This is a genomic window from Turicibacter sp. T129 (genome assembly GCF_025594975.1).
Taxonomy (GTDB): Bacteria; Bacillota_I; Bacilli_A; order MOL361; family Turicibacteraceae; genus Turicibacter; species Turicibacter bilis.
The window spans coordinates 115,344-169,851 of the sequence record NZ_JAMQUU010000018.1; the positions used below are offsets into that span (position 1 = coordinate 115,344).

Here is a 54,508-nt window from a genome sequence, read left to right on the forward strand (position 1 = left end):
GGGATCAATGGAGAAGTGAATCAGATTTGGAAAAGCGTTCAATCACGTTTAGCAGATGAAGGGATTGATTTACAATTTGTAACATTTAGTGATTATAATTTACCGAATCAAGCATTAGCTGATGGCGAAATTGATGCAAACTCTTTCCAAACTATTGCGTTTTTCGAACAATTTATTAACGATCATAATTTAGATTTAACATCAATTGGCTATACGGTTTTAGCTCCAATGGGAATCTATTCATCAAAAATTTCTGACTTAAATGAGTTACCAGATGATTCAACTGTTTTAATTCCAAATGATGCATCAAATGGAGGACGCGCCTTATTATTATTACAAGATGCGGGTTTAATTAAATTAGCGGATGAAGTTGGAATTACACCAACTGTAAAGGATATTGTTGAAAATCCTAAGAATCTTGAAGTTGTTGAATTAGTCGCACAACAATTACCACTTTCATTAGCTGATGCAGAAATTGCAGTTATTAATAATGGAGTTGCCGTACAAGCTAACTTATCACCTTTAAATGATTCTATCTATATTGAAAATACAGAAAGTGAGTCTGTTGTAAATTATTATAATATTATTGCGGCTCGTACGGAGGATAAAGATAATCCAACATTAAAAAGATTAGTGGAAGTTTATCAAACAGAGGAAACGAAAAAAGCAATTGAAGAGGAATATAAAGGGGCAAGTATTCCAGTTTTTGAATAAGAGTATAGGGGGAGATTATCATGGAACAAAAAATTATTAAAGTACAAGATTATTTAAATAAACGTCGAGAAGATTTTATTCAGATTAGTCATCAAATTCATGAACGTCCTGAGAGTTCAAACGAAGAATATTTTGCCTGTGAGTTATTAAGTGAGACATTACGCCAAGCCGGATTCGATGTTACTGTGAATGTGGCAGGTCATGAAACAGGATTTGTGGCTCGTAAAGCATCCTCTAAACTAGGTCCGATTATTGGGATTTTAGCTGAATATGATGCTTTAGCTGGACTTGGTCATGGATGCGGACATAATATTATCGGGGCTAGTAGTGTAGCAGCCGGTTGTGCATTAGCTCAAGTGATTGAAGAAACGGGTGGGGAAGTCGTTGTATTTGGAACGCCTGCTGAAGAAGGGGGAGATAACGGAAGTGCAAAAGGATCATTTGTTCGCGAAGGATTATTTAAGGACGTTGATGTTTGTATGATGATTCATCCAGGTAGCAAGACGACTATTACTGGACCTTCTCTTGCTAATCATCCAATTGAGTTTGAATTCTTTGGACGACCAGCTCATGCAGCGGGATGTCCAGAGAAAGGAATTAATGCCTTAGATGCGATGATTGTGTTCTACAATGCAGTAAATGCACTTCGTCAACAATTGACACCAGATGTTCGTATTCATGGAATTATTACACATGGTGGGGATGCACCAAATATTATTCCTGAATATACAAAAGCAAGATTCTATATTCGTGCTAATACGATTCAAGTTTGCGAAGAAGTGACTGAACGTGTGATTAAAGCAGCAGAAGGAGCAGCTTTATCGACGGGATGTGAATTAAAATATACGACTTATCAAAATATTGTGGAAGATTTAATTGTTTATCCAAAGTTTAATGAATTATTTACAAAAGTGGCGACTGACCTTGGACTAGAAGTAGAGGAACTTGATCCGAATGCTTCACGTGGTTCAACAGATGCAGGAAATGTGAGTCAAGTGGTTCCAACGATTCATCCATCACTTAAAATTTGTGAACCTCATGTTGCTGGTCATACTAAAGAGTTCAAAGAGGCGGCGGCTTCTAAAAGAGGTGATCAAGCGGTTTTAGATAGTGCTGAAATTTTAGCACGTATTAGTTTAGAGTTACTGTTAGATTCTCAAAAATTAAAAGAAATTAAAGATGAGTTTGCATTGTTAAAAGCTGAATAGTCAAAGACAAACGCATAGAGCAATCTATGTGTTTTCTTGTTTTTATCATTGTTATTTTGCGGAATAAAACATAAAGTGATGATTAGTGAATATAATGAAGTAATTTAATCAAAGCTGTTGGGATAGGAGGAGAAGAAATGAATTCATTTTTTGAAGGACTTGGAAAGAAAGTTTCTCAAACAGGACAAGATGCGATGAAAAAAACGAAAGAACTAGCTGAGATGACAAAAATTAATTCGCAAATCGCTGAGGAAGAGAAGAAACTGAATAAATTATATATGAAGTTGGGACAACTTTATTATCAGATGCATAAGAATAATCCGGAGTTAGTATATACGGATATTTGCCAAGGAATAGGTGGATGTTTACAGACTATTGATCGATATGAAGTGATGTTAAACGAGTTAAAAGGGATTAAGCGATGTGAGAAGTGTAAAACGGAAATGCCGATTTCATCAACGTTTTGTCAAACGTGTGGAAGTAAATTAAATGATGAACGAGAAACCATTGTTTCGACCATTTGCCCGGAATGCGGAATGGAAAATGGAGGGCATGCAACGACATGTATTAAATGTGGAAAGTTACTATAAGAAAAAGCTGTTGATGTTTAAATCAACAGCTTTTTTATAATTATCTATCTAGAGGGAGATAAGTTTTTACATAATGAAAACCTTTGGTTTATAAAAGCAACTTTAGAAATCAGTTCTGTATAGTGATTACCATTTAAATGCGTTCCAATCTTCTGCGTATTTAGCGAATAATTCATTAATAGCTTTACCGATTTCAGCATATTCTTCATCTTTTAAGTTAGCTAATGAAACACGAATTGACCAAGATGGTCCTTCAAATCCACTACCATTTAATAAGACAATACTGTAACGATCAGCTAATTCAAATAAGAACTCTAATGAATTTCGTTCCTCTTTAAGGTATTCAACGAATTCCTCACCATATTTAAGTTTTGCCCAAACCAGTAAATCAATTTCGTCATAGTATGACGTACTATAAGGATTTTCTTCTAAGGTCAGTTCATCAAGGTAAGTATGTAATAACTGTTTACGACGACGACAAATTTCTTTTGTTTGATTTTTATACGTATCATTTTTATCTAGTAAAGCAAAGATTGAGAAAAATGCCATCTGTACTTGTTGTGGGGTCGATAATCCGGCCGTATGGTTAAGTGCGACTTGACGGCTATCTGCTACAATACGGTCGATAAATGGAATATGATCTGGATCAGTTGTTAAAGCACCATAACGTTCTCTTAAAATATCTTTTGCGTCCTCGGGTAATTGCTCGATTAAATGATTGTAGACATTATCTTTTGCTAAGGCAATGACGCCAAGACGCCAACCTGTTACACCAAAGTATTTTGAGTAAGAATAAACGCCTAGTGTATTGTAAGGCATTGAACACATTAAAGATTGAAACTTATCTGCGAATGTCCCATAAACATCGTCGGTAACAATCATTAAATCTGGATTTTTAGATTCAACAATATGTTTCAAGTAGAACATAGACTCTTCATTGATTGCCACTGAGGGTGGATTACTTGGATTAACGACGCAGGCTAATTTAATTTTAGTATCTGCTAATTTATCTAGCTGTTCTTTAGGATATTGCCACGTATGGCGTCCACTTTCATTAACCTCAGAAGCATAGATTTTAACAATGTCGAAATGATAGCGAGGTAAGTTTGCAATTTCGACATAAGGTGTAAAGATTGGAACAAACAGAGCAATTTTATCACCTGGTGATAAAATACGGTTGGCGATTAATGAATCAAAGATATAGCACATAGCAGCAGTTCCACCTTCAACTGCATATAAATCATGAGTTGCTGTTTTAGGGTCACCTCCCATCTCTTTAATGACATAGTCCTTAACTACTTTTTCAGTATGAATTAGCATACGATCAGGAACTGGATAATTGTCACCAATAATAGCATCTGTTAATTCGAATACCCAACTATCAGGGTCAAAATCATGCTCCTTAATTCCATAGTCAATAATATCTTTTAATAACTCAATACCAGGAGCATTGGAATTATGCTTTGTATATACTAAGAAACGTTCATAAATTCCTGCTTTCTCTGGCATTCCCGCTAAATCTTTATCAGACCATGTTCGTTGGGTTTCTTCCACGGCGAATTGTCCAAAGGTAAAGAATGCCTGACGAGGAGTAGCAGCTGTCCAGTTTGGATTACCACGTCCAGCATTTAACATCATGCGGACACCCTTTTGTTCTGATTTTTTAGCCATTTTAATCAGTTCATCTTTTAATTCGAATGGACTTAAGCTTTCAACTTTCTTAATCATATCTTGAATTTTTCTACGTCTATTTTCTTCGTGTGTTGTCATATAAAACTTCCTTTCAAATGTTCAAGCTATTTTCAAATTAGGAGAAGAAGATAATGACGATGGAACCCCAAACGGTTAATAAAATGTTACCAACCGCGTATGGGACAGTGTATCCAAGTACAGGGGCATTACTTTTCGCCTTTTCACAGATAGCTCCAATAGCAGCAGTTGTTGTTAACGCTCCTGCAGTAGCACCAAGTGTAATGGGTGCCTTGAACTTAAAGACGTATTTCCCTAATAAAATTCCTGCCAATGTTGGAATGATAGTTACAATGACACCAGCTAAAAAGAAACTAATTCCAGATGTTTTTAATCCAGAAACAAAACCAGGTCCAGCATTAATTCCAACGACAGCAACGAATGCTGCTAGCCCTACATTACTTAAGAACCAGGCAGTACTTGAGGGAATACGACCAATGGTTGGACGACGTGAGTGAAGTAGTCCAAAGATTAATCCCATAATCAGTGCCCCACCACTTGTTGATAAACTGATTCCTACTTTTCCAATCATTAAAGCTGGAATCCCGATTAATCCACCAAGTAGAATCCCAAGGCCTACAAAAATCATATCTGTCTCATCAGAATTACGCGCTGGACGACCTAATTGATAAGCCAGTACTTCAACTTCATCTACCGGTCCAGTTAAGGTAAGAACATCATGATTTTGGACGATTGTATCATTTTGGTAAGGTACTTCTTCACCAGTACTTTGAAGTTTAGAAATAAATACTCCTCGAGTAAGTGTATGATGACGAATTTCTTTAATTGATTTACCAATAACCTTATCACTTTTAACGTAAACAGCTAGTGATTCTGTTGGGAAGTTAATTAAGTGATAATCTGAGATTTCTTGTCCAATATCTAATAAGTTAATTTTTTCAACATCTCGTTCTTTAAAGGCGAAAGCGACATGATCATTTTTTTGAATGACCTCATCACCGGCTGGCTTGAACACTTTATTTTCGCGTTTAATTCGAACAAGGAATAAACGAATACTATCTCGTGCCAGTTTTTTTTCAATCGTTGAAACTGATTGTCCAACATATTTGTCACTAATAATATATGCACGATAGTCTAAGTCACCCGCCCGTGAATTTTCTAAGCTATTTTCAAGTTTATCTTTTGAGATATTGTCAAGCTTTTTACTTTCTTCTTCAAGATCAACACCAAGTATTTTTGGTCCAACAGTGGCTAAAATAAAAGCACAACCAATCGTTCCAAAGATATATGTTACGGCATAACCTACAGGCACAAAATCCATCATTGATTTTTTATCACTAGCAGCTATACTTAAGTTTGATATAGCATCTTGTGCAACACCAATAACTGCGGATTGAGTTAAAGCGCCTGCAGCTAAACCAGAGGCCTGACCAGCGTTGTATCCGAGAATTTTTCCGACTATAATCGTAGAAATTAAACCAATGACACAGACGATAACAGAAAAAATTACTTGAGGAATTCCTTCTTTTTTTAATCCTTTAAAAAATTGAGGTCCGGCATTATACCCTAATGCAAATAAGAAAAGAAGGAAAAACACAGACTTAACAGTGTCGTCAATCGTAATATTTAATTGTCCAATAATAACACCTGTAATAAGTACACCAGTGACGGATCCGACTTTAAATGATCCGATTTGAATTTTTCCAACTGCATATCCAATGGCCAATGTTAAAAATAAGGCAAGCTCTGGATGTGATTGGAGAGCATGTACGAACCATGTCATAATAATTACCTCATTTTTTTAAATTTTTTAGCATCACTTTCTTATTTTAAACATTTGTTTTTATCCTATACTTTTTAAAAGTGCACTTTATCTTGCTTAGATAAGAATATGAATAGTAAAAGGATATAAACTACTAAAGATAAAAAAAGAAATGAGGTGGAGATTTGGAAGGTTACTATTTAATGCCGCATCCTCCAATAATTGTTCCCAATATAGGTAAAGGAGAAGAATTAAAGTTATATCAAACAAGTTTAGCTTGTTATGATATTGCACAAGAAATTGCAACTAAAGAACCTGAGACAATTATCATTGTAACTCCGCATGGACCGATGTTTTCAGATGCTATTTCCATTTCCGATGGAGAGGATATTAGTGGTGATTTTAGACGATTTCAATGTTTTGATATAAAGGTGGATGTAAAGCTTGATATGGAATTTAATGAGGTTTTACTTAAACTATCCCAAGATGAACAAGTTCCTGTTGTCTCTGTTGATCGAGAATTATTACGAGCCTATGGACGTCCCTTTGAACTGGATCATGGAACATTGGTTCCTTTATATTTTGTGAATAAATATTATCAAAATTATAAATTAGTTCATATTACTTATGCTCCTTTAAGTGATCGAATGCTTTATAAATTTGGGATGCTTCTTCAACAAGTAGCTCAAAACCTTAATCGTAAATCGATACTGATTGCAAGTGGAGATTTATCTCATAAGTTAAGTACAAGTGGACCTTATGCTTATTCTCCGTACGGAGAACAATTTGATCGTCAGTTTTTAGCCAAGCTTTCATCCTCTCAACCATTAGATATTTTTGAGTTAGATTGTGAAATGATTGAAGAGGCTGCAGAGTGCGGTTTAAGATCGACGAAAATATTAATGGGAGCACTAGATGGAAAAGAGATAAAAGGAGAAGTGCTCGCTTATCAAAGTCCATTTGGTGTCGGCTATGGAGTGGTTAAATTTAACGAAGTCGGTGTTGGAACCAAAGCACTAAAATATATTGGACGGAGGGAGCAAGGTATGACAGAAGTGTTACCGAAAGGAAGTAATCCGTATGTCCGATTAGCTAGAAAATGTTTAGAGGATTATTTCACACAAACTAAGACAATGATTGCGAAGGAAGAATTACCAGAAATTATGGTGGCTCATCGTCACGGCGTCTTTGTCTCCTTAAAGAAAGACGGACAATTACGTGGATGCATTGGAACCATCTTTCCAACAACGGATTGTGTTGCATCAGAAATTATTAGAAATGCGATTGCAGCAGCTACGGAAGATCCGCGATTTATTCCTGTTCGATTTGAAGAATTAAAACAGATTCAAATCTCCGTAGATGTCCTTATGACACCAACATCAGCAAGTATTGAGGAACTCGACCCAAAACGTTATGGTGTGATTGTAAGTAAAGGCATGCGTAAAGGGGTACTTTTACCTAATTTAGAAGGAGTCGAATCGGTAGATGATCAATTAGCGATTGCTTGTCAAAAAGCTGGCATTAATCCCGATGGAGATTTTGATATTGAAAAATTTGAAGTGATTCGTTATAAAGAAGGTGAGCGATAGTGGATTATCCCGTTCCGTTTTTTGAACGAAAACAAGATCGTATTCAATGTTTAATATGTCCACATAAATGTCTGATTTCAGAAGGAAAAACAGGAATATGCCGAGTTCGAACTGTACAAAATAATCAGCTAATGGTTATCAACTATGGCGAAGTTACCTCAGCAGCAGTTGATCCCATTGAGAAAAAGCCACTGTATCACTTTAAACCAGGAAAAAATATTTTATCACTTGGGAGTTTTGGTTGTAATATGACTTGTAGTTTTTGTCAGAACTATGAGATTTCTCAACATCGTCCTAAAACAGACACACTATCGATTGATGAATTAAGCGAGGCCTTAGCTTCGGTTGAGAATAATGCAGGAATAGCTTACACGTATAATGAGCCGCTAATGTGGTATGAATACGTTTATGATACGGCAAAAGAGTTAAAGCGTCGTAATCCTGACACGAGTGTTGTTATTGTCACAAATGGTTACGTTAATGAAGAACCTTTAATGAAATTATTATCCTATGTTGATGCAATGAATATTGATTTAAAGGGGTACTCAAATCGTTACTATCAAAAGATTTGCGGCGCTCAACTAGATCCAGTTCTAGAGACGATTAGACGTGCTAATGACTATATTCATATTGAAATTACCACGTTATTAGTCACAGATGAATTTGATGCTTTAGAAGAAGTAGAACAAATTGCCCAGTTTTTAGCGTCCATTAATCCAGATATCCCGCTACATTTAAGTCGTTATTTCCCCCGTTATAAAATGAAAAATGAAGCTACAAATGTTGATATCATGGCTCAAGCTGTGGCGGTTGCTAAGAAATATCTAAATTATGTCTATATCGGCAACGTTGCGGGTGCTGATACGAACACTTATTGTCCGAATTGTCATGAACGTTTAATTGAACGACATCAATATGAGACACGTTGTTTAATTCATGAGTCAAAATGCCCAACTTGTCACATACCAATTCCCATTAAGCTATGATGTTAAAAGCAATGCATGAAATTTGACTTTAATTAAGAGTCCATGTACAATATCTCCTGTTGAAAAAGAGGAGATGAATGAGAATGAAAAAAATATCAAATACGGCATTTGTTTATACAATTGTTGCATTAGTAGCGGGTGTGGTGTATCGAGAGTATACGAAAGTTGTTGGTTTCTCAGGTAAAACGAATTTATCGTTATTACACACTCATTTATTTACTTTAGGTATGTTATTTTTTTTAGTTGTGTTAGCATTAGAAACAACATTAAAGTTAAGTGAACAAAAAATCTTTAATGGATTTTTTATGACTTATAATGCGGGTTTAATTTTAACATCACTAATGATGGCAGTTCGTGGATTTTTACAAATTCAAGATGCTGAACTTTCTAAAGCAGTTAATGCCTCAGTTTCAGGAATATCTGGTGTTGGTCATATTTTATTAGGAGTAGGACTTATCTTATTCTTTATGAATCTTAGACGTACCATTGCAACAAAATAATCAAAAGACGTATTGAGTGATGGGGCTCAATACGTCTTTTTTATATTGAAATCATAGATTTTGATGGGGGAGTTGTCGATTGCTCTTTTGTTAAAAGGAAATGAACAATCATTGAGATAATTCCACTAATAATTAAAAAGGCATAAAAACTAATTCCACGACATAACAACATCGCTGGGACGATAAGGTTACTTGCAAAGAATAGTTTAAAAGCACTCATAAATGCATTTTCTGAAGCACCAACTGCCCCAGGAAGTGGGATGGATGAAACAGCTAATGAGACTAATGACTGAAGCGAGATAATTTGTAATAAAGTAAAGTCGTTAAGGTGGAATGCTTTATAAACAAAATAGGGCACTAGATAAGTAGAAGTTAATTGAATGGTTGTTGTAAAAACGACACGTAGTAATAAAAGAGGTCGTGTTTTAAGGTAATCTGCTCCTATGGTATACTCTTTTACTAGTGATTCTAGTTTAAATCGTGTCGCGGGTACATCTTTTATGATTCGAATAGCGCCTAACCATTTAGTAACTAAGTAGATTAATTGATAGATAAATTTTTTTGAAAACATCGCTAATAAAATACCAATCGTTAATAAAAGGTTAATTGTTACACTAAACATTAAGAAGTATTGAATTCCATGAAGATTAGTCATAATAAATTCATGGTTCAGAAGGAACATAATTCCAGCGTATGCCATCATGACCATTTGATAGACAACGGTAATAATTAATAAATTTAAGGAAGAATAAGAAAGATTGATGTTAGCTTTGTTCATATAAAACATTTGAGCGGGTTGCCCACCAGAGGAAGAGGGAGTAATTGAACTAAAATAGAAACCGATAAATGCAAATCCTAGACATTTTATGTAGGAAATCTTTTGTCCGAGGGCACGCATAATTGAGAATGTATTCATGGCTTCACACCCAACGAAGATAAACATCATACAAAGGCCTAATATAATATAGAATAAATTAACATCTTTTAATGTTTGAAGTAACGTAGGTAAAGATTGATCTTTAAAAATAAAATAGCTTGTAATTATGATTAGAGAAATCATAAATAAAAGGCTTACTGATGATTTTAGCTTATTATTCATTACTGGCTCCTTTCTAGAGAAATGAATTTCAATCCTTTTATTTTTAATTGTGGGATGGCTAGTTCTAAGGCACCGATGGTATTTAAAGGGGCCCCGTAATCAGCGCCGCAATCATGACTAGAATCATGTAAACAGATTATTGAATTTGAATGACACTGTTTAATCAATCGTTCTTTTAAGAGAGATTTAGATTGATTTTTCCAGTCTTGAATCATGACATTCCAAAGACAAAGTTTTAATTGATGTTTTTTCATGAAGTGATAAGTAAATAAATTCATATGTCCCCAGGGTGGACGATAAAGGTGACACGTTACATTTAATTGATTCATAATGTCGAGGCTTTGTTGAAAGTCTTTTTTTGTATAGAAATAACTATGTAACCATGCATTTTTATGTTCGAGTGAATGAAGACCGATTTCATGTCCTTCATCTATCATACGTTTGATGAGATGAGGATATTTTTTAGCGTTCTTTGCAACAACAAAAAAGATAGCTTTTATATCGTGTTTGTTTAGGAGATCGAGAAGCTTCTCAGTATAGATTTCATCAGGTCCATCATCAAAGGTGAGAAGTATTCCTTGTTGTTGAGTATCGGTGATTGCATTTGAATTAAAGTGTTTATGGTAATAGGTTGGTAAAATTGAGTGGATGATAAACACACTTAGTGGTAATAATAAAAAAATCATTATTGTTAGGCTCCTAACTGACAGTTTTGATAAGACAGGATAATGGTATCAAGTGTCGCATGATTGAGCTGCTGCTTAAGTGACTTCATATTTTGTCGTATTTCATAGAGATTTGTTTCGTCATTTAAAATTTGAGAGAGATAGTGAATATTTATCAGTTGCTGTTTTGATATAATTCGACCGAGTCGATGGTAATTAATGAATTGAGCATTTTTCATTTCTTGTTGTAAAAAAGGTTCGATAATTAACATCGGTAGTTCGGAATGAATCGCTTCAAATATAGTGATTCCCCCTGGTTTAGAGATGATTAAATCAGCTTGTTGCATGTAGTTATAGACTTGATTAGTAAAACCAATGACATCGATGTTTTCATATTTTCCATGTAATTTCTGAAAAAGTTTTTTATTCCCTCCTGTAATCAGCGTTGTTTTTATATTTTTTAAGTTATTTAACTCTTTATAGAACTTTTTTGATTTTGGTAATAAACCTAGACCACCACCCATGATTAAAAGGTGTTTATTTTCTTGATGTAACTGAGGTAATACATGATGGGATTTAAAGGCTAATTTGACTGGAATTCCAATTACATGAAGTTTATTTCGAGGAATTCCTTTTTCGATTAATTCTGACTGAAGAGAAGGACTTCCTACTAAGTAACAGTCTGTTTGATCATTAATCCATTCTGAATGACTACTAATATCTGTAATACAAGTAATCAGTGGAATTTGACAACTAGATTTAGTTTTATAATGAGAAACTAACTGAGAACAATAAGGAATGGTTGAAATAATCACTGTTGGTTTTGTAATTAAAAGTAATTGTTGTAGTGATTTATAGAAGTAATCGCCTAATATAGGTTTTGAAGTTTCGTTGCCATTTTCTGTATAGTTATAAAATATATTATAGCATATAGATGCTCGATTGATAAGGAGACTAAAGCTTCGGTAAATGAGTTTTGAGATATGTGGCAGTGTATAGTCGAATATATCGACAATCGTAACATCTGAATTTTCAATGGTAGATTTAAGTTGTTCCTCTATTGAATAGGATGCTGAGTAATGCCCCATTCCAAATTTCCCTGTTAAAATTAGAACTTTCATATTATTTCCTCCTGTTTCCTATAGGTTTATTATAGAAATTAAATCTTTAGATTTGTTCTATAAAAATCTTAAGATTTTTTAAAGATTCTCTGAATAATACGTTAAGAAAATAATGGTATTTTAACTAACAAGGGAGTGTAAGTTTAAACAATAACTGTTTTCTTACCCTGAATAATGAATATATTTGGATTAGGAGTATAACCGTGTCGATTAGGATAAATTAACATAATGTAGTAACAGCTAGAGTTTAGGAAAAATTATGGATCAGAAAAGGGGATTTAGATGATGAATCAAGTAGAAAATTATTTTGAACGAGTGGCAAATGATATTAAAGAAAAAGCGCCATTATATTTGAAGATGAGTCATCAAATTCATGAAAAACCTGAATTAGGCAATGAGGAACAATTTGCGTGTCAATTACTGACTAATTTATTAAAAGAGGAAGGATTTGAGGTTGAGATTGATATTGCTACCCATCCAACAGGTTTTATTGCGCGTAAGAAAAGTCAGAAGGAAGGACCCTCAATTGGAATACTCGTTGAATATGATGCATTAAGAGGCTTAGGGCATGCGTGTGGTCATAATATTATTGCTATGATGAGTATAGGTGCGTCTTTAGCTATTTCTTCAGTCCTTGATGAGTTAGGTGGAAAGGTAGTTGTTTACGGAACACCTGCTGAAGAGGGAGGACCACACGGGAATGCAAAGGAGAGTTATGTACAAGAGCATCTATTTGATGAAGTTGATGTCTGTATGATGATTCATCCGTTTCATACAACAGCCCCTACTCAACCAACCCTTGCGATTGTTAAACCTGAATTTGAGTTTTTTGGTCGTCCTTCTCACGCGGGAGCAGCACCTGAAAAAGGGATTAATGCCTTAGATGCTATGCTTCTATTTTATAGTGGGATTAATGCCATGCGGCAGCAAATGCCACCAAGGGTTTTAATTCATGGAATTATTACAAATGGTGGTGAGGCGCCAAATATTATACCTGCATATACGAAAGCTAGCTTTTATATTCGAGCTCCTAAATCTGATTTATGTGATATTTATAAAGAAAAAATTTTAAAAATTGGTCAAGGTGCTGCATTAGCAACAGGATGTAGGTTTAAATATGATGATTCACTTAACCGAGTGAGGGAAATGTTCATTATCCCAAGTTTCGAAAATCTTTTTATTGAGGAAGCCAATCGATTAGGGTTAGAGGTTAAAACGAAAGATTGTAAAAGCATTGGTTCAACCGATGCAGGAAATGTGAGCCAGGTGGTTCCAACGATTCATCCAACGATTAAAATTTGTAATGATTCTATTACGATTCATACGGAGGAATTTAAACAGGCAGCTAAATCAGAAGCAGGTGATCAAGCTATTATTGATGGCGCAATCATTTTAGCGCGTATTGCAGTTCGCTTATTGACGGATGATGATTGTTTGAAAATGATTAAAGAAGAATTCCAAAAAATAAAAGAAGCTCATTTATCTGAAGTAATTGAAGAGAGGGGTTAAAGAAGCCCTCTTTTTATATGTTCTTCAACTAAGAGATACATAAAGGGGCAAAAATATACATTAATGTATAATTTTTTAATGAACGGAAGAATATTTGAAGCGTACGAATAAATATAATGATTAATATAAAAGGAGGGGAATAGATGAGTTACATTGTGGATAGTTTAGTTGAACTAATCGGGAATACACCTTTATTGCGTTTAAACAAATATAGTCAGCAAGTAGGAGCAAAGGCAGAGTTAATTGCTAAGCTAGAGTATTTTAATCCAGCGGGAAGTGTAAAAGATCGAATTGCTTGTGCCATGATTAAAGCAGCTGAAAGCCAAGGGGTTTTAACGAAAGAATCGATGATTGTTGAACCGACGAGTGGAAATACGGGGATTGGCTTAGCCTTTGTTGCGGCAGCTAAAGGTTATCAATTAACGTTAGTGATGCCAGACACGATGAGTATCGAGCGTCGAAAGTTATTAAAAGCTCTTGGTGCCAACCTTGTTTTAACAGAAGGGGCGAAAGGGATGAAAGGTGCCATTGCTAAAGCTGAGGAACTTTGTCAAGAAATTCCGGGGGCGATAATGCTTCAGCAATTTGAGAACCCGGCTAATCCAGCTATTCATCGTTTGACGACAGCTGTTGAAATTTGGAATGATACAGATGGATTAGTTGATATCTTTGTTGCTGGCGTTGGGACAGGTGGAACAATCACAGGAGTAGGAGAAGTATTAAAGGAATATAACCAAAATGTGAAAGTAGTTGCAGTTGAACCAGCAACTTCACCCGTTTTATCAAAAGGGGTAGCCGGCCCTCATAAAATTCAAGGAATTGGTGCTGGATTTGTTCCGAATGTTTTAAATTGCAATATTATTGATGAGATTATCTCTGTATCAAATGAAGATGCCTTTCAAACATCACGTCTATTAGCGGATGCAGAAGGTTTATTAGTGGGCATTTCTTCTGGAGCAGCGGTCTATGCTGCAACTGAGTTAGCTAAACGTGAAGAAAATGTAGGGAAACGAATTGTTGTGATTTGTCCAGATACAGGTGAACGCTATTTATCAACTGGATTATATAATGAAGACTAATGAAAAGGTGAGCATTTTAGCTCACCTTTAGTATTTTTATAAAATATTAATTAGTCGACGATTGATGACCATTGATTCTTTTTTTGGAAGAACAATGGTAAGTGTATCATTAGTTAAGTTGGCTGTAATTTTATCGGCATCAACGTCGTATAGACTGAAGCTTTGTGAAAAAGAACTACTTTGGTAAGCTTGTCCTGTTTCTTCATTTGCTTGAACAACTTGTTTTACTGTTAGGATTAAATTTTGATTTTCAACAGCTAACTGGATATTTTCCCGTTTTAAATTTGGAAGTGTCAACGTGAAAATATATTCTGTTCCTTGATCATTAAAGGTTGTATTATTCATTGGTGTAAAAGCAGATTGAAAAGTGTTTAACATCATCGTTTCCATATGATTAAAAATATCAAAAAAATTAACGGGTGCTAATGATTCATTTTTTCCGCCAAAGGGTGTTAAATTTGACATCCTATCTCCTCCTTATCTGAGATAAAAGTTATACAACATATCATATGCGATTGTCATATTTGAGTGTCTATTTTGGAGAGATTGCATGAATGAAATGGGTATGATAAACTGATAATGAGAGGTGTGATACAATGAATATAATTGAAATTGCGAAACTGGCAGGAGTATCAAAGTCAACCGTCTCTAGATATTTAAATGATGGATATGTCAGCGAGGAAGCTAGCGAGAAAATAAAAGAAGTAATTGAACAAACGGGGTTTGTTCCAAGACGACAAGCTCAGGCTATGCGTTCACAAAAAACAAATTTAATTGGTATTATTGTTCCAAAAATTAGTACAGAAACAGCTGCTCATGTCATTGAAGGAATTACTAATGAATTAAGTAACGCTGGGTATGAAGTACTAATCGGAAATACAAGTCAATCGATTGAAAAAGAATTCGATTACTTAAAAGTCTTTAAAAACCAAGTAGACGGAATTATTTTTATGGCTACTGAAATTACACCTAAACATTATGAGTTATTTGAGCAGTTACATATTCCGATTGTTGTTGTTGCTCAAAAAGTAAAGGATTATCCATGTATTGTTCATGATGATTATCATGCATCTAAAGATGCCATTAACTATTTAATTGATAAAGGTCATCGTTCAATAGGATTTATTGGCGTTGGTGAATATGATGTTGCGGTTGGAATTGAGCGTAAAAAAGGGTATTTAGATGCTTTAGAAGAACAGAAAATTGAAGCTCAATCAGAGTATATTCAAATTGGGGATTTTAGTCATGAAAGTGGATTTAACTTGACTAAGCATTTAATGTCGTTACCAAAACCACCAAGTGCAATTTTTGCCGTGACTGATAACTTAGCTATTGGATGTATGGAATATTTAAAAGAAAATGGATATAAGATCCCTGACGATATTGCAGTCATGGGGCTAGGTGATATAAAAATCGCTGCTTATATGACACCAGGGCTTACAACTGTTCATTATCATTTTCAGACGATGGGAGCTAAAAGTGCTAATCTTTTAATGCAGTTAATTCAATCAGGAAAAGAAAGCTCTAAAAATTATGAAAGCAATTTTATTTTTAATTATAGACTTATAGAACGTGATAGTGTATAATAATCTTCGTGATGAAGGTTATTATTTTTTTGAACCTGATGGGAACGTTCCTGCAAAAATCTCATTAAGTAACCATAAAAACCAATTATAAATACAGTCCAAAAAGAAAGCGTTAATTTATTTTTTTAGGACTTTGTGGGAACGTTCCCTCAAAGAAACTCAAAGTAGTAAACATTGAAGTGAGAAAAATGGAAAACAATAATGGCGTTTAGAAGAAATAATAAGTCGTCAGCTCAATGAAACAATGTATCATCTTCAACTATATATTAGTCATCCTAAAATGATTAGTATATTTACTTGTAGACAGGATACTTAGGAAGAGTAAAAAGTTATGACAAACCCAAATTATGCCGAAGTCGCTAAGGTTATTCTTGAAGCAATCGGTGGAAAAGATAATGTTGCTAGTGCTGCGCATTGTGCGACACGCTTACGTTTAGTTTTAAACGATGAGTCAAAAGTAAATAAAGCAGAAATTGAAAAAATGGATATTGTTAAAGGTGTATTTTCAACAGCGTGACAGTTCCAAATTATTATTGGACAAGGAACAGTTAATCGCGTGTATGCTGAATTAGCAGCACTTGCTGGAATTCAAGAGATGAGTACAGCAGATGTTAAAGATGCAGCAATGGAAAAATTAAATCCATTCCAACGCTTCTGTCGTATGCTATCAAACATCTTTGTACCAATTATTCCTGCAATCGTTGCAGCAGGTTTATTAATGGGGATTTTAGGAATCGTTGATAAAGTTGGTTTAGGACACTTAACTGATACTTGGTGGTTTATGTTATTAGATATGTTCTCATCTGCGGCATTTAATTTCTTACCAATCTTAATCGCAATTTCAGCTGCAAAGCAATTCAAATGTAATCCTTACTTAGCAGCCACAATTGGGGGAATTATGATTCACCCTGCATTACAAAATGCTTGGACATCAGGAACTGGTTATGAAACAGTTAATGTATTAGGAATCATTGATATGCCTTTACTTGGATATCAAGGAACAGTATTACCAATTTTAATCGTTATCTTTGTAATGTCATACATTGAAAAATATACACGTAAATATATGCCTAAAATGTTAGATATTTTATTAACGCCATTAATCACTGTATTAGTGACAGGATTCTTAGCGTTAGTTGTTATTGGACCAATTGCTAATACAGTAGGTTCAGCAATTTCAACATTCTTTACATATGCCTTAAATAACTTCGGTATCTTCGCGGGATTATTATTAGGTGGATCTTATTCATCAATCGTAATCACTGGTATTCATCATAGTTTCCATGCTGTTGAGTTAGAGTTAATTGGAAATACCGGATTTAACTCATTATTACCAATTTGGTCAATGGCAAATGTAGCACAAGGTGGGGCAGCATTCGCTGTTTACTTCTTAGCTAAAAATAAAAAAACAAAAGCAATTGCTTTACCATCTGCCATTAGTTGTTTATTTGGTGTAACTGAAGCAGCAATTTTTGGGGTAAACATGAAGTATGGTCGTCCATTCATCGGAGCTGCAATTGGTGGGGCTTTAGGTGGAGCTTACATTGTATTCTCTAAAGTTGTATTTACAGCTGTTGGAGTAACTGGACTTCCAGCCTTAGCAATTTCTGCACCTGGAACAACATTAAACTATTTAATTGCAATGGGAATTGCAGTTGTAGGAGCTTTCATTGCGACATGGATTCTTGGAATTAAAGAAGACTAATTAAATAAATTCATAGATAGAAAATGGATAATGGGGGACTCTCCGTTATTCATTTTTCTGTATTATAGCAAAAAGGAGAACGGTATCATGAAAAAAGTTATTTCAATTGGAGAAGCATTAATCGATTTCATTCCACAACAAAAAGGAGTAGCACTTAAAGATGTAGAAGGATTTCTACGTGTGCCAGGTGGAGCCCCATTAAACGTTGCAGCAGCTGTCGCTAAATTAGGTGGAAAAGCACAAATGTTAACAAAATTAGGGATCGATGGATTTGGAGATGCAATCTTAGAAGAAGTTAAGCCATTAGGTGTAGATGTTTCACGTGTAGGACGTACAAATCAAGCTAATACAGCCTTAGCATTCGTTTCTTTAAAAGAAGATGGAGAGCGTGATTTCTCATTCTATCGTAATCCAAGTGCTGATATGTTATTAAGTGAAGATGAAATTCATGAAGAAGATTTTGAAAATGGATCAATCTTACACTTCTGTTCTGTTAGCTTGATTGATGCACCAATTAAACAAGCTCATAAAAAAGCTATTGAGTATGCAACAAAATATAACGGAATCATCAGCTTTGATCCTAACGTTCGTTTACCATTATGGGAGTCACCAGAAGCTTGCCGTCAAGCTATTTTAGAATTTTTACCTTTATCAAATATTGTTAAAATTAGTGATGAAGAATTAGAATTCATTACTGGAATTAAAGATGAGCAAGAAGCATTAAAATCATTATTCGTTGGAAATGTAGAAGTTGTTATTTATACAAAAGGGACAAATGGATCAGACTTCATCACAAAAGAACGAAAAGTGACTGTTCCATCGTTTACAGTAAAAGCTGAAGATACAACAGGAGCAGGAGATTCATATATCGGATCGTTCTTATATCAAGTTGCTCAAACAGTTAATACGTTAGAAGAGTTAGTTCAATTAGATGAAGTAAAAGTGACTGAAATCATGACATTTAGCGCAGCAACTGCAGCATTAACTGTTTCTAAAAAAGGTGCCATTGCAGCATTACCTACAAAAGAAGCAGTGATTGAAATGATGAATCGATAATTTTTAGGAGGATGTGAGGATGATGACAAAACAACAGTTTATTAACCAAATTGCTGCAGAAAAAGCGAATCAGTTACCCATAGTTAATGGGGATGAGTGGCGTAATAAATTTCATCTCATGGCACCTATTGGTTGGATTAATGATCCAAACGGATTATGTTATTTTAAAGGATTATATCATGTGTTTTATCAATATTCACCCCTAGATGCGAAAGGTGGATTAAAGTTCTGGGGACATTATACATCACCAGATATGGTAAACTGGACAGAGCATGAAGTAGCCTTATTCCCAGACATCGCTTCAGATGTAGATGGGGTTTATTCAGGATCTGCTTTAGTTCATAATGATGAAATGTATTTATTCTATACTGGAAATGTTAAACATAAAGGTGATCATGATTACATTTTAACGGGACGAGAGCAAAATGTAATTATGGTTAAATCGACAGATGGGTTTAATTTCTCTGAAAAGCAAGTTTTATTAACGAATGAAGATTATCCTAAAAATATGGGATTACATGTTCGTGATCCAAAAGTGTGGGAAGAAGATGGAGTCTTCTATATGGTTTTAGGTGCACGTTCAATTGATGATAAAGGATATGTCTTACTGTATAAATCAACAAACTTAACAGATTGGGAATTATTAAGTGTTCCAGCTGGTGGATTAGATGATATGGGATACATGTGGGAGTGTCCAGATACATTCAAATTAGAAGGAAAGGACATCTTCATGTTCTCTCCACAAGGAATGGATGCTAAAGGATTAAAGTATCATAATGTTTATCAAAGTGGATATGCTGTTGGATCATTTGATGAAAATAAACAAATATTATCATTAGGTGCTTTTGATGAATTAGATCGTGGCTTCGACTTTTATGCACCGCAAACTTTTAAAAACCATGATGGACGTATTATTATGTATGGATGGGCTGGTGTACCAGATGCCGTTGAACACAGTAATCCAACTATTGAAAAAGGATGGCAACATTGTTTAACATTACCACGTGAATTAGTTTTAAAAGGTGAAAAATTATATCAAGTGCCAGTAGAAGAGCTAAAAGCACTGCGTAAAGATGAAACAATTATTAAAGAGATTAATTTAGGTCAATCACAAGTATTCAAATTATTTGAAAATAATACATACGAATTAAACCTAGACTTCAAAAATACAACTTCATTTGAATTAGATTTTCGTGAAGATTGTCAATTAACATTTAAAGATGGAATTTTTACATTATCATTAGGTCGAAGTGGATACGGACGTGATTACCGTCGTGTTGAGATTAAAGCTATCTCAAATGTACGTATCTACTCTGATAACTCAATTTTAGAGATTTATTTAAATGAGGGGGCTGAAGTTTTTACTTCACGTATTTATAATAAAAAATTAGATGAAACATTAACTTTATCAGGAACAGGTGACGTTACGTTAACTAAATGGTCATTGTAGTGTTAATGAAGGGGTAATCATTTTAGGTTATCCCTTTTTTGATGAAAGATATGGCGTTATAATTGTTGAAAAGATATAGGATTGAGAAGAAAAGCGATAAATAAAAACACAGCATGGCTGTGTTTTTGTTATTTTGTTTTGCGTAATTCTTCCTTTAATTGACGCTTTGGTAAGTTGCGACGTAGTTTACGTTCAATCATATTAAATTCGAGATTATCTTTTGGTGCGACAAACATACATGTGTATCCATCTTCACCTGCACGACCTGTACGCCCAATACGATGAATATAAATCTCAGGTGTTTCTGGAACATCATAGTTATAAATATGAGTCACACCACTAATATCAAGTCCACGTGAAGCAACATCTGTTGCAATTAAGTATTGTAAATCTGCATCACGGAAGGATTTCAAGATACGTTCACGCTTATTTTGTGCAATATCACTATGAATGACTTGAACGTTAAATCCACGTTTTTTCATTTTAGCAAATAATTCATCGGCGCGACGCTTAGTACGAGCAAAGATAATGGCTAAGAATGGATTATCTTCTTCAAGAACTTGGCAAAGTGTATCTGCCTTCCAACGATCCGTTGTTTCAATTACTTCTTGACGAATCGTATCAATCGTCACCTTCTTAGGTTCAATCGTTACCATTGTTGGTGAGTAAGTATAGTGGTAAGCAAGTTTTTTAACATTTGGTGCCATTGTTGCAGAAAAGCATAGTGTTTGACGATTACGAGGAGTTGCTCTTAAAATTTGATCAACTTCATTTCTAAATCCCATTAATAACATTTGATCTGCTTCATCAATGACGACTGTTTTAACTTTATTTAAATCTATTGTTCCACGTTCAATATGGTCAATTAATCGTCCAGGAGTTGCAATGATTAAATGAATAGTACCTTTTAATTTATTTAGCTGAGAACCGATATTGCGTCCTCCGTAAGCTGCTAACACATTAATAGCTTTTCCTTTAGCTAATTGATTAGCTTCTTCTGTAATTTGTAAAGCTAACTCTCGAGTAGGCGTGATAATTAATGCTTGAGTTGCACAGACATCAGGTGAAATATTTTCAAATAATGGTAATAAGAAAGCTAATGTTTTTCCGGTTCCTGTTTGAGCCTGAGCAATTACATCTTTATAGTCTTTAATTAATGGAATACACTCTTCTTGAATTGAAGTAGGAGTTGTAATTCCTGATTTTTTTAAAACTTGAACCAATGGTTCACTAATCCCTAAATCTTTAAAATTCATAATGACATACCTTTCGTTCTTGTATTCAATTAATCATACCATAGTCTATGCAAAAATACATGAGTAATTAATTTATAGTGATTTATAATTGATATACTGTGTTTACAATTAAGATTGAAGTGACGTAATCCGTTGATTATAGTAATAAAATACTTGGTGATAAAAAGTAAAGGGGGAATTCTTTAGCAAAAGGAAACTAACAAAATATTATTGTTAATAATGCTTTGCAGAAAAAAAGAACATATAGTGTATTTTTGTATTAAAAACTATATGAAAAGTCGATACATTTAATCTGTTATATGTTAGAATTTAACTGACATAGGTAAAAACTGGGAAGGTGATGGAGGCTGAAACTGAATAACGTAAGTCCAAAAGTTAAATGTTTATACGATAAATTTTTTGAAACTGAATCAGATATAGAGAAGGTATTAACATTTGTTGCTGAACAGAGAAGGTGCAATGAAGTCTCTACAAGTGAGATTAAGCAATTAATTTCAATAATGAGAAGTCAGCAATTTAATCTTATTGCGGCTAAGTTGCTTAATATGTTAGGATATTTATTGCTTAATCAAGGGGAGACACAGGCGGCTATTGATTTGTGGGATGAGGCTATATCAATTTTTGAAAAAAATGAAGATGAAGCTGGGATAGTCCAAAGTTACAGTGGTTTAATGTGTGGTTATTTTAACCTTGGCCTATATGATGAGAGTATTGATTTTGGAGTGAAGGGACTAAGACTGGCACAGGAATCAGGGGATGATCAATTATTACTATTAACGTTAGGAAATATTGCATTTAATTATTATGCATTAGAAAAATATGAGGAAGCAAAAGAAGCAGTAAAATTGATAAGATGTTTAAAAGAACCAGTCGTGGAGGGGAATAAAGTATCTTTAGATCAGTTAGAAGCTGGCATTTGTTTAGTCGATAATAATCTTGAGGAAGCTAAGTATTTGATTGATCGTGCTTATGAACGAGTACTTAACCTTAATCATCCGGCATTATTGTCAGAAACTTTACGTATGAGAGGAAAAGTTTATTATCAACTTGGTGATGATAAAGTATATGAGGAAAGCTTTGAAGAATCAATTCATCTAGCACAGGAAGGAAATTTTTTAGAATACCTGGCACAAACGTATTATGAGTGGGGGAAAATCGAGTTAGCGAAGGATAATAAATTAAGAGGAGAGCTATTTCTGTTAGAAGCTGATCATTACGTTAAGCGTCTTGGAAGTCCATTACTATCTGTTAATATATGTAGGGTTTTAATTGAATTTTATAAATCATTAAATATTTTTGAACTTGCCTTGCATTATTATGAAAAATGTTCGGAAGTAGAAAGAAAGGCTCACCTAAAGCGTTCTGAGCTTTGGGAGAAGCGAATTAATCGAGAGAAATATATTAGTGAAGCAAAGATTTTTAAGTCACTCTATGATGAATTAGAAACTATTTCTCATATCGGTCGTTCGTTTACAGAAACATTAAGTTTGGAAAAATTAATCATTCATGTTCATGAACAACTTTCTAAAATGATGGATACGACTGTATTAGCTATTACAGAGGTTAACGAAGAGAAAAATTGCTTAGACTATTTAATATATTTAGAATCAGGTAATCGATTGAACTCTGGATATGTTAGCTTAGACGATGAGAATAGTTTAGGCGTTTATTGTATTAAACAAAAGGAAAATTTAATTATTAATAATTTAGATGAAGAATATGAACTATATCAGTTAAAAAAGGATGAAACGATTTTATTTCAAAAAGGTATTAAATCCATACTTTGTTGTCCTTTAATCATTCGTAATGAACTTAAAGGGTATATTACTGTTCAATCTTATGAAATTAACTCATACACTCAACGCGATTTAACTAAGTTAAGTGTTTTAGCTTCTTATATTATTATTGCTTTAGAAAATGCTAAGTTATATCGTCAAACAGCTTATTTGGCTCGCTATGATGGATTAACAAGTTTATATAATCGAGTAGAGGCACTAAAAAAAGGAGAAAAATTATATCGGCTAGCTAAACATAAAAATCCAATGAGTGTTATCATGATTGATATTGATCATTTTAAACTTATTAATGATACATATGGTCATCAAATAGGTGATCAAGTTATTCAACTATTTAGTAATTTATTGAAGACCAAGCGTAATCGTGATACGGTAATTGGGAGATATGGAGGAGAAGAGTTTATCATCTTTTTAAATCATCGGAATATTGATCAAGCTTGTGAATTTGCAGAACAATTAAGAGAAGAATTGAAGGAGCTTAGTTTTAGATTTAATCAATTAGGAATAAAAGAAGTGACAGCAAGTTTAGGCGTTCACGAGTATCGATTTAATGAAGATTTGTTAGACGATGGAATTTATGCAGCGGATCAAGCAATGTATCATTCAAAAACCAATGGACGTGATCAAGTGACAAGCTACAGGAGATTAATATTAGAAAAATTAGCTCCCTCAAAAGTAAGTGAAAATTAAAGAATTAAAAAACCTGAGATAATCGACCAAGTTGGTGTTATTTAATCAGGTTTTTCTTTTTGGGAAATGATTTTTAAGAGATTAATTTAAGGGTAGAGATTTTTTTATGACTCGTCTGTTTAAAAGGCTATTTTTTATTTGAATGAAATGATATTACGCTAAGATGAAACATACTATTTATTAGAAACCTTAAAGCTTGATGAGCAATATGGCAAAGAGTGAAAGAGGTGTCTTATGAAGAAAATACAAGGGATTGATAAAGAAATTAAAAAACTTAAGGCGCACCTTACTCAACTAAAACTAAATGTTAAGACTAGGTCGATGGGAGTATTATTAAATCAAGAAGCAACTATTCGGAAAAAAATGAAAGTTGTTCAATATTTATTGAATCAACTAGAAGAAACGAATGAGCAACAAATCTATCAAGACTATTTAAGGTTACTAAATGACGCATCAGAACAAATTTTAAATTTATATAATGAGGAGAATGAAACTGAATATCGACTGGAAGAAGTGATTGAGGGATTTGAAGAAGAATACATGCAAAATGGAGTATTATATATTTTACTTAGTCGTTATTTACCAGGATTAATGAATTCTCCTCATTTTGCTATTTTACCGTCACATCCGAAAGATGAGTACCCTATAGCACGTCAGATGAAACGTAAGTTTTATTTACATTTAGGAGAGACGAATACAGGAAAAACCTATCATGCGATGAAGAAACTTGAATTAGGAGAGGATGGAATCTATTTAGCTCCACTTCGTTTATTGGCACTTGAAAATTACGAGAAAATGAACCAAGATGGCGTTAAGTGTCATTTGTTAACAGGAGAAGAGGAGGTACTGATTGAAGGGGCTCATCATATTAGTTGTACGATCGAAAAGTTGGATTTAGAAAAAGAGTATCATGTCGCAGTCATTGATGAGGTTCAATTGATTCAAGATAGTATTAGGGGGGCATCTTGGACACGTGCTATTTTAGGGATTTTAAGTCCAGAAATTCATTTATGTGGCGCACTTAATGTGAAGTCATTATTAATCCAAATGATTACTGAATGTGGGGATGAATACGAGTGTATCGAGTATTTCCGTAATATTCCCTTACAGTTTGAGTCTACTGCTTATCAATTAAATAAACCGATTAAAGGGGATGCTCTGATTGCATTTTCTAAAAAGAAAGTTTTAGAACTATCCAGATATTATCAAGATCGAGGGTTTAAGACGAGTATTATTTATGGAGATTTACCACCAGAAGTACGTCGAATTCAATATCAATCCTTTAGTGAGGGACAAAGTGAGTTACTCATTTCAACTGATGCCATTGGGATGGGAGTTAATTTACCAATTCGAAGAATTGTATTTGTTAGTGCTAAAAAGTTTGATGGGGAAGTCGTTCGTGAATTGACGTCACAAGAGGTAAAACAAATTGCTGGACGAGCAGGACGCAAAGGGATTTATGAAATCGGCTATGTCACAGGCTTAGATGAGCATTTGGCATTTGTAAAAGAAAAGCTAGAATGTAAAGATGAAGTCATTCAGCAGGCTATTATTGGTCCACATGAATCGATGCTTGAAATTAAAGGGATTCCTTTGATTGAGAAACTAATGATTTGGGAAAATCATTATCAAGATATTCACCATTATAAAAAGATGGATATCGAGCGGTATTTGTTTGTATTGACTCAAATTAAACACTATAAGCTCTCGCAATGGGTACAATGGAAAATTATGAAACTACCTGTAAATTTCATGCAAATGGATTTATTGAATTTATTATTACTCTATATCGAGGAACACTTTATCAATGGAAATAGTGAATTAACGAAACCTCGTCTACATGCTGAAGATCTTGAAATACTTGAAATTCACTATCAAGAAGTTAATTTATATTACTCTTTTTCAAAAGTGTTCCATCTCGAATTTGATATAAATTGGGTTTATCGTGAACGCTCTAAGGTTAGTAAAAAATTGAATTATTTATTACTGCGCCTCTAAATGAAAGTTTTTAAATATAATGCAGTAAATATGTTTCTGTATATCCAAAATAAAAAAAAGCAACTTTTTAAAAGTTGCTTTTTTTTACTTATTAGGGATCTTGTGAATAAGCTGATATTAATAAATTAATAGTTAATCTTTTTTCATTAGTATCATCCAAATAATAGCTGGATTACTTATTCAACTGAATATAATTTTAATTAATTTGGAATAATTTTTTCTGCTTTTTTCTCGATAATTGGTAAGAAGTATTGGATACATGGTCCAATTAAAAGTGTTGTGATAATTGTTCCAAGTCCTAAAACTCCTCCTAAAGAGAAACCAACTACAATGAAGATAACGTCCATTGTGATACGAACCCATTTGTATTGCCAGCTTGTTTTATCAACAATAATTAATGGTAATTGGTCAGTTGGAGCAACACTTAATTCAGCTGATTTTAAAATTGAGAATCCAATTGCGATAACAACACAGCTAATAGCTACAATTAATAAACGAACAATTAATGGTAAAGCATCAATACCTACGTTATTTAATAAGTTATTAATTAAATCTAAGAATGGTCCTGCTGTAATAACAGCTAAGAATGTTCCTAAACGGATGTATTCACGAGTGAAGATTAACATACCAATAAATACAATTCCCATAACTAAAATATTAGCTTGGCCAACAGTAATGTGTAATAAATTTGCTAAACCTTGCATAAAGATTGTAAAAGAATCAACCCCAGTATTTGATTTAATAAAGAATGCTACCCCCAACTGGATAATGAAACATCCTACTAAAAAGAACATGATTCGAACGATATAGTTTTTAATATTAAATTTACTCATTATAATCCTCCTATGAGACTGTAAAATAAATAGCCCTTACATTTGAAACTGTATACATAATATAAAAAATATGATAAAAAGTCAACTACCATATGTTATTTTGTCGTATTTATTTTTTTATATTCCATTAAAAGTCAGTTAAACTACTAAATGGAAAAAGCATATAATATAATTAGAATGAAATATTAGGGATTTATTGTATGATAATGATTATTTTATCTAAGAAAAATCAATAATAGTAGGTGAAATACATAGAGAGATCACAAGAAGTTGAAGTGGGGAGGAGGTGTCTGATGTTAATAACACAAGGTAGATATTCATCTTATTTAGATGAATATAATAAAATTACAATACTTGTTCCAAAAAGTTATTATAATGGAGAAATTGCTCCATTTAAGCTTATCAATATGACGACATCAGAGGCTTATGAGTTAAAGGTAGAAGAGAAGTTTGATTTTGGTAACGAGTTAAAATATAGCTTATCTATCCAAGGATTTGTCACAGTAGGAACTGAATATCAAGTCATGGATTGTTATAAAAATACAAGCTATTTATTTTTAGGTTATATTGCGAGAACTGAAGAATTTGATAAACGGTTTTATTATAATGGTGATGATTTGGGGCCAAGTTACAGTAAGAACATGACAAGATTTAAACTATGGGCACCAACTGCTACACAAGTTCAATTAATTTTATATGAAAATGATGTAACCCATTTTAGACGTATGAAGCGACTATCTAAGGGAATATGGGAACTGACTATTTATCAAGATTTAGAAGGGTGTCGTTATCGATATGAGATTGTTAATAATTTAGTACGCCAAGAAACGATTGATCCTTATGCTATAGCTTCTACTGTAAATGCAGAATATAGTGTCGTTGTGGATCCGTTGAAATGTGTTAAAGTTAAACATGAGTTGAGACCTAAACTAAATAAGCCGACTGACGCCATTATTTACGAATTAAGTATTCGAGATTTTACGATTCATCCATCTTCACGAGTTAAAAATCGTGGGAAATTTTTAGGGATAACAGAAGAGATAATAGATGAAAAAACAGGATATCACTATGGTCTGTCTTATTTAAAGGAATTAGGTGTGACACATATTCAATTACTGCCTATTTTCGATTTTGCTGGTGTCGATGAAAACTTTCCAGAGCAATCTTATAACTGGGGATATAACCCAGTCCAGTATAATATTCCAGAAGGAAGCTATGCTTTAAATCCGAAAGATCCTTATTCACGTATTAATGAATTAAGAACGATGGTTAACATCCTACATGAGCATGGGTTTGGTGTGATTATGGATGTGGTTTATAATCATGTTTATGAACGACGGACCTTCCCGTTTGATGCAATGGTTCCAACTTATTTTTATCGTTATGATTATCAAGGAATGCCATCAGATGGAACAGGGTGTGGTAATGATTTGGCAACAGAACGACTCATGGTTCGTAAATATATTTTAGATTCAGTTAAGTTCTGGGTAGAAGAGTATGGAATCGATGGATTTCGCTTTGATTTGATGGGAATTATTGACGTTGATACGATGAATGAAATTCGTCAACTTTGTGAGGAACTTTATCCAAGTATTCTTCTTTATGGTGAGGGGTGGGATATGAATACCCCATTACCACAAGCTCAAAAGGCTGCTAAGTTTAATGCTTTTAAGCTACCACGAATTGGCCATTTTAATGATGCGTTCCGGGATAATATTAAAGGACATACCTTTAATCATCAGGATCGAGGATTAGCGCTTGGAAATTTCGGATATGCGAATGCTGGAAAACAGTTGCTAGCAGGTAGTTCAGGTTTGATCGAAGGCGAAACATATATGTTTTATGATCCTTCTCAAAGTATTAATTATGTCGAGTGTCATGATAATCATACATTATGGGATCGGATGAAATTATCGAATAGTGATGAAAATGATGAAACGCGTGAAAAACGTCAAATCTTAGCGGCAGCGATGGTGATTTTCGCTCAAGGAATTCCGTTTATTCATTGTGGACAGGAATTTTTTAGAAGTAAGAATGGAATTGAAAATAGCTATAATGTCTCAGATGAAATTAATGCTATTCATTGGGATGAAGTTTATGAACATGAAAAGGGTATTAATTTGATTAAAGGCTACATCAAAATCCGTAAAGCTCACGGTGCTTTTCGTTTTTCAAATGCAATTCTTGTAAAAAAACATCTACGCATTTTTCAACATCATCATTCTGTGATAGAATATACATTGAAAAATGTTAAAGACTATGGGTGTTGGGACGAAATCCATATTTTCTTTAATACACAAAATCGTGAAGTAAATATTCCAATCGTCACAAATGATTTTATATTGATTGCTGATGAGCATCAAAGTGGAACGGAAGGTATTAAATCGATTGAAGGTGAATTGAAAATGGCACCGCTCAGTACGATAATTCTAGTGAAATGATTTGATCTTTGAATCAGTCGTCTCTTTCATTTGGTGATGAATGAAAGCAAAAAAGATAAAAGTAGATAGTGAAAACTCCTTAGCACTGCTAAGGAGTTTTTGTTGAGAAATGGAGTGCACATCATGACAGAAGTAGTGAATATTAAAGTAGAAGGCGTTGTTGATGAATTAATTCTCAATTCAATGCAAGTTTTAAACCAAGCATTCTATCAAGCTTCTGCAATCAACCAAGCAGAGGAGTATGCATTAGTGTTTGAATTTCAAGAAGAGGTTGATGGTGACTATCTTGTGGTGACGGGAACCTTGAAAGATGATACGCAGACGATTAAGCGACAATTTGAAGTGAATGAATCAAAGACACGTAAATATGCTTATTTAGCTGTTTATTTATTGTTATTACAACGTGAAACTGGACGTGTTCAATCATGGGGATTATTAAATGGGATGCGCCCAACAAAACTGGTTCATGGAATGAAAAAGCGTGGATTTACCGACCAAGAAATTAAAGATTATATGCAGGAAGAATATTTAGTTTCAGATGAGAAAATTAATTTATTGCTAGAGGTTGCGAATCATCAATTAAAAGTGATTCCTGACCTACATACGATTCAAAATGAAGTGAGTATTTATATTGGGATTCCATTTTGTCCCACACGTTGTGCATACTGTACATTCCCAGCTTATGCTCATGGACCATTCAAAAAGTGGGTAGATCCATTTTTAGAAGCATTACTTGAAGAAATTAAAATCGTGGGTGCTTTTATTAAAGAACGTCAATTAGCTGTCACTTCAATTTATTTTGGAGGAGGAACAGCAACGACGTTAACCGCAGAGCAGTTTGAAAAGTTATTAATTACAGTTTATGAAAACATTGCAAATTCACAAGAGGTTCGTGAAATTACAGTCGAAGCGGGGCGTCCAGATACGATTACACCTGAGAAATTAGAGTTGTTAAAGCGATATAATATTCATCGTATTAGTATTAATCCGCAATCATTCCAACAAAAAACATTAGATGAAATTGGTCGTCACCATACAGTAGAAGATGTCATTGAGAAATATTACATGGCTAAAGAACATGGATTTGATAATATTAATATGGATTTAATTGTCGGACTACCAAATGAAGGAAAAGAAGATTTAGCGTATAGTTTAGAGCAGATTGAAAAGCTACAACCTGAATCATTGACTGTTCATATGTTAGCCTTTAAACGAAGCTCGAAAATTACTCAAAATCGTGGATTGTATACAACAGCCTCAAAAGAGGAATTACAAGAAATGGGGCAAATGACATATGATTTTGCTGCTGCTCATGATTATATCCCTTATTATTTATATCGACAAAAAAATATTTCAGGTAATATGGAGAATATCGGTTATTCAAAGGTGGGACAGGAAAGTATTTATAATATTTTAATCATGGAAGAAGCTCAAAATATTTTAGGACTTGGGGTCGGGGCTTCAAGTAAATATTTAATTGGAACATCGGTTCATAATCCAAAAGATTTAAAAACATATATTGATTCATATGAGACTTATGCACAAAAGAAAGTAGAAACACTCATTGAAAGTTTAGAAATAGGTGATACACATGCAAATTAAAGATTTAAAGGTTAAAGAAGTTTCAACGTTAACAGTTATGATTAAATCAGTCAATGTCGGGCGTACAACAGCTCAAAAGCCTTATTTAAAGTTTGAGTTTGTTGATCAAAGTGGTTCTATTTTCGCGAATAAATGGAGTTTAAAACCTGAAGAGTTAAATGCCTTTGAAGCAGGGCAAGTTGTAACTGTTAAAGGACTAGTACAGCTTTATAATGCTCAGAAGCAAATTAATATTGAGTCTGTCTCATTGGTTGAAGGAGAGGTTGATTATTCTCAGTATGTAGAGTCTTCAAAATTTACAGTAGAGAATTTGAAGTCAGATATTACAGGATTTTTAGATGAAATGAAACCTGGCTATTATAAAGATATTCTTAATTATTTTTTAATAAAATATGAGCAAGAGTTTTATCTTCATCCCGCTGCAAGTCGTATGCATCATGCTTTTATGTCAGGACTCGCCCAACATGTTTATGAAATGTTAAAAATGGGGTCAGCCTATTGTGATTTATATCCGTTAGTTAACCGAGACCTTTTATATGCAGGGGTTATATTACACGATCTTGGAAAATTATTTGAGATGAGCTATGAGCAATGTATTAAAACTGAGTATACACTTGAAGGATTAATGATTGGGCATATTAATATGATGGTATCGATGATTGATGAGGCGTCAAAAGAATTAGGATATGATGGAGAAGAAGTGTTATTCTTAAAACATATGGTAATTGCTCATCATGGAAAATTAGAATGGGGTTCACCAAAAGAGCCAATGATTATCGAAGCTGAACTGTTACATTATCTAGATGTTGTTTCAGCCAAAATGACAGCCATTGAGGTTGCCCTTAGACATTGTGAAGAAGGGCAAATGAGTGACCGTATTCCAATGCTTGATAATCGTCGTTTTTATCATCATAAATAAAAAGAGTTAACGGCTCAACTGAGTCGTTAACTCTTTTTATTATTTTGCAGCTTCTTCTTGAGCAGCTGATTCTTCGATGTTTGCTACGATTGTTTCATAGCGTTTTTGTAAAAATTCATCTGTAAATTTGAAATTAGCTTCTGAACGGAATTTAATTAATAGTGTTTCTAAACGTAATTGAGTATACTCTTGTTTCTTAGCAGTTTGTTCTAACTCTTCCTTCATGTCTTCAAATGATGCTTTTTCATTTTCAGCATATTTATAGATAACGTGGTAACCAAATTTTGTTTTTACAGGTTCCGTAGAGTAGTGTCCGACTTCTAAGGCGTAAGCTGCATTTTCAAACTCAGCAACCATTTCTCCTTGACCGAATGTTCCTAAATCTCCACCATTTTCTTTTGTTCCATCTGTTCCATATTCACCTGCTAATTCCTTGAATGTTGCTTCTTTATCTTCTGCAGCATCTAATTTAGCAATGATTTCTTTTGCAGTTTCTTCATCAGCAACTAAAATGTGGCGAGCGCTAATTTTAGGTAATGTTTCATCATATAATTTTTGTAACATTTCATCCGTAATAGGATATGCTTCAGCTAAAGCTGCATCTTGTAATTGTGCTAATTTGAAGTAATTATAAATTTCTTCATCTGTTTTTAATCCAGCAGATTCCATGGCTTGATAATAGTTAGTTCCGTAAGCAACTTTGAATTGATCAATTAATTCTTTAACTTCTTTTTTATCAACTGGATATTTTTTCTCTAAAATTTGCTCATCAACTAATGAAATTCCATCTGATAATCCATATGCAGGAACTAATTCATCATATAGTTGTTCAACTGTATATTCATGGTCAGTGATTTTAGCGATGATTGAAGAATTTGTTTCTTTTGATTCTTCGTATGTTGTTGAGATTTCCTTATATTGTGTTTCTAAGAAATCATTTGTTAAAACAAATCCATCAGCTTCACGTTCAGTTGCTAGTGTAGCCACAATGAATTCATCTGTTAATTTATTTTGAATTAATGTTTCTGTTAATTCATCTTTTACTTCTTCAAGTGTTGGGATTTCCTTTGTTTCCTCACTGTTAGTTGACTCTGATTCTTCAGTTGATTCTGCTTCTTCATCTTTTTTGTATTTTTCATCATAAGCTGTTTGGATTTCTTCATCAGTTACTGTAACAGCAGCGCGTGCAGCAGCTTCACGATATAAGTTTAATTCTAAATATTGACGTAATGCCTCTTCATTTTTGAATCCTTGAGCTAATAAGAAATCTTCAAATTCAGGATACATTTGTTTATACATATCGATCGCGCTATCTACTTTAGCTGTATCGATTTCATATTTTGTTGATAAGACGTCATAGTCTACTAAATCTAATAATGCAGATAACCCAGCATCGGTAACCATTTCATCAAATACTTGTTGTTTAGTTATGTTGGCCACATCAGATGTAATAAAATTGTCGTTTCCATTTGGTAATTTCATACCGATTTCATCTTTATTTGAACAGGCACCAAGTAGTAGTGTTGTAGCAAGTGCAGCTGTTACTAGGAAGTACTTTTTCATCACTTTCACATCCTCTTTTTTGTTTGATTTAACGTTTTTAATCATATCATTTTTCAAATTTTGTAACAACATATTTTTGGTAGGTTTTTGTGGAATTTAAGTAAAAACATAAACCAAATCGTGAAAAACTCATAGGATATATTAGCTCAGGAAACTGTGTGGAAAAGCTGGAAAGGAGTTGAGATTATGTTCGGAAATAATTGTGCATTTATCTTAGTCTTATTTATCTTATTAGTCATTATCGGATGCTGCTGGGGATGCGGATCTAGTGCATGGTAGGAAATGAATTGATTGGATATAGAAGAAAAATCTTATGCTCTGAAAAGAGCCTAAATAATAGTTAGTTAAGGAGCGAATTATTATGTGTGGAAATAATTGTGCATTTATCTTAGTATTATTCATTTTATTAGTAATCATCAGCTGCTGCTGTGGTGGATTTAGTTTCTAAAAATAACTTGAGTGATACGAGGAATCTTAGGTAATTGAACTCATGAGTGAATGTTTCAAAATATATTGCTCAAAATATGCTCGATTAAAAAGGACCGTTAGGTCCTTTTTTGTGATTTAAGTCTAAATTTATAAGAATAGACATATATTTAAAAGGATGTGAAGAGATTAGAGTGGCGAAAAAGATCTTTTATTGTCTTTTATGTCAATATTTAATCAGGGTTATAAATCAAATAAAAATGTCAATAAAATGAGAATAAAAGATGAAAATATACATATTATTCCAGGGTTAACTCGCATATAATCTCTTTGACTTTAATAATTAAGGGGGAGGTCACGATGGGACATTCAAGCTTAACTCCAAAGAATTTTGAGAAGTTATTGTTGTTTATTGAGAATCATTCAGATAAGACGGATGGATTAATGCCTATTTTACATGAAGCACAAGATATTTTTGGTTATATTCCATTAGAAGTTCAAAAGTTTATTTCTGATAAAACAGGAGTTTCAGTTGCACGCATTCATGGTGTCGTTACATTTTATTCTCAGTTTTCTACAGAACCAAAAGGAGAACATGTTGTTGGAGTGTGCTTAGGAACAGCGTGCTATGTTAAAGGAGCACAAGCGATTTTACAGAAACTTAAAGAAGAGTTAGGAATTGAACCCGATCAAACTACATCAGATGGAAAATACTCATTAGTTGCAACCCGTTGTATTGGGGCGTGTGGATTAGCACCAGTCATTACAATTGATGACGATGTGTATGGGAAAGTCGATCCTACACAAGTATCATCAATTTTAAATAAGTACAATTAGTATATCTATGTGTGTAAGCGTTATTCGAACGATAGTGATTATCAACTTTCCTGATTGAGATTGAGGGGGACGTTGAAGATATCAACCATTATTCATTTTTTAATCAGAATGTTTTATATTACGATCTGCTGATCAATTAGAATATGCATTGAAAGTGCGTTTGCCTGTGATTTGATGAGCGATGTGTTAGCTTACGTTAACTAAGAAGTGGTATTGCATACACGATTAGCACATGTTAAATCGTTACGAACCACAGAAATATTAGATATTAATTATTTACTTTTGTTGAGCGGGAAACCACCAAGTCCAATCATGTTAGAGTTAGCGGGAAAAATAAGACGTTGCTAGAGGGTTAATACATGATACATCAAGTATTTGAGCCATTACATGGTCTTAAATCATGCAGAAAGAGATGATGAGTGTGAAGTTTAATGAAATCTTATATGACTCACGATTTCGAGTCCTAAGTAAGGGAGTTAATTTACATTCGGTAACGGTATCGGGCTTATATGTGGGGGATTTATTGAGCTTTGTCATGGCTAAAGCGAAACCAGGCCAAATATGGTTAACGATTCAAGCCCATCCTAATGTGATTGCTGTTGCTTCTTTAATTAATTTGAGTGCTGTCATTGTCGTTGAAGGGGTAGACATTCCACAGGAAACAATCGATGTGGCAAATGAAAGAGGAGTTATTTTAATTTCATCCATTCTAGATGCGGTTGACCTCGTCAAGTTAATCGAGGTATGAGCATTTATTATACTTACATATTTACTTTATCTTATCAACTTGTGCTGATGATTTTATGGTACCTAATGATATTGTTTTAATGTGAAGTTTGAAACAGCTAGATTTAATCGCGTTGACTCATCATAATAGCACAAGGAATTGACGAGTAGTTTCAAAGGTAGATGAAGAGGTTGGGGTCCTATTTATTCCTGGGATTGAAATTGAAACGATAGAAGGTGTTGATTTATTGAGCTATTTTAAGTCATTAGAGATAGCTGATTATTTTGGAATATTGATTGAATCCCATTTAAATTTAATGAAAAGTAATGAAGAGTTATTTGGATATCAGTGGTGAATCGATCATCAGAATGAGGTAATTGAGAGTTTCCATGGTTACTCATTTAATTAATGAATTTGACTTGTGAAGATGTCATTTTCTAGGTTCACCGATTAGGTGGTATGGTTGTTGGAGCACATCTCAATAAGTTAGCTTATAATAGTTTAATTAAGTTAGGATTTATTCCAGGAGCATTAAGGATTGATGAAATTTAATTAATTTCTTAATTTATGAATAGGGAGATAGGCAACTTTCACCAGAGCTTTCGGATTATCCTTGTCTAATGAACCCCTTTATTATTTGGAAGTTTCAAAGAATAACCGATTATTTTCCAATAATTTAAAGGGGGAGACCAAATGAGGGACTTATCGTTATATATTCTGGATTTAACGATGAACTCGATACGAGCCCAGGCTACATTGGTTGAAATGAATGTGATTGAGTTTAAACAAAAAAATCTCCTGATGATAAAGGTTAAAGATAATGGTCAGGGGATGTCAGAAGAAATGATCGGTCGGGTCAGAGATCCCTTTTTTACAACGCGGGCGACTCGTAAGGTTGGGTTGGGCATTCCTCTACTTACGGCAATGGCTAGTCGATGTGAGGGGGATGTTTTCATTGATTCGAAGTTAGGTGTGGGAACAACGGTAACGTTGAAAATAAGATTAGATCATATTGATCGACCACCCTTTGGCGATATTCATAACACATTAATTTCGCTAATCTATTTAGAACCCATCATTGATTTTAATTACACTCATCGAAGTGAGGAGTGTGAATATCAATTTAAGACACAGTCTATTAAGCAAGTAATTGGAGAAGTTCCAATTAATCATTCAGCTATTATAGAGTGGATGAAAAAAGAGTTAGAAGCGGGAGATTTTTCTTTTACATCTTATTAAAAATGATTAGGAGGGGGTTTACTTTGAAGACGTTAAAAGAGTTAGAACAGATTCGTGAACAAACTTTAAAAAATTTACAGTTAAGAAATCAAGAGGATTCAAAGTTAAGAGTTGTCGTCGGGATGGGAACATGCGGAATTTCGGCTGGTGCACGATCTGTCTTAAATACATTAATTCAAGAGGTGAATAACTGTCATTTAGAAGAGGTAATGATCACTCAAACGGGCTGTGTTGGCATGTGTGCGTATGAACCAATATTTGAGGTATATGATGAATCGGAGAAAACGACCTATGTTCATATGACGCCTGAAAAAACGAGACGTGTCGTATTAGAACATTTAGTGAATGGAAATGTCGTATCTGAATTTACTATTGATGCAAGCTTAAATTAATACTTTTAAACAAAAGGAGGGGGATTCATGTCATATTATCGTTCACACGTCTTGATTTGTGGGGGAACGGGCTGTACATCTTCTAAATCAAGAGAAATTAAAAAGGAATTGGAGTTACAGTTAGAGCGACTAGGGCTTGAGCAGGAAGTTCAAGTGGTGATGACTGGATGTTTTGGCTTATGTGAAGCGGGACCGATTATGATTGTCTATCCAGAAGGAACTTTTTACTCAAAAGTTCAAGTAAGTGATGCGAAGAGAATTGCAGAGGAACATCTTTTAAAAGGACGAATCATTAAAGACTTATTATTTAAAGAAGCCATTGAAGATGGGGAGATTAAATCAGTTAATGAAGTAGAGTTTTATGCTAAACAAACGCGATTAGCTTTACGAAATTGTGGAAAAATTAATCCTGAAAACATTGATGAATATATTGCGCATGATGGATATATGGCATTAGCTAAAGTCTTAACTGAAATGAAACCTGAAGAGGTCATTTCCGAAGTGAAAAAGTCCGGACTTCGTGGTCGCGGAGGCGGAGGTTTTACAACCGGATTAAAGTGGGAATTTACGTATAAGTCAAAGAGTGATAAAAAATATGTCGCTTGTAATGCGGATGAGGGAGATCCAGGTGCGTTTATGGATCGTTCGATTCTTGAAGGAGATCCTCATGCTGTTTTAGAAGCTATGACAATTGCTGGTTATGCTATTGGGGCAGATACAGGATATATTTATGTTCGTGCAGAATACCCGATTGCTGTTAAGCGTTTGAGTATTGCCATTAAGCAAGCTCATGACTATGGATTGTTAGGAGAAAATATCTTTAATACAGGATTTAATTTTGATATTGAATTACGTTTAGGAGCAGGAGCTTTTGTCTGTGGAGAAGAAACAGCTTTAATTGAGTCGATTGAAGGGAAACGAGGGATGCCACGTCCACGTCCACCATTTCCAGCTGTTAAAGGGGTATGGGAAAAACCGACTTTATTAAATAATGTTGAAACGTATGCTAATATCCCACAAATTATCTTAAAAGGTGGAGATTGGTTTTCTAGTATTGGGACTGAGCGTTCAAAAGGAACGAAAGTATTTGCCTTAGGTGGGAAAATTAATAATACTGGATTAGTTGAGATTCCGATGGGAACGACTCTAAAAGAAGTGATTTATGGTATTGGTGGAGGAATTCCAAATGGTAAGAAATTTAAAGCTGCTCAAACTGGAGGACCTTCAGGTGGTTGTTTAACAGAAGAATATTTAGATACAGAAATTGATTTCGATAATCTAGTGGCACTTGGTTCAATGATGGGATCAGGTGGAATGATTATTATGGATGAAGATAACTGCATGGTTGATATTGCACGCTTTTATTTAGATTTTACATGTGATGAATCATGTGGGAAATGTACACCTTGTCGTGAAGGAACAAAGCGTATGATGGGAATTTTGAATAAGATTACAGAAGGAAAAGGTGAACTTTCGGACTTAGATGAATTAGAACAATTGGCAGATTACATTAAAGCTAATTCATTATGTGGTTTAGGTCAGACAGCACCCAATCCAGTTTTATCAACAATGCATCATTTTAAAGATGAATACTTGGCCCATGTTATTGATAAACGTTGTCCAGCTGGTGTTTGTTCAAAGTTATTAGAGTACTATATCACTGAAAAATGTATTGGGTGTGGAATGTGTGCTAAATCTTGTCCGGCTGCATGTATTAAGCCAATTGGAGAAGTCGTAAATGCCAAAACCGGCCGACGTCGTCATGTGATTAATAAAGTCGATTGTATTAAGTGTGGGGCATGTATGGCAACTTGTCCGACTAAAATTAGTGCGATTATTAAGCGATAGGAGGAGGAAAGATGGGAGTAGTTCATATTACTTTAAATGGGATGCCATATGTTGTTCCAGATACATATACGATTTTAGAAGCAGCACGGGAAGTGGGAATTAAAATTCCAACACTTTGCTTTTTAAAAGATTTAAATGAGACGGGAGCATGTCGTGTTTGTGTTGTGGAAGTCAAAGGTGCTCGGTCATTAGTTACAGCATGTAATATGAAAGTTAGTGAGGGAATGGAAATCTTAACTCATTCTAAGCGAATTTTAAATGCGAGAAAGACAACGGTTGAATTATTACTTGCGAACCATAATATTGAATGTACAACGTGTAATCGTAATCATAATTGTGAATTGAAACAACTTTCAAATGATTTAAACTGTAAGAGTGATCGATTTGAAGGAGAGCGTCGTGAGACAATTTATCGTGATGATTCTTACTCAATTGTACGTGATACATCAAAGTGTATTTTATGTGGACGTTGTATCGCTGCTTGTCGTGAAAAAGCAGGAGTTGAAGTGTTAGCATTTAATCAACGCGGATTTAAGACATATATTGGGCCAGCATTTGAAATGGGTATGGATCAGGCTGGATGTATCCATTGTGGACAATGTGTGAATGCTTGTCCAACAGCTGCTTTATCGGAACATTCAAATATTGAAGAAGTCATTCAAGCGATTAATGACCCAAATAAAATTGTCGTCTTTCAGGTGGCGCCTGCTGTACGTGCAGCACTTGGTGAAGAATTTGGATTACCATTTGGGACACCAGTAAATGGTAAAATCGCAGCTTCACTTCGACGTATTGGTGGGCCAACGTGTAAAGTGTTTGATACGAACTTTGGTGCAGATTTAACTATTATGGAAGAAGCTTATGAGTTGATTGAACGTATTAATAAGGATGGAGTACTTCCGATGATCACCTCTTGCTCACCAGGTTGGATTCGATTAGTGGAGCAATATCGACCAGAAATAATTCCGAATTTATCGTCATGTAAATCTCCTCAGCAAATGTTTGGTGCAATTTTAAAATCTTACTGGGCAGAGAAAAATAGTGTTAATCCAACTACTATTTACTGTGTGTCAGTTATGCCTTGTATTGCCAAAAAATCAGAGTTAAAACGAGAAGAGATGAACGTGAATGGCATTCAAGATGTAGATGCTTCAATTACAACACGTGAATTGGCAAGAATGATTCGGATGTATGGGTTAGATTTTGTTAATTTACCAGATGAAGACTTTGATCATCCATTGGGTGAATATAGTGGAGCAGGAACTATTTTTGGGGCAACAGGCGGTGTAATGGAAGCTGCCTTGAGAACTGCTGCAGATGTTTTAAGTGGCCAATCGCTGGATGCGATTGAATATGAAGCTGTTCGAGGTGTAGCTAGTTTAAAAGAAGCAACGATTCAAATAGGTGAGTTAAGTTTGAACGTTGCGGTCGTTCATGGAGGAAAACAGGCACTTGATATTGTGGATCAAATTTTAAGTGGTGAAAAAAAATATCATTTTGTCGAAGTGATGGGATGTAGTGGTGGTTGTGTTGCAGGTGGTGGACAACCTCATGTTCCCGCTTATTTATATAATTCAGGTTTAGATATTCGTGCTGAACGTGCTAAAGCTCTTTATGAAGATGATGAAGCAAGACAAATTCGTAAATCTCATGAAAATCCTGTCATTAAAGCTATGTATGAAGAGTATCTTGGTACGCCAAATAGTCATAAAGCTCATCAATTATTACATACAACCTATCATAAAAAAGACGTGTATAGCTCACAATAATACTTGAATCTTCTTCATTAAAAAATTAGGCTCATCACCAAAATAGTTTCTTGATTTTTTTAAAATATTTTCTCATTTAAAATGATGTTTAAATTATACGGGGACTAGTTAATTTTAAGAATTGAGTGAATAGTTTCAATAGAAAGAAATTGTCAAACCCCATTTCTTTTGAAGATTCAAAAATTAAGAATAAAGATAAAATGGTTATAATGTTTAAAAATAAAAGCAAATGTCTTTGAGACTTTAAAAAGATTAGGTATACTGATAAAGTAGCAATCAAAAATGACCTAATTTAATAAGTTTAAATTAAAAGATTATAAAGTTAGGCTAATTGATATTAAGATTATCTATACCTTTTAATAGAAGGGATAGGGGTAAAATTACAATTTGATTATAATGTTAAAAATTGCTAAAAATAGTTATAAAAGCATTTTACTATTATTGTTCCAATGAATGAGGTATAGTATAATGAAGATATTTCTATTTATACGATTTAATTAGGGAGGTTAATGTTATGTCTAAAGTGTTCCAGTCAATGGACGGATGTCAGGCAGCAGCGTATGTTTCTTACGCATTTACAGAAGTAGCAGGGATTTATCCAATTACGCCTTCGACTCCGATGGCAGAATATACAGACTTATGGGCTTCACAAGGTAAGAAAAATTTATTTGGAGCACCAGTAAAATTAGTTGAGATGCAATCTGAAGCAGGAGCTGCTGGGACAGTTCACGGTTCTTTACAAGCGGGTGCATTAACAACAACTTATACTGCATCACAAGGGTTATTATTAAAAGTACCTAACATGTATAAAATTGCTGGAGAATTATTACCAGGTGTTATTCACGTATCTGCACGTGCGCTTGCGGCACAATCATTATCAATCTTTGGTGATCACCAAGATATTTATGCAGCACGTCAAACTGGATTTGCTATGTTAGCAACGAGCTCAGTACAAGAAGTTATGGACTTAGGTGGGGTAGCTCACTTAGCTGCAATTAAATCAAGTGTTCCATTCTTACACTTCTTCGATGGATTCCGTACATCACATGAAATTCAAAAAGTAGAAGTAATGGATTATGAAGATTTAGGAAAATTATTAGATTACGATAAAGTACGTGAGTTCCGTGCACGTGCAATTAATCCAAATCACCCAGTAACAAAAGGGTCAGCACAAAATGATGATGTTTACTTCCAAACACGCGAAGTTCAAAATAAATACTTTGATGCAGTACCTGCAATTGTAGCAGACTACATGGAAAAAATTACTGAAATCACAGGGCGTGAATACAAACCATTCATGTACTATGGTGCAGAAGATGCAACTGAAATCATCGTTGCAATGGGATCAATCACAGAAACAATTAAAGAAACCGTTGATTATTTAATTAAAAATGAAGGACGTAAAGTAGGGGTTATCACTGTTCACTTATATCGTCCATTCAGCTCAGAATACTTCTTCAACGTATTACCATCAACAGTAGAACGTATCGCTGTATTAGACCGTACAAAAGAACCAGGAGCAACTAGTGAGCCATTATGCTTAGATATTCGCTCTATCTTCCACGGTCGTGAAAATGCACCGAAAATCATAGGTGGACGCTTCGGATTATCATCAAAAGATACAACACCATCTCATATTGTTGCTGTTTATGATAACTTAGCTGGGGAAATGAAAGATGACTTTACAGTAGGTATCGTCGATGACGTAACATTCAAATCATTACCTGTAAATAATGAGGTAATGGTTTTAGGAGATGATGTAACAGAAGCATTATTCTTCGGATTAGGATCTGATGGAACAATCGGTGCTAATAAAAACACAATCAAAATCATCGGTGAAAATACTGATTTATATGCACAAGCTTACTTTGCATACGATTCTAAAAAATCAGGTGGTTTAACACGTTCTAACTTACGTTTCGGTAAGGATGTTATCCGTGCACCATACTTAGTATCAACACCAAGCTTCGTATCATGTTCAATGGATACATATATTGGTAAATACGATATGATTAGCGGTTTACGTCAAGGAGGAACATTCTTATTAAATACTGTTCACTCAGCAGAGGAAATTGTTAACCATATGCCAAATAGCTTCAAAAAGCAATTAGCAGAGAAAAATGCTAAGTTCTATATCATTGATGCCGTAACTTTAGCTAAAGAAATTGGATTAGGACGTCGTACTAATACAATTATACAATCTGCATTCTTCAAATTAAATGAGCAAATCATGCCATATGAACGTGCTCAAGAATTAATGAAAAAATACGTGGAGAAATTATATTCACGTAAAGGAGAAGCAATTATCGCAATGAACTTTGCTGCTATTGATAAAGGAGCTGAAGGTTTAATTGAGGTAACTGTTGATCCAGCATGGGCCAACTTAACACCAGAAGAAGCACATGTTAAAGAAGGCCGCCCTCACTTTGTTGAAACAATCGCTGATGTAATCAACCATAGTAAAGGTGACACATTACCAGTATCAGCATTCGTAGACTATGCAGATGGAACAATGCCAAATGGTACGGCTGCGTATGAAAAACGTGGAATTGCTAACTTTGTACCAAAATGGATTGAAGAAAACTGTATCCAATGTAACCAATGTGCTTACGTATGTCCTCATGCAGTTATCCGTCCATTCTTAGTAACAGAAGCTGAGAAGGAGCAAGCTCCAGAAGGAACACGTACATTAAAAGCAATTGGTAAAGGATTAGATGGATTAGAATATTGTATCCAAGTATCAACATTAGACTGTACAGGATGTGAAGTATGTGCGCATATCTGTCCAGGTAAAAAAGGAAACAAAGCACTAGTTATGGTTCCAATTAGTGAAGAATTAGAAGCAGGACAAGTCGATCGTGCTGAATACTTCTTCAACAACGTCACATACAAAGATGATTTAATGCCAAAAACAACAGTTAAAGGTTCACAATTTGCTCAACCATTATTCGAATTCTCAGGAGCATGTGCTGGATGTGGGGAAACTCCATACATCACATTATTAACTCGTTTATTCGGAGATCGTATGACAATTGCCAATGCAACTGGATGTTCATCAATCTATGGGGCATCATTCCCAGCTACACCTTATACAAAAAATGCTGAAGGAAATGGACCAGCATGGGCAAACTCATTATTCGAAGATAATGCTGAGTTTGGATTCGGTATGCATATTGCAGCTGAAACATTACGTAACCGTATTGGATTATTAATGGAAGAAAATATGGATAAAGTTGAGGCTGAATTATCTGAATTATTCACTAAATGGTTACAAAACCGTCATAGTGGAGAAGTAACAAAAGCATTAGCACCTCAATTAGAAGTTGCCATTGCAAATTCTTCAAATGAAGCAGTTAAAGAAATTTTGGACTTAAAAGATTACATCGTTAAACAGTCTAACTGGATTATCGGTGGAGACGGATGGGCTTATGACATCGGATATGGTGGATTAGACCACGTTATCGCTAATAATGAAGATGTTAATATCTTAGTATTAGATACTGAGGTTTACTCAAATACAGGTGGACAATCATCTAAATCTTCACGTGCTGCATCAATCGCTAAGTTTACAGCAGCAGGTAAGAGTGGTAAGAAGAAAGACTTAGCAGCAATCGCAATGTCTTATGGACACGTCTATGTTGCTCAAGTTTCTCATGGTGCAAATCAAGCTCAAGTTATTAAAGCAATGATGGAAGCTGAAAAACACCAAGGTCCATCTATCGTTATCGCATACTCACCATGTATCGCTCACGGTATTAAAGGTGGATTAGCAAACTCAATGAGCCAAGCTAAATTAGCGACTGAATGTGGATACTGGCCAACATACCGCTTCGATCCTAAATTATTAGAAGAAGGTAAAAACCCATTACAAATGGATTCTAAAGCACCAAACTGGGATAAATACCGAGACTTCTTAATGAGTGAAGCTCGTTATGCTCAAGTTACAAAAATTAACCCAGAGCATGCTGAAGAATTATTAGAAGCAAATCGTCGTGACTCACAACGTCGTTTCCGTCAATTACAACGTATGGCTGCATTAGATTTCTCTGATGAAGTAGAAGTTGTAGAAGAAAAAGAATCAGCAGAATAATTTTTAAAAAAGCTTATCGGATAAATCCGATAAGCTTTTTTTATTGATATGTGATGTGAAATGGCTTGAAAAAACAACTAATAACAACTCGACACAACATAACAAAAAGTGTCGAATCGTTTTAGAAATAATAGAAACTGGGATTAAATAACGCTTACACTCGGGGTGTTGTGTAACGGGTTACGATAAATCATAATTTTTGTGAACTATATGACAAAAGATGATAAAAATACCAAATATCGCGTGATAGTATTAGAGTGTTCAAAAAAGTGTTGAATAAAATAAATCAATATACAGCTTAAAAGATAGAAGTGGGGGATTTTAGGATGAAAACTTTAGCTATGATTTTAGCAGGTGGACGTGGATCACGTCTAGACATTTTATCACTTGGAAGAGCCAAGCCGAGTGTGCCTTTCGCAGGGAAATTTAGAATTATCGATTTCGTATTGAGTAATTGCTCAAATTCAGGAATATACGATATTGGAATTTTAACCCAATATTTACCATTATCATTAAATGAACACATCGGATTAGGTCAAGCATGGGATTTTGATCGTAAAAATACGGGAGTAACGTTATTACAACCATGTGAAGGTCATTCATCAGATCAATGGTATACAGGAACAGCAGATGCGATTTTACAAAATATTAGTTATATTAAACGTAAGAATCCGGACAACGTTTTAATTTTATCAGGGGATCATATTTATAAAATGGATTATCGTCCATTAATCCAACAACATATTGAGAAAGGTGCAGATGTAACAGTTTGTGCTCAAGAAGTTGAGTGGAGTGAAGCGTCTCGCTTTGGAATTTTAACAGATGATGAAAATGGACGTATTGTAGAGTTCGCTGAGAAACCAGCAGAGCCTAAGAGTAATCTAGCATCGATGGGGATTTATGTGTTTAAAACGGATGTATTAATTAATACGTTACAACATCTTAAAAAGGTTGGTTTAGATTTTGGAAGTGACGTTATTCCTCATTTAATTGAGAATGGACATGTTTATTCTTACCGCTTCCGTGATTACTGGAAAGATGTTGGAACATACGAGTCGTATTTAGAGGCTAATTTAGAATTAACAACAACAGTCGATAAAATTCAATTAGATATGTATGATAAAGATTGGGTTATTCATACAAAGAGTGAAGAAAAACCAACTGCTAAATTTGGTTCAAAGGCTCAAGTTTGTCAAAGCTTGATTTCAAATGGTTCAATTATTGCCGGATCTGTGACTAAATGCGTAGTAAGTCCAGGTGTTCATATTCATCCAAATGCTATTGTTCGTAATAGTATTATTATGAATGATACCATCATTGAAGAGGGATGTGTCATTGATGGAGCTATTATTGATAAAAACTGTGTTATTGGTAAAGGAAGTATCATTGGGCGTGGATCTAATGTTTGTCCAAATCAAGAAAAACCAAAAGTATTATCAAGTGGCTTAAATGTTATTGGTAAAGGGGTACATATTCCTGAGGGAACAATTATTGAACGTAATGTTCGTATTTTTCCGCATGTTGCTGAGACAGACTTTAGTGACAAAATTATAGCTTGTGGTAGCACGGTTTATCCTGCAAAGGAGGCTTAAACCGTGAAGATTGCATTTGTTTCATCTGAAGTTTATCCATTTATTAAAACAGGAGGGCTAGCTGATGTAGCTTATGCCCTTCCAAAAGCACTAGTTAAACAAGGCCATGATGTTCGTGTTATTTTACCAGGTTATAAACAAATCCCTGAGGGAATGTTAAAAGGTGCATATTGGGTAACCAATGTTGAGGTTATGGGCAAACTATTTTGGATTAATTGTGTTGAGTTAGAGGGGGTTAAATATTACTTAATATTTGAACCACTTTTTTCAAACCGACATTCTATTTATGAGTGTGAAGATCGCGATTATCAATTTGCTATGTTCTGTGAAGTTACCCTGCGCTTATTAAAGAATATTAATTTTCAGCCAAATATTATTCATACGAATGATTGGCAGACGGGGTTAATTCCATTTTTTATGGATCAGCGTTATTATGCCGATCCGTTTTATTACAATACTAAAACAGTTTATACGATTCATAACTTACGTTTCCAAGGACAATTCACTTCACATGCCGTTCGCCATTTAGGCTATCGATTTGATGATATAAATATTAACTATATGCAGTTAGGGATTCAATATGCAAATAAGGTGACAACGGTTAGTGAGACATATGCTAAAGAAATTTTAACGGATTTCTATGGGGAAAATTTAAATCATATTTTAAGTATGCGTCAATCTGATTTGAGTGGAATTGTTAATGGAATTGATACTGATATCTTTAATCCAGCGGTTGACACAGCACTTGTTTCACCTTACACCGAAGAGACATTAGAATTGAAACTTAAAAATAAAGAAGAATTACAGAGACGTTTTAATTTAGAAATCAATGCTGATATTCCGTTGATTGGAATTGTCACACGATTAGATTCACAAAAAGGATTAGACTTAATTACTTGTGTTTTAGAAGAGTTATTAATTTACGATAATATTCAATTTTTCTTGCTCGGATCTGGAGAGGCAAAGTATGAACAGTATTTCCAATGGATTCGAGATAAGTATCCGAAACAGGTGGGGATTTATTTAGGATATAATGGAAAACTTGCAAACTTAGTTTATGGTGCAAGTGATATGTTCTTAATGCCATCATTATATGAGCCATGTGGTTTATCACAGTTAATATCACTGCGATACGGAACAGTTCCGATTGTTCGTGAAACAGGTGGATTAAATGATACGGTTCATTCCTATAATGAAGCTACTGGTGAAGGAAATGGATTTAGCTTTACCAATTATAATGCGCATGATATGTTATATACCATTCGTCGAGCATTAGATTATTATCATCATAACAAAGAAGTTTGGCATCAATTAATGGTGACAGGAATGACTGGAGATTACTCTTGGGAGCATTCGGCTCATCGTTATGTTGAACTCTACCAATCTATGTTTTAATACGACATTAAAAGCATAAAAGCAATCTATCTTGCTTTTATGCTTTTTTGTTACTTTTTTGATAACTTTAGGCATTTAGCAAAAACTAAAAAGTGGATGTGAAATATCTGTTTTTGCTTCTATATAAATAGCGAAATATATTTCATATTCTAACAATCAGGCTTAGTACGCAAGTCTTTTTGATAGAAAGGCGAACTAGGGTAGCGATGGGTCACCTAGCGATTTCTGAAGAAATCCATTCCTTTACTGCTAGGACTGGGTCATCTGCCATTTTCGCAGAAAATGTATCCTCCATTGGCAGGGCTGGGTCACCTGCCATTTTCGCAGAAAATGTATCCTCCATTGGCAGGGCTTTATTTTTTACGTTATGAAAAACTTATTGGGGTTTATATATAGTTGGTCAGAATTAATGAAACTTTAAGGGGTGAAGTCTGATACTCTAAATGTAAAATATTAATCATTTTCAATATAGATTATGGTAAAATAGCATATATACTTAAATGTCGAATGATTATGTAAAAAGGTGATAATATGTCAGTGGATAAAAATAAAATTGAAACGGCCGTAAGAATGATTTTAGAAGCCGTTGGAGAAAATCCAGATCGAGAAGGAATAGTTGATACACCAGCACGTGTAGCACGTATGTATGAGGAAGTTTTCGGTGGATTACATGAAGATCCTTCAAAACATTTACAAGTTTATTTCAGTGAAGAATATGATCAATATGTCTTAGTACAAGATATTGTCTTCCACTCAATGTGTGAACATCATTTATTACCGTTCTTTGGGAAAGTTCATGTGGCGTATTATCCTGAGAATAATGAGGTAGTGGGATTAAGTAAGATTGCTCGTGTAACAGATGTTGTTTCACGTCGACCACAACTTCAGGAGCGTATGGGAAAACAAATTGGGGATACGATTGCTAATGCGATTAAATCAAAAGGTGTGATGGTTGTTATTGAAGCCGAGCATATGTGCATGGTAATGCGTGGCATTAAAAAACCGGGAGCTATGACCAAAACAATCTATAGCACTGGAATTTTTAAAGAAGATTTAGCAATGAGACAGGAAGTATTAAATTTAATTAAAGGATAGGAGTCATCGATATGCGTTATTTAAGTAGTGGAGAATCACATGGACCACAGCTAACAGCAATTATTGAAGGAGTCCCTGCAGGACTTACTTTAACAGCAGAGATGATTAATCAAGATTTAAGGATCCGTCAACAAGGATATGGACGTGGCGACCGTATGAAAATTGAAAGTGACCAAGTGCAGATTACAAGTGGTGTCCGTCATGGGGTTACGCTTGGATCCCCAATTACACTTGTCATTAAAAATAAGGATAATAAAAATTGGGGTCATGTCATGGCGATTGAGCCGATTGATGAGCATGATTATGAAATTAAAAAAGTGCCACGACCAGGCCATGCTGATTTAGTTGGGGCAATGAAATACGGGCATCGAGATTTAAGAAATGTTTTAGAACGTTCATCTGCACGCGAAACAGCGATTCGTGTTGCAGTTGGAGCCGTTGCTAAACAGATTTTAAAAGCGTTAGATATTGAGGTTATTTCTCATGTTTTACAAATTGGGAAAGTATCAGTAACGAATTATCCAACAACAATTTCAACTATTCAAGCTGCGATTGCTAATTCGCCTGTTCGTTGTGTTGATTCAGACCTTTCGATTCAAATGTGTCAACATATTGATGAAGCGAAACAGCAAGGTGATTCAGTCGGAGGGATTGTTCAAGTATTAGCTGAAAATGTACCGGCAGGTCTTGGTAGTTATGTTCAATTTGATCGAAAATTAGACGCTAAAATTGCCGCAGCCTTTATGGGGGTACAATCAGTTAAGGGGGTTTATTTTGGTGATGCGATGATGGCGAGTTCTCATTTTGGAAGTGAAGTCCATGATCAAATCTCATATGATCAAGGATTTACGCGAATGAGTAATCATTATGGTGGATTTGAAGGGGGTATGACGAATGGAATGCCAGTTGTGGTGCAGGCGATGATCAAACCAATTCCAACGTTATATCAGCCATTAAACTCGATTCATATTGATACGAAAGAAGTGGAGGAAAGTATGATTGAGCGCTCAGATAGTTGCGTGGTTCCCGCTGCGGGTGTCGTTTTAGAATCAGTTTTAGCCTTTGAACTAGCAAAGGAGATATTAGAAGAATTCCAATCTAACCAAATGTCACCTTTAATTAAAGCTGTAAAATGTCACCGTGAAGCAATGAGGGATTTTTAATGAAACAATTACAAGTTAAAACGCATCAAGGGGAGTATCCTATTTATATTGGTGATGGTTGTTTAAATGAGTTAACGCCATTCATCCAAAAAGCGACACAAGTAGTTGTCATTACAGATGAAACTGTCTATGAGTTACATTATCAAACGTTAGCGCATGTTTTATCAAAAGAGGCCTTAGTATATGTCATCAAACCAGGAGAAGCATCAAAAAGTTTCGAGGTGTATCATGCGATTCAAACGTTTCTGATTCAAAATCAAGTTGATCGTAAGGCGTTAATATTAGCCTTTGGTGGTGGAGTCGTCGGTGATCTAGCTGGATTTGTTGCCGCAACGTATATGCGTGGAATTGATTTTATTCAAGTTCCGACCACCTTACTGGCGCATGATAGTGCGGTCGGTGGAAAGGTCGCGATTAATCATGAGCTTGGAAAGAATTTAATTGGTGCCTTTTATCCACCGAAAGCTGTCATCTACGAATTGCCATTGTTAGCAACGTTATCGGATAAAGAGTGGAGAAGTGGGTTAGCAGAGATGGTGAAGCATGGTTTCATTTCAGATGAGGTACTATTGAAGACGTTAATGTCGTTTCATACATTAGACCCACTGCAGGAAGAAATCTTTGCTGCTTTACTAATGCAAAGTCTGATGGTTAAAAAGAATGTGGTTGAAATGGATGAGTTTGAAAAAGGAAGTCGTGCTTTTTTAAACTTTGGCCATACGTTTGGCCATGCGATTGAACTCGATGAGAAAAGCTTATCACACGGTGAAGCTGTCGCTATTGGGATTATATTTGCGCTATATTTAAGTAAGAAAACATTTAAGATTGATTTAGCGATAGATGATTACATATCTTATTTAAAACAGCTTAACTTTCCCCTATTCTTAAAAGCAGATCGTGCAACACAATATATGAACTACATGTTACATGATAAAAAGAATGAACAACATCAGATCCGTTTTGTTTTATTAAAAGAGGTAGGCAATCCTGTTTTAGTAACATTTAGCGAAGAAGAATTAAAGCCAATGTTACAACAATTTTTAAATGAAATGACAAAAGAGGTGAGAGTATGTCATTAAAGGGAAGCATTAAAGTAGCAGGAGATAAATCAATTACTCATCGTGCCATTATTTTTAGTAGTTTATCCAAAGGGACGACAAGAATTCACGAGCCATTACTAGGAGCAGACTGTATTAGTACGCTAGAAATTTTTAAACAATTTGGTGTGAAGTCTGAATTAAGCAAGGATTGTTTAATAATCACGAGCCCGGGGTTAGAGAGTTTTTGTTATGATCAGTCAATTTTAGATGCCGGAAATTCTGGAACAACCGCACGCTTATTGATGGGCGTACTATCCAACTTACCTGCTACATTAACGTTAATTGGTGATGAATCATTATCGAAGCGCCCAATGAAACGAGTGACTCTCCCTCTTTCACAAATGGGGGCTAATATTACGCTAGAAAATGATGCTACATTACCTGCTACAATTACTGGTCATCAGTTGACGGGAATTTCTTATGAGCTTCCCGTTGCAAGTGCCCAAGTGAAGTCTGCCATTATGTTAGCTGGGATGTTAGCTCAAGGTGTGACGACGATTCATGAACCAATTCCGACGCGTGATCATACGGAAAAAATGTTTGAGGATTTCCAAATTGCCTATAATAAAGTGAATCGAATGATTACGGTTCAAGGACCACAGATGCCGATCACACCAGGGGAAGTCTTTGTACCGGGTGATATTTCCTCTGCAGCGTTCTTTATCGTAGCGGCATTAATGGTTCCAGGTAGTGATGTAATGATTGAAAATGTCGGAATTAATGAGACACGTTCAGGAATTATTGATGTGATTCGAGCGATGAATGGAAAGATTACATTAGTCAATGAACGTTATTTTGGTGGTGAACCAGTCGCTGATCTTCATATTCAATACACGAAAGACTTAGTTGCCACGACGATTGAAGGCGATATGATTCCACGCTTAATTGATGAAATCCCTATTTTAGCGTTACTTGCCACACGTGCAAAAGGGATAACAGTCATTAAAGATGCTGAGGAGTTGAAGGTTAAAGAAACGAACCGTATTGATGTGACCGTCAACCAGCTAAAAGCAATTGGCGCCGAAATAAAAAGTACTGATGATGGAATGATAATCACAGGACAGCCGGAAGGTTCGTTTAATCAGGCGTCAGTCTCAAGTCATAAAGATCATCGAATTGCGATGATGCTCTGTGTGGCTTCGTTATTAATCGATGAACCACTCATTATTGAAGATGTTGAGTCAATGGAGATTTCATATCCAGACTTCTTAAAACATCTAAATGTGTTATTAGGAAATTAGAGGTGTTATAAATGTCAATTGAATATTTTATTGAGTTATATGAGAAAGGGCAACTGACAGAAGAGGCGATTGAGCAGATGCAACATTTTGCGTTTGATGCTAATGATGATGAAATCTTCATTATTGCTCAAATTTTCGCGGCGATTGCTCATGTCTCAAAAGCGATTGAGTTAGTTGAACCATTGTTAGTAAAATATCCAAATGAAGTCAACTTAAAAACATTCTTAGCGGATTTATATTTAGATTTAGCTGAGGATGAAAAAGCACTTGACTTATTAGCGGGTAGCGATGAAGAAACGAATGCGAGTGTTCTTTTACTCGAAGCAGATATGTACATCGCTCAAGGATTATTTGAAGTCGCTGAAGATAAGTTAAAGAAAGCTATATCACTCGAACCTCATAACGATTTAATTAAACTAGCTTATGCTGAGTTTTATCATCACATTGGAGAATTTGAAAAAGCATTAGATTTATACTTAGATTTAATTGAATGTGGATTAAACGCTGACATTAATGTGTATGACCGTTTAGCAACGTGCTACAGCCATATTGGAGAATTTGAGAAAGCATTAGAACAATTCGATTTATCAGAAAAATATTTTGGTAAGTTGAATACGGATCAACTTTTTAATAAAGGATTCCTTGCTTATCAAGTCGACGATTACTCATTAGCTAAGCGCGTGTTTCATGATTTAAAAGAATTAGATTCAAGCTATGATACAATTTATCCATTGTTAGCAAAAATCTATCTAAAAGAAGAAGATTATGAAAAAGCACTTGAAATGATTCAAGAAGGGATAACACATAATGAATTCAATGCCGAGTTACACTACTTAAAAGGATTGGCTTTAGAGAAATTAAAAGATTTAGAAGGGGCGCGCGATGCTTATTATGAGGCCTTAAACTTAGATCCAGAAGATTTAGAAGCAGCACTTCGTAGTAACCGTATTTGCTTAGTGTTAGAAGACTTTGAAGAAGTCGTTCAAAATATTCAACATTATGAAGAAAACGGATTATTTGATGACCGATTTGATTGGGATTTAGCGATTGCTTTCTTAGAATTAGAGGAGTATGATGAAGCGGCTTCATACTTTGAGAAAGCATTCGTCAACTATGGAGAAAATGTTGATTTCTTATTTGATTATGCGCAATTCTTAATGGAAGAAGGACGTCGTGAAGAGGCAGCGAAACAACTTGAGAAAATTTTAAATATTGATCCAAGTTTAACACCGGCTCGAGAGTTACTAGAGAATTTAATGTAAGAATTGTATAAAACTCAAAAAATGGTTTTTACAATCTGATGACAAAACCTTAAATGGTGTATAATACATCTTAAAGAAATTCTAGTAGAGGTGATTGAACAATGTTCTTATATTATGGTGGATATTACGGTGGATATGGGATGCGTTTCGATTCATCGTATTTAATTTATTTATTGATAGCATTAATCGTCCCGATGTTAGCCCAAGGTTATTTATCATCGACGTTTAACCAATACTTACGTGTTCGCGCTTCATCAGGTTTAACTGGAGCGGACGTGGCACGTCGTATCCTAGATCGAAATGGATTACAACATGTTCATTTGACAGAGGTTGGTGGTCGTTTGAGTGACCATTATGATCCAAGTCGTAAAACAGTTCGTTTATCACGTGATATTTATCATGGAACATCGATTGCTGCTTTAGCAGTTGCTGCTCATGAATGTGGACATGCGATTCAACATGCGAATGCCTATGCACCACTTCAATTCCGTTCAGCAATGTTTCCAGTCGTAAATTTTGCCAATAAGTTTGGTTACTTAGCCATTCTTTTAGGATTTATTTTTGGTGGTTCATCATTTTTATTACTTGGGATTATTTTAGTTGGCGTAACCGTGTTATTCCAAATTGTGACTTTACCTGTTGAGTTTAATGCATCAACTCGTGCAGTTGCTCAGTTATCAGAAATGAATATTTTATATGGTAACGAAGAAAAAGCAGGGGCACGTAAAGTGTTAACGGCGGCAGCATTAACGTATGTAGCGGGAGCTGTGGTGGCCATTGCCGAATTATTACGTTTAATCATGATTTTTAATTCACGCAATAACGATTAATTAAAAAGTCATCAAACTTAACGTTTGATGACTTTTTTTATGTTGTAGTAAAATAAAAGTAACTATTCAGCCACC

General features: G+C 34.6%; 44 protein-coding genes (1 of these 44 running past the window's edge). 35 read left to right on the top strand and 9 right to left on the bottom strand.

What is annotated here, in order from left to right:
* From NEH75_RS03865 to NEH75_RS03875, 3 genes are all read left to right on the top strand, one after another.
* A protein-coding gene (locus NEH75_RS03865; RefSeq protein ID WP_055306034.1) for a MetQ/NlpA family ABC transporter substrate-binding protein crosses the window boundary here: on the top strand, positions 1-714 show its 3' portion. Its footprint begins 102 nt before the window's first position; only the last 714 of its 816 coding nucleotides appear in the window; its start codon lies beyond the left edge, outside the window; the stop codon is at positions 712-714.
* A 20-nt stretch (positions 715-734) separates the two neighbouring features.
* Positions 735-1,922, top strand: a complete 1,188-nt coding sequence (locus NEH75_RS03870) for a M20 family metallopeptidase (RefSeq protein WP_055306030.1) — start codon at positions 735-737, stop codon at positions 1,920-1,922.
* Positions 1,923-2,059: 137 nt separating this feature from the next.
* Positions 2,060-2,512 carry a zinc ribbon domain-containing protein gene (locus tag NEH75_RS03875; RefSeq protein ID WP_055243423.1) on the top strand — a complete coding sequence of 151 codons (453 nt, stop codon included), beginning with the start codon at positions 2,060-2,062 and terminating at the stop codon, positions 2,510-2,512.
* A 126-nt stretch (positions 2,513-2,638) separates the two neighbouring features.
* Here NEH75_RS03875 and aspD read toward each other — a convergent pair whose 3' ends face one another.
* Positions 2,639-4,282, bottom strand: coding sequence for an aspartate 4-decarboxylase (gene aspD / locus NEH75_RS03880; RefSeq protein ID WP_055305510.1), 1,644 nt, complete (start codon positions 4,280-4,282; stop codon positions 2,639-2,641).
* Between the two features lie 37 nt (positions 4,283-4,319).
* Positions 4,320-6,005 (bottom strand): aspartate-alanine antiporter, encoded by a 1,686-nt coding sequence (aspT, locus tag NEH75_RS03885; protein ID WP_055305509.1) that lies wholly within the window; start codon positions 6,003-6,005, stop codon positions 4,320-4,322.
* A 164-nt stretch (positions 6,006-6,169) separates the two neighbouring features.
* Between aspT and amrA the strand changes: the two genes are divergently transcribed.
* From amrA to NEH75_RS03900, 3 genes are all read left to right on the top strand, one after another.
* Positions 6,170-7,573: an AmmeMemoRadiSam system protein A gene (gene amrA, locus NEH75_RS03890; RefSeq protein WP_237257923.1), complete on the top strand. Its 1,404-nt coding sequence runs from the start codon at positions 6,170-6,172 to the stop codon at positions 7,571-7,573.
* The gene (gene amrS, locus NEH75_RS03895) at positions 7,573-8,559 is read left to right on the top strand and encodes an AmmeMemoRadiSam system radical SAM enzyme (RefSeq protein WP_055305508.1); all 987 of its coding nucleotides are present in this window, start codon (positions 7,573-7,575) and stop codon (positions 8,557-8,559) included. The genes amrA and amrS overlap by 1 nt, the downstream gene beginning before the upstream one ends.
* An 83-nt stretch (positions 8,560-8,642) precedes the next feature.
* Positions 8,643-9,059 carry a DUF2871 domain-containing protein gene (locus tag NEH75_RS03900; protein ID WP_055275667.1) on the top strand — a complete coding sequence of 139 codons (417 nt, stop codon included), beginning with the start codon at positions 8,643-8,645 and terminating at the stop codon, positions 9,057-9,059.
* Positions 9,060-9,099: 40 nt separating this feature from the next.
* On the opposite strand, the gene NEH75_RS03905 is transcribed toward NEH75_RS03900, so the two are convergent.
* The 3 genes from NEH75_RS03905 to NEH75_RS03915 are packed head-to-tail and all read right to left on the bottom strand — an operon-like array spanning position 9,100 to position 11,944.
* Positions 9,100-10,158 (bottom strand): YbhN family protein, encoded by a 1,059-nt coding sequence (locus NEH75_RS03905; RefSeq protein WP_055305507.1) that lies wholly within the window; start codon positions 10,156-10,158, stop codon positions 9,100-9,102.
* A complete protein-coding gene (locus tag NEH75_RS03910; protein WP_055275671.1) occupies positions 10,158-10,844 on the bottom strand; it encodes a polysaccharide deacetylase family protein in 687 nt (228 codons plus the stop codon). The genes NEH75_RS03905 and NEH75_RS03910 overlap by 1 nt, the downstream gene beginning before the upstream one ends.
* A 5-nt stretch (positions 10,845-10,849) precedes the next feature.
* Positions 10,850-11,944, bottom strand: coding sequence for an MGDG synthase family glycosyltransferase (locus NEH75_RS03915; protein WP_055305505.1), 1,095 nt, complete (start codon positions 11,942-11,944; stop codon positions 10,850-10,852).
* A gap of 285 nt (positions 11,945-12,229) precedes the next feature.
* Here NEH75_RS03915 and NEH75_RS03920 point away from each other — a divergent pair, with 285 nt between their 5' ends.
* Complete coding sequence (locus tag NEH75_RS03920) at positions 12,230-13,453, top strand: M20 family metallopeptidase (RefSeq protein WP_237252344.1); 1,224 nt, start codon at positions 12,230-12,232, stop codon at positions 13,451-13,453.
* Between the two features lie 143 nt (positions 13,454-13,596).
* A complete protein-coding gene (gene cysK / locus NEH75_RS03925) occupies positions 13,597-14,532 on the top strand; it encodes a cysteine synthase A (RefSeq protein WP_055243430.1) in 936 nt (311 codons plus the stop codon).
* A gap of 36 nt (positions 14,533-14,568) precedes the next feature.
* Here the strand turns inward: cysK and NEH75_RS03930 are convergent, their stop codons facing one another.
* Entirely contained in the window at positions 14,569-14,997 is a 429-nt protein-coding gene (locus NEH75_RS03930; RefSeq protein WP_055243431.1) for an Hsp20/alpha crystallin family protein, read from the bottom strand.
* Positions 14,998-15,128: 131 nt separating this feature from the next.
* Here NEH75_RS03930 and NEH75_RS03935 point away from each other — a divergent pair, with 131 nt between their 5' ends.
* The 5 genes from NEH75_RS03935 (at position 15,129) to NEH75_RS03955 (ending at position 20,329) form a co-directional block, all read left to right on the top strand.
* Positions 15,129-16,118 (top strand): LacI family DNA-binding transcriptional regulator, encoded by a 990-nt coding sequence (locus tag NEH75_RS03935; RefSeq protein WP_055305504.1) that lies wholly within the window; start codon positions 15,129-15,131, stop codon positions 16,116-16,118.
* 331 nt (positions 16,119-16,449) lie between these two features.
* The gene (locus tag NEH75_RS03940) at positions 16,450-16,635 is read left to right on the top strand and encodes a PTS transporter subunit EIIB (RefSeq protein WP_237297073.1); all 186 of its coding nucleotides are present in this window, start codon (positions 16,450-16,452) and stop codon (positions 16,633-16,635) included.
* Positions 16,636-16,674: 39 nt separating this feature from the next.
* Positions 16,675-17,823 (top strand): PTS transporter subunit EIIC, encoded by a 1,149-nt coding sequence (locus NEH75_RS03945; protein ID WP_238580562.1) that lies wholly within the window; start codon positions 16,675-16,677, stop codon positions 17,821-17,823.
* An 87-nt stretch (positions 17,824-17,910) separates the two neighbouring features.
* Positions 17,911-18,879 (top strand): carbohydrate kinase family protein, encoded by a 969-nt coding sequence (locus tag NEH75_RS03950; protein ID WP_055243434.1) that lies wholly within the window; start codon positions 17,911-17,913, stop codon positions 18,877-18,879.
* 19 nt (positions 18,880-18,898) lie between these two features.
* Positions 18,899-20,329 (top strand): glycoside hydrolase family 32 protein, encoded by a 1,431-nt coding sequence (locus NEH75_RS03955; RefSeq protein WP_055305503.1) that lies wholly within the window; start codon positions 18,899-18,901, stop codon positions 20,327-20,329.
* Positions 20,330-20,457: 128 nt separating this feature from the next.
* Here NEH75_RS03955 and NEH75_RS03960 read toward each other — a convergent pair whose 3' ends face one another.
* Positions 20,458-21,585, bottom strand: coding sequence for a DEAD/DEAH box helicase (locus NEH75_RS03960; protein WP_055275677.1), 1,128 nt, complete (start codon positions 21,583-21,585; stop codon positions 20,458-20,460).
* Between the two features lie 500 nt (positions 21,586-22,085).
* Here NEH75_RS03960 and NEH75_RS03965 point away from each other — a divergent pair, with 500 nt between their 5' ends.
* Both NEH75_RS03965 and NEH75_RS03970 read left to right on the top strand, forming a co-directional pair.
* Positions 22,086-24,071 carry a diguanylate cyclase gene (locus NEH75_RS03965; protein WP_082427823.1) on the top strand — a complete coding sequence of 662 codons (1,986 nt, stop codon included), beginning with the start codon at positions 22,086-22,088 and terminating at the stop codon, positions 24,069-24,071.
* A 234-nt stretch (positions 24,072-24,305) separates the two neighbouring features.
* Positions 24,306-26,069 (top strand): helicase-related protein, encoded by a 1,764-nt coding sequence (locus NEH75_RS03970; RefSeq protein ID WP_055275681.1) that lies wholly within the window; start codon positions 24,306-24,308, stop codon positions 26,067-26,069.
* A gap of 200 nt (positions 26,070-26,269) precedes the next feature.
* Here the strand turns inward: NEH75_RS03970 and NEH75_RS03975 are convergent, their stop codons facing one another.
* Positions 26,270-26,902 carry a YczE/YyaS/YitT family protein gene (locus NEH75_RS03975; protein WP_055275683.1) on the bottom strand — a complete coding sequence of 211 codons (633 nt, stop codon included), beginning with the start codon at positions 26,900-26,902 and terminating at the stop codon, positions 26,270-26,272.
* 293 nt (positions 26,903-27,195) lie between these two features.
* On the opposite strand from NEH75_RS03975, the gene pulA reads away from it, so the two are divergent.
* The 3 genes from pulA to NEH75_RS03990 all read left to right on the top strand — a co-directional run bounded on the left by pulA (position 27,196) and on the right by NEH75_RS03990 (position 31,864).
* On the top strand, positions 27,196-29,343 hold the full coding sequence (gene pulA / locus NEH75_RS03980; protein ID WP_262941079.1) for a type I pullulanase: 2,148 nt from the start codon (positions 27,196-27,198) through the stop codon (positions 29,341-29,343).
* A gap of 123 nt (positions 29,344-29,466) precedes the next feature.
* Positions 29,467-30,945: a coproporphyrinogen dehydrogenase HemZ gene (hemZ, locus tag NEH75_RS03985; protein ID WP_055275687.1), complete on the top strand. Its 1,479-nt coding sequence runs from the start codon at positions 29,467-29,469 to the stop codon at positions 30,943-30,945.
* A complete protein-coding gene (locus tag NEH75_RS03990) occupies positions 30,935-31,864 on the top strand; it encodes a 3'-5' exoribonuclease YhaM family protein (protein WP_262941078.1) in 930 nt (309 codons plus the stop codon). The genes hemZ and NEH75_RS03990 overlap by 11 nt, the downstream gene beginning before the upstream one ends.
* Positions 31,865-31,903: 39 nt before the next feature.
* Here NEH75_RS03990 and NEH75_RS03995 read toward each other — a convergent pair whose 3' ends face one another.
* Complete coding sequence (locus NEH75_RS03995) at positions 31,904-33,427, bottom strand: peptidylprolyl isomerase (protein ID WP_262941077.1); 1,524 nt, start codon at positions 33,425-33,427, stop codon at positions 31,904-31,906.
* Positions 33,428-33,613: 186 nt separating this feature from the next.
* On the opposite strand from NEH75_RS03995, the gene NEH75_RS04000 reads away from it, so the two are divergent.
* The 17 genes from NEH75_RS04000 to NEH75_RS04075 all read left to right on the top strand — a co-directional run bounded on the left by NEH75_RS04000 (position 33,614) and on the right by NEH75_RS04075 (position 54,433).
* Entirely contained in the window at positions 33,614-33,706 is a 93-nt protein-coding gene (locus NEH75_RS04000; RefSeq protein ID WP_082411206.1) for a YjcZ family sporulation protein, read from the top strand.
* Between the two features lie 82 nt (positions 33,707-33,788).
* Complete coding sequence (locus tag NEH75_RS13590) at positions 33,789-33,875, top strand: YjcZ family sporulation protein (RefSeq protein ID WP_082427822.1); 87 nt, start codon at positions 33,789-33,791, stop codon at positions 33,873-33,875.
* A gap of 338 nt (positions 33,876-34,213) precedes the next feature.
* A complete protein-coding gene (locus NEH75_RS04005) occupies positions 34,214-34,690 on the top strand; it encodes a complex I 24 kDa subunit family protein (RefSeq protein WP_055243151.1) in 477 nt (158 codons plus the stop codon).
* 421 nt (positions 34,691-35,111) lie between these two features.
* On the top strand, positions 35,112-35,438 hold the full coding sequence (locus NEH75_RS04010; protein WP_156343909.1) for a hypothetical protein: 327 nt from the start codon (positions 35,112-35,114) through the stop codon (positions 35,436-35,438).
* A 672-nt stretch (positions 35,439-36,110) separates the two neighbouring features.
* Positions 36,111-36,656, top strand: a complete 546-nt coding sequence (locus tag NEH75_RS04015; protein ID WP_262941076.1) for an ATP-binding protein — start codon at positions 36,111-36,113, stop codon at positions 36,654-36,656.
* A gap of 23 nt (positions 36,657-36,679) precedes the next feature.
* On the top strand, positions 36,680-37,048 hold the full coding sequence (locus NEH75_RS04020; RefSeq protein WP_262941074.1) for a (2Fe-2S) ferredoxin domain-containing protein: 369 nt from the start codon (positions 36,680-36,682) through the stop codon (positions 37,046-37,048).
* Positions 37,049-37,075: 27 nt separating this feature from the next.
* Positions 37,076-38,896 (top strand): NADH-quinone oxidoreductase subunit NuoF, encoded by a 1,821-nt coding sequence (nuoF, locus tag NEH75_RS04025; RefSeq protein WP_262941073.1) that lies wholly within the window; start codon positions 37,076-37,078, stop codon positions 38,894-38,896.
* Positions 38,897-38,907: 11 nt separating this feature from the next.
* Positions 38,908-40,665 (top strand): NADH-dependent [FeFe] hydrogenase, group A6, encoded by a 1,758-nt coding sequence (locus NEH75_RS04030; protein WP_262948553.1) that lies wholly within the window; start codon positions 38,908-38,910, stop codon positions 40,663-40,665.
* A 514-nt stretch (positions 40,666-41,179) separates the two neighbouring features.
* Entirely contained in the window at positions 41,180-44,755 is a 3,576-nt protein-coding gene (gene nifJ / locus NEH75_RS04035) for a pyruvate:ferredoxin (flavodoxin) oxidoreductase (protein WP_262948554.1), read from the top strand.
* A gap of 326 nt (positions 44,756-45,081) precedes the next feature.
* A complete protein-coding gene (locus NEH75_RS04040) occupies positions 45,082-46,347 on the top strand; it encodes a glucose-1-phosphate adenylyltransferase (protein ID WP_055305497.1) in 1,266 nt (421 codons plus the stop codon).
* Between the two features lie 3 nt (positions 46,348-46,350).
* Positions 46,351-47,742, top strand: coding sequence for a glycogen synthase (locus tag NEH75_RS04045; RefSeq protein ID WP_055277641.1), 1,392 nt, complete (start codon positions 46,351-46,353; stop codon positions 47,740-47,742).
* A gap of 531 nt (positions 47,743-48,273) precedes the next feature.
* Positions 48,274-48,837: a GTP cyclohydrolase I FolE gene (gene folE, locus NEH75_RS04050; RefSeq protein ID WP_055243131.1), complete on the top strand. Its 564-nt coding sequence runs from the start codon at positions 48,274-48,276 to the stop codon at positions 48,835-48,837.
* 11 nt (positions 48,838-48,848) lie between these two features.
* Entirely contained in the window at positions 48,849-50,000 is a 1,152-nt protein-coding gene (gene aroC / locus NEH75_RS04055) for a chorismate synthase (protein WP_055305496.1), read from the top strand.
* Complete coding sequence (gene aroB, locus NEH75_RS04060) at positions 50,000-51,079, top strand: 3-dehydroquinate synthase (RefSeq protein WP_055243127.1); 1,080 nt, start codon at positions 50,000-50,002, stop codon at positions 51,077-51,079. The genes aroC and aroB overlap by 1 nt, the downstream gene beginning before the upstream one ends.
* Positions 51,070-52,341, top strand: a complete 1,272-nt coding sequence (gene aroA / locus NEH75_RS04065) for a 3-phosphoshikimate 1-carboxyvinyltransferase (protein WP_055305495.1) — start codon at positions 51,070-51,072, stop codon at positions 52,339-52,341. Before aroB ends, aroA begins: the two co-directional genes overlap by 10 nt.
* 11 nt (positions 52,342-52,352) lie before the next feature.
* Positions 52,353-53,603: a tetratricopeptide repeat protein gene (locus tag NEH75_RS04070; RefSeq protein WP_055243123.1), complete on the top strand. Its 1,251-nt coding sequence runs from the start codon at positions 52,353-52,355 to the stop codon at positions 53,601-53,603.
* A gap of 101 nt (positions 53,604-53,704) precedes the next feature.
* The gene (locus NEH75_RS04075) at positions 53,705-54,433 is read left to right on the top strand and encodes a zinc metallopeptidase (protein ID WP_055243121.1); all 729 of its coding nucleotides are present in this window, start codon (positions 53,705-53,707) and stop codon (positions 54,431-54,433) included.
* Positions 54,434-54,508: the final 75 nt, after the last annotated feature.

Excerpts from the sequence above, each read along its gene's own strand:
- NEH75_RS03870 (WP_055306030.1), top strand. The coding sequence starts at position 735 with ATGGAACAAAAAATTATTAAAGTACAAGATTATTTAAATAAACGTCGA.
- NEH75_RS03875 (WP_055243423.1), top strand. The coding sequence starts at position 2,060 with ATGAATTCATTTTTTGAAGGACTTGGAAAGAAAGTTTCTCAAACAGGA.
- aspD (WP_055305510.1), bottom strand. The coding sequence starts at position 4,282 with ATGACAACACACGAAGAAAATAGACGTAGAAAAATTCAAGATATGATT.
- aspT (WP_055305509.1), bottom strand. The coding sequence starts at position 6,005 with ATGACATGGTTCGTACATGCTCTCCAATCACATCCAGAGCTTGCCTTA.
- NEH75_RS03900 (WP_055275667.1), top strand. The coding sequence starts at position 8,643 with ATGAAAAAAATATCAAATACGGCATTTGTTTATACAATTGTTGCATTA.
- NEH75_RS03905 (WP_055305507.1), bottom strand. The coding sequence starts at position 10,158 with ATGAATAATAAGCTAAAATCATCAGTAAGCCTTTTATTTATGATTTCT.
- NEH75_RS03910 (WP_055275671.1), bottom strand. The coding sequence starts at position 10,844 with ATGATTTTTTTATTATTACCACTAAGTGTGTTTATCATCCACTCAATT.
- NEH75_RS03915 (WP_055305505.1), bottom strand. The coding sequence starts at position 11,944 with ATGAAAGTTCTAATTTTAACAGGGAAATTTGGAATGGGGCATTACTCA.
- NEH75_RS03920 (WP_237252344.1), top strand. The coding sequence starts at position 12,230 with ATGAATCAAGTAGAAAATTATTTTGAACGAGTGGCAAATGATATTAAA.
- cysK (WP_055243430.1), top strand. The coding sequence starts at position 13,597 with ATGAGTTACATTGTGGATAGTTTAGTTGAACTAATCGGGAATACACCT.
- NEH75_RS03930 (WP_055243431.1), bottom strand. The coding sequence starts at position 14,997 with ATGTCAAATTTAACACCCTTTGGCGGAAAAAATGAATCATTAGCACCC.
- NEH75_RS03935 (WP_055305504.1), top strand. The coding sequence starts at position 15,129 with ATGAATATAATTGAAATTGCGAAACTGGCAGGAGTATCAAAGTCAACC.
- NEH75_RS03940 (WP_237297073.1), top strand. The coding sequence starts at position 16,450 with ATGACAAACCCAAATTATGCCGAAGTCGCTAAGGTTATTCTTGAAGCA.
- NEH75_RS03950 (WP_055243434.1), top strand. The coding sequence starts at position 17,911 with ATGAAAAAAGTTATTTCAATTGGAGAAGCATTAATCGATTTCATTCCA.
- NEH75_RS03955 (WP_055305503.1), top strand. The coding sequence starts at position 18,899 with ATGATGACAAAACAACAGTTTATTAACCAAATTGCTGCAGAAAAAGCG.
- NEH75_RS03960 (WP_055275677.1), bottom strand. The coding sequence starts at position 21,585 with ATGAATTTTAAAGATTTAGGGATTAGTGAACCATTGGTTCAAGTTTTA.
- NEH75_RS03965 (WP_082427823.1), top strand. The coding sequence starts at position 22,086 with ATGAGAAGTCAGCAATTTAATCTTATTGCGGCTAAGTTGCTTAATATG.
- NEH75_RS03970 (WP_055275681.1), top strand. The coding sequence starts at position 24,306 with ATGAAGAAAATACAAGGGATTGATAAAGAAATTAAAAAACTTAAGGCG.
- NEH75_RS03975 (WP_055275683.1), bottom strand. The coding sequence starts at position 26,902 with ATGAGTAAATTTAATATTAAAAACTATATCGTTCGAATCATGTTCTTT.
- pulA (WP_262941079.1), top strand. The coding sequence starts at position 27,196 with ATGTTAATAACACAAGGTAGATATTCATCTTATTTAGATGAATATAAT.
- hemZ (WP_055275687.1), top strand. The coding sequence starts at position 29,467 with ATGACAGAAGTAGTGAATATTAAAGTAGAAGGCGTTGTTGATGAATTA.
- NEH75_RS03990 (WP_262941078.1), top strand. The coding sequence starts at position 30,935 with ATGCAAATTAAAGATTTAAAGGTTAAAGAAGTTTCAACGTTAACAGTT.
- NEH75_RS03995 (WP_262941077.1), bottom strand. The coding sequence starts at position 33,427 with ATGAAAAAGTACTTCCTAGTAACAGCTGCACTTGCTACAACACTACTA.
- NEH75_RS04000 (WP_082411206.1), top strand. The coding sequence starts at position 33,614 with ATGTTCGGAAATAATTGTGCATTTATCTTAGTCTTATTTATCTTATTA.
- NEH75_RS13590 (WP_082427822.1), top strand. The coding sequence starts at position 33,789 with ATGTGTGGAAATAATTGTGCATTTATCTTAGTATTATTCATTTTATTA.
- NEH75_RS04005 (WP_055243151.1), top strand. The coding sequence starts at position 34,214 with ATGGGACATTCAAGCTTAACTCCAAAGAATTTTGAGAAGTTATTGTTG.
- NEH75_RS04015 (WP_262941076.1), top strand. The coding sequence starts at position 36,111 with ATGAGGGACTTATCGTTATATATTCTGGATTTAACGATGAACTCGATA.
- nuoF (WP_262941073.1), top strand. The coding sequence starts at position 37,076 with ATGTCATATTATCGTTCACACGTCTTGATTTGTGGGGGAACGGGCTGT.
- NEH75_RS04030 (WP_262948553.1), top strand. The coding sequence starts at position 38,908 with ATGGGAGTAGTTCATATTACTTTAAATGGGATGCCATATGTTGTTCCA.
- nifJ (WP_262948554.1), top strand. The coding sequence starts at position 41,180 with ATGTCTAAAGTGTTCCAGTCAATGGACGGATGTCAGGCAGCAGCGTAT.
- NEH75_RS04040 (WP_055305497.1), top strand. The coding sequence starts at position 45,082 with ATGAAAACTTTAGCTATGATTTTAGCAGGTGGACGTGGATCACGTCTA.
- folE (WP_055243131.1), top strand. The coding sequence starts at position 48,274 with ATGTCAGTGGATAAAAATAAAATTGAAACGGCCGTAAGAATGATTTTA.
- aroC (WP_055305496.1), top strand. The coding sequence starts at position 48,849 with ATGCGTTATTTAAGTAGTGGAGAATCACATGGACCACAGCTAACAGCA.
- aroB (WP_055243127.1), top strand. The coding sequence starts at position 50,000 with ATGAAACAATTACAAGTTAAAACGCATCAAGGGGAGTATCCTATTTAT.
- aroA (WP_055305495.1), top strand. The coding sequence starts at position 51,070 with ATGTCATTAAAGGGAAGCATTAAAGTAGCAGGAGATAAATCAATTACT.
- NEH75_RS04070 (WP_055243123.1), top strand. The coding sequence starts at position 52,353 with ATGTCAATTGAATATTTTATTGAGTTATATGAGAAAGGGCAACTGACA.
- NEH75_RS04075 (WP_055243121.1), top strand. The coding sequence starts at position 53,705 with ATGTTCTTATATTATGGTGGATATTACGGTGGATATGGGATGCGTTTC.